This window comes from Pseudomonas sp. MWU16-30323, from assembly GCF_020515595.1.
In the GTDB taxonomy this organism is placed as follows: Bacteria; Pseudomonadota; Gammaproteobacteria; order Pseudomonadales; family Pseudomonadaceae; genus Aquipseudomonas; species Aquipseudomonas yamanorum.
In genome coordinates this window covers 1-57,164 of record NZ_JAIWYM010000016.1, presented here as the reverse complement: position 1 = coordinate 57,164, position 57,164 = coordinate 1, and the positions used below count along the sequence as shown (strand labels likewise).

At 61.2% G+C, this 57,164-nt stretch carries 48 protein-coding genes and 1 tRNA gene (1 of these 49 running past the window's edge); 31 read left to right on the top strand and 18 right to left on the bottom strand.

The window, feature by feature from the left end; translation table 11 throughout:
* On the bottom strand, positions 1 to 478 hold the 5' portion of the coding sequence (locus tag LIY45_RS18880) for a hypothetical protein (protein ID WP_003213127.1). It extends 326 nt beyond the left edge of the window; only the first 478 of its 804 coding nucleotides appear in the window; its start codon is at positions 476 to 478; the stop codon falls past the left edge of the window.
* Between the two features lie 100 nt (positions 479 to 578).
* Complete coding sequence (locus LIY45_RS18875; RefSeq protein ID WP_017480001.1) at positions 579 to 1,541, bottom strand: alpha/beta fold hydrolase; 963 nt, start codon at positions 1,539 to 1,541, stop codon at positions 579 to 581.
* 143 nt (positions 1,542 to 1,684) lie between these two features.
* On the opposite strand from LIY45_RS18875, the gene aroC reads away from it, so the two are divergent.
* From aroC to LIY45_RS18855, 4 genes are all read left to right on the top strand, one after another.
* A complete protein-coding gene (gene aroC / locus LIY45_RS18870; protein WP_226477214.1) occupies positions 1,685 to 2,776 on the top strand; it encodes a chorismate synthase in 1,092 nt (363 codons plus the stop codon).
* A gap of 148 nt (positions 2,777 to 2,924) precedes the next feature.
* The gene (locus tag LIY45_RS18865; RefSeq protein WP_026078289.1) at positions 2,925 to 4,076 is read left to right on the top strand and encodes an MFS transporter; all 1,152 of its coding nucleotides are present in this window, start codon (positions 2,925 to 2,927) and stop codon (positions 4,074 to 4,076) included.
* 28 nt (positions 4,077 to 4,104) lie between these two features.
* Positions 4,105 to 4,650, top strand: coding sequence for an acireductone dioxygenase (locus LIY45_RS18860; RefSeq protein WP_226477213.1), 546 nt, complete (start codon positions 4,105 to 4,107; stop codon positions 4,648 to 4,650).
* A 234-nt stretch (positions 4,651 to 4,884) separates the two neighbouring features.
* Positions 4,885 to 5,169 carry a helix-turn-helix transcriptional regulator gene (locus LIY45_RS18855; RefSeq protein ID WP_026078290.1) on the top strand — a complete coding sequence of 95 codons (285 nt, stop codon included), beginning with the start codon at positions 4,885 to 4,887 and terminating at the stop codon, positions 5,167 to 5,169.
* Between the two features lie 54 nt (positions 5,170 to 5,223).
* On the opposite strand, the gene LIY45_RS18850 is transcribed toward LIY45_RS18855, so the two are convergent.
* A complete protein-coding gene (locus LIY45_RS18850) occupies positions 5,224 to 5,502 on the bottom strand; it encodes a DUF3509 domain-containing protein (RefSeq protein WP_003216777.1) in 279 nt (92 codons plus the stop codon).
* Positions 5,503 to 5,898: 396 nt separating this feature from the next.
* On the opposite strand from LIY45_RS18850, the gene LIY45_RS18845 reads away from it, so the two are divergent.
* The 5 genes from LIY45_RS18845 (at position 5,899) to LIY45_RS18825 (ending at position 11,653) form a co-directional block, all read left to right on the top strand.
* Complete coding sequence (locus tag LIY45_RS18845; protein ID WP_226477212.1) at positions 5,899 to 7,725, top strand: long-chain-acyl-CoA synthetase; 1,827 nt, start codon at positions 5,899 to 5,901, stop codon at positions 7,723 to 7,725.
* Positions 7,726 to 7,821: 96 nt separating this feature from the next.
* Positions 7,822 to 8,337, top strand: a complete 516-nt coding sequence (locus LIY45_RS18840) for an ankyrin repeat domain-containing protein (protein ID WP_010176046.1) — start codon at positions 7,822 to 7,824, stop codon at positions 8,335 to 8,337.
* A 41-nt stretch (positions 8,338 to 8,378) separates the two neighbouring features.
* On the top strand, positions 8,379 to 8,909 hold the full coding sequence (locus LIY45_RS18835) for a hypothetical protein (protein WP_017480009.1): 531 nt from the start codon (positions 8,379 to 8,381) through the stop codon (positions 8,907 to 8,909).
* Between the two features lie 68 nt (positions 8,910 to 8,977).
* Entirely contained in the window at positions 8,978 to 9,169 is a 192-nt protein-coding gene (locus LIY45_RS18830) for a PLDc N-terminal domain-containing protein (RefSeq protein ID WP_003172956.1), read from the top strand.
* 396 nt (positions 9,170 to 9,565) lie between these two features.
* Complete coding sequence (locus LIY45_RS18825; protein ID WP_226477211.1) at positions 9,566 to 11,653, top strand: LTA synthase family protein; 2,088 nt, start codon at positions 9,566 to 9,568, stop codon at positions 11,651 to 11,653.
* A 61-nt stretch (positions 11,654 to 11,714) separates the two neighbouring features.
* On the opposite strand, the gene LIY45_RS18820 is transcribed toward LIY45_RS18825, so the two are convergent.
* A complete protein-coding gene (locus LIY45_RS18820; RefSeq protein ID WP_003216767.1) occupies positions 11,715 to 11,867 on the bottom strand; it encodes a DUF3309 family protein in 153 nt (50 codons plus the stop codon).
* A 327-nt stretch (positions 11,868 to 12,194) separates the two neighbouring features.
* Between LIY45_RS18820 and LIY45_RS18815 the strand changes: the two genes are divergently transcribed.
* Together LIY45_RS18815 and csrA are read left to right on the top strand one after the other, a co-directional pair.
* The gene (locus LIY45_RS18815; RefSeq protein WP_226477210.1) at positions 12,195 to 13,016 is read left to right on the top strand and encodes an SDR family oxidoreductase; all 822 of its coding nucleotides are present in this window, start codon (positions 12,195 to 12,197) and stop codon (positions 13,014 to 13,016) included.
* 350 nt (positions 13,017 to 13,366) lie between these two features.
* Positions 13,367 to 13,576, top strand: a complete 210-nt coding sequence (gene csrA / locus LIY45_RS18810) for a carbon storage regulator CsrA (protein WP_226477209.1) — start codon at positions 13,367 to 13,369, stop codon at positions 13,574 to 13,576.
* Positions 13,577 to 13,579: 3 nt separating this feature from the next.
* Here csrA and LIY45_RS18805 read toward each other — a convergent pair whose 3' ends face one another.
* The 4 genes from LIY45_RS18805 to LIY45_RS18790 all read right to left on the bottom strand — a co-directional run bounded on the left by LIY45_RS18805 (position 13,580) and on the right by LIY45_RS18790 (position 18,743).
* Positions 13,580 to 13,807, bottom strand: coding sequence for a YheU family protein (locus tag LIY45_RS18805; RefSeq protein WP_003192759.1), 228 nt, complete (start codon positions 13,805 to 13,807; stop codon positions 13,580 to 13,582).
* Between the two features lie 59 nt (positions 13,808 to 13,866).
* Positions 13,867 to 15,051: an osmoprotectant NAGGN system M42 family peptidase gene (locus LIY45_RS18800; RefSeq protein WP_003216760.1), complete on the bottom strand. Its 1,185-nt coding sequence runs from the start codon at positions 15,049 to 15,051 to the stop codon at positions 13,867 to 13,869.
* 170 nt (positions 15,052 to 15,221) lie between these two features.
* Positions 15,222 to 16,967: an N-acetylglutaminylglutamine synthetase gene (gene ngg / locus LIY45_RS18795; RefSeq protein ID WP_226477208.1), complete on the bottom strand. Its 1,746-nt coding sequence runs from the start codon at positions 16,965 to 16,967 to the stop codon at positions 15,222 to 15,224.
* 3 nt (positions 16,968 to 16,970) lie between these two features.
* Positions 16,971 to 18,743: an N-acetylglutaminylglutamine amidotransferase gene (locus LIY45_RS18790; protein ID WP_226477207.1), complete on the bottom strand. Its 1,773-nt coding sequence runs from the start codon at positions 18,741 to 18,743 to the stop codon at positions 16,971 to 16,973.
* Between the two features lie 875 nt (positions 18,744 to 19,618).
* On the opposite strand from LIY45_RS18790, the gene LIY45_RS18785 reads away from it, so the two are divergent.
* A complete protein-coding gene (locus LIY45_RS18785; RefSeq protein ID WP_226477206.1) occupies positions 19,619 to 21,085 on the top strand; it encodes a hypothetical protein in 1,467 nt (488 codons plus the stop codon).
* Positions 21,086 to 21,683: 598 nt separating this feature from the next.
* On the opposite strand, the gene mnmC is transcribed toward LIY45_RS18785, so the two are convergent.
* Positions 21,684 to 23,672, bottom strand: a complete 1,989-nt coding sequence (gene mnmC, locus LIY45_RS18780; protein ID WP_226477205.1) for a bifunctional tRNA (5-methylaminomethyl-2-thiouridine)(34)-methyltransferase MnmD/FAD-dependent 5-carboxymethylaminomethyl-2-thiouridine(34) oxidoreductase MnmC — start codon at positions 23,670 to 23,672, stop codon at positions 21,684 to 21,686.
* A gap of 154 nt (positions 23,673 to 23,826) precedes the next feature.
* On the opposite strand from mnmC, the gene pap reads away from it, so the two are divergent.
* From pap to LIY45_RS18765, 3 genes are all read left to right on the top strand, one after another.
* Positions 23,827 to 25,344, top strand: a complete 1,518-nt coding sequence (gene pap, locus LIY45_RS18775; protein ID WP_017480017.1) for a polyphosphate:AMP phosphotransferase — start codon at positions 23,827 to 23,829, stop codon at positions 25,342 to 25,344.
* Positions 25,345 to 25,447: 103 nt separating this feature from the next.
* On the top strand, positions 25,448 to 26,632 hold the full coding sequence (locus LIY45_RS18770; protein ID WP_226477204.1) for a thiolase family protein: 1,185 nt from the start codon (positions 25,448 to 25,450) through the stop codon (positions 26,630 to 26,632).
* 756 nt (positions 26,633 to 27,388) lie between these two features.
* Positions 27,389 to 28,345, top strand: a complete 957-nt coding sequence (locus LIY45_RS18765; RefSeq protein ID WP_226477203.1) for a DMT family transporter — start codon at positions 27,389 to 27,391, stop codon at positions 28,343 to 28,345.
* On the opposite strand, the gene LIY45_RS18760 is transcribed toward LIY45_RS18765, so the two are convergent.
* A complete protein-coding gene (locus LIY45_RS18760; protein ID WP_003216744.1) occupies positions 28,342 to 29,730 on the bottom strand; it encodes a class II fumarate hydratase in 1,389 nt (462 codons plus the stop codon). The two genes, LIY45_RS18765 and LIY45_RS18760, sit on opposite strands and share 4 nt — an antisense overlap.
* A gap of 193 nt (positions 29,731 to 29,923) precedes the next feature.
* Between LIY45_RS18760 and LIY45_RS18755 the strand changes: the two genes are divergently transcribed.
* The 7 genes from LIY45_RS18755 to LIY45_RS18725 all read left to right on the top strand — a co-directional run bounded on the left by LIY45_RS18755 (position 29,924) and on the right by LIY45_RS18725 (position 37,793).
* Positions 29,924 to 30,442, top strand: a complete 519-nt coding sequence (locus tag LIY45_RS18755) for a DUF2059 domain-containing protein (RefSeq protein ID WP_017476194.1) — start codon at positions 29,924 to 29,926, stop codon at positions 30,440 to 30,442.
* A gap of 6 nt (positions 30,443 to 30,448) precedes the next feature.
* Positions 30,449 to 30,742 (top strand): BolA family protein, encoded by a 294-nt coding sequence (locus LIY45_RS18750; protein WP_003216739.1) that lies wholly within the window; start codon positions 30,449 to 30,451, stop codon positions 30,740 to 30,742.
* A 275-nt stretch (positions 30,743 to 31,017) separates the two neighbouring features.
* Positions 31,018 to 31,962: a rhodanese-related sulfurtransferase gene (locus tag LIY45_RS18745; protein WP_010176008.1), complete on the top strand. Its 945-nt coding sequence runs from the start codon at positions 31,018 to 31,020 to the stop codon at positions 31,960 to 31,962.
* A gap of 3 nt (positions 31,963 to 31,965) precedes the next feature.
* The gene (locus tag LIY45_RS18740; RefSeq protein WP_026077813.1) at positions 31,966 to 32,601 is read left to right on the top strand and encodes a DsbA family protein; all 636 of its coding nucleotides are present in this window, start codon (positions 31,966 to 31,968) and stop codon (positions 32,599 to 32,601) included.
* Entirely contained in the window at positions 32,594 to 34,414 is a 1,821-nt protein-coding gene (locus tag LIY45_RS18735) for an ABC transporter ATP-binding protein (RefSeq protein WP_226477202.1), read from the top strand. Before LIY45_RS18740 ends, LIY45_RS18735 begins: the two co-directional genes overlap by 8 nt.
* A gap of 75 nt (positions 34,415 to 34,489) precedes the next feature.
* The gene (locus tag LIY45_RS18730; protein ID WP_226477201.1) at positions 34,490 to 36,952 is read left to right on the top strand and encodes an EAL domain-containing protein; all 2,463 of its coding nucleotides are present in this window, start codon (positions 34,490 to 34,492) and stop codon (positions 36,950 to 36,952) included.
* 46 nt (positions 36,953 to 36,998) lie between these two features.
* Positions 36,999 to 37,793, top strand: coding sequence for an iron-containing redox enzyme family protein (locus LIY45_RS18725; protein WP_226477200.1), 795 nt, complete (start codon positions 36,999 to 37,001; stop codon positions 37,791 to 37,793).
* A gap of 36 nt (positions 37,794 to 37,829) precedes the next feature.
* Here LIY45_RS18725 and LIY45_RS18720 read toward each other — a convergent pair whose 3' ends face one another.
* The 4 genes from LIY45_RS18720 to LIY45_RS18705 all read right to left on the bottom strand — a co-directional run bounded on the left by LIY45_RS18720 (position 37,830) and on the right by LIY45_RS18705 (position 42,465).
* A complete protein-coding gene (locus LIY45_RS18720; protein WP_226477199.1) occupies positions 37,830 to 38,756 on the bottom strand; it encodes a GGDEF domain-containing protein in 927 nt (308 codons plus the stop codon).
* A gap of 169 nt (positions 38,757 to 38,925) precedes the next feature.
* Entirely contained in the window at positions 38,926 to 40,200 is a 1,275-nt protein-coding gene (locus tag LIY45_RS18715; protein WP_226477198.1) for an MFS transporter, read from the bottom strand.
* A 183-nt stretch (positions 40,201 to 40,383) separates the two neighbouring features.
* Positions 40,384 to 41,538 (bottom strand): acyl-CoA dehydrogenase family protein, encoded by a 1,155-nt coding sequence (locus tag LIY45_RS18710; protein WP_226477197.1) that lies wholly within the window; start codon positions 41,536 to 41,538, stop codon positions 40,384 to 40,386.
* A 69-nt stretch (positions 41,539 to 41,607) separates the two neighbouring features.
* A complete protein-coding gene (locus tag LIY45_RS18705) occupies positions 41,608 to 42,465 on the bottom strand; it encodes an IclR family transcriptional regulator (protein ID WP_226477196.1) in 858 nt (285 codons plus the stop codon).
* 263 nt (positions 42,466 to 42,728) lie between these two features.
* Here LIY45_RS18705 and LIY45_RS18700 point away from each other — a divergent pair, with 263 nt between their 5' ends.
* Genes LIY45_RS18700 through LIY45_RS18690 form a run of 3 tightly spaced genes read left to right on the top strand, consistent with a single transcriptional unit; the run spans position 42,729 to position 46,305 of the window.
* Positions 42,729 to 43,514: an enoyl-CoA hydratase gene (locus tag LIY45_RS18700; RefSeq protein WP_226477195.1), complete on the top strand. Its 786-nt coding sequence runs from the start codon at positions 42,729 to 42,731 to the stop codon at positions 43,512 to 43,514.
* 2 nt (positions 43,515 to 43,516) lie between these two features.
* On the top strand, positions 43,517 to 45,046 hold the full coding sequence (locus LIY45_RS18695; protein WP_226477194.1) for a 3-hydroxyacyl-CoA dehydrogenase: 1,530 nt from the start codon (positions 43,517 to 43,519) through the stop codon (positions 45,044 to 45,046).
* A gap of 26 nt (positions 45,047 to 45,072) precedes the next feature.
* Positions 45,073 to 46,305 carry a CaiB/BaiF CoA-transferase family protein gene (locus LIY45_RS18690; protein WP_226477193.1) on the top strand — a complete coding sequence of 411 codons (1,233 nt, stop codon included), beginning with the start codon at positions 45,073 to 45,075 and terminating at the stop codon, positions 46,303 to 46,305.
* A 42-nt stretch (positions 46,306 to 46,347) separates the two neighbouring features.
* Here LIY45_RS18690 and LIY45_RS18685 read toward each other — a convergent pair whose 3' ends face one another.
* Complete coding sequence (locus LIY45_RS18685; RefSeq protein WP_226477192.1) at positions 46,348 to 47,730, bottom strand: glycerophosphodiester phosphodiesterase family protein; 1,383 nt, start codon at positions 47,728 to 47,730, stop codon at positions 46,348 to 46,350.
* 176 nt (positions 47,731 to 47,906) lie between these two features.
* On the opposite strand from LIY45_RS18685, the gene LIY45_RS18680 reads away from it, so the two are divergent.
* Positions 47,907 to 47,982: transfer RNA gene (locus LIY45_RS18680), tRNA-Asn, on the top strand.
* Positions 47,983 to 48,061: 79 nt separating this feature from the next.
* Here LIY45_RS18680 and LIY45_RS18675 read toward each other — a convergent pair.
* Positions 48,062 to 48,688 (bottom strand): LysE family translocator, encoded by a 627-nt coding sequence (locus LIY45_RS18675; RefSeq protein WP_026077815.1) that lies wholly within the window; start codon positions 48,686 to 48,688, stop codon positions 48,062 to 48,064.
* Between the two features lie 227 nt (positions 48,689 to 48,915).
* On the opposite strand from LIY45_RS18675, the gene LIY45_RS18670 reads away from it, so the two are divergent.
* Positions 48,916 to 50,961, top strand: a complete 2,046-nt coding sequence (locus tag LIY45_RS18670; protein ID WP_226477191.1) for a prolyl oligopeptidase family serine peptidase — start codon at positions 48,916 to 48,918, stop codon at positions 50,959 to 50,961.
* Here LIY45_RS18670 and mug read toward each other — a convergent pair.
* Together mug and LIY45_RS18660 are read right to left on the bottom strand one after the other, a co-directional pair.
* Complete coding sequence (gene mug, locus LIY45_RS18665) at positions 50,948 to 51,463, bottom strand: G/U mismatch-specific DNA glycosylase (protein WP_226477190.1); 516 nt, start codon at positions 51,461 to 51,463, stop codon at positions 50,948 to 50,950. The genes LIY45_RS18670 and mug overlap by 14 nt on opposite strands.
* The gene (locus tag LIY45_RS18660; protein WP_017476217.1) at positions 51,460 to 52,083 is read right to left on the bottom strand and encodes a TetR/AcrR family transcriptional regulator; all 624 of its coding nucleotides are present in this window, start codon (positions 52,081 to 52,083) and stop codon (positions 51,460 to 51,462) included. The genes mug and LIY45_RS18660 overlap by 4 nt, the downstream gene beginning before the upstream one ends.
* A 15-nt stretch (positions 52,084 to 52,098) precedes the next feature.
* On the opposite strand from LIY45_RS18660, the gene LIY45_RS18655 reads away from it, so the two are divergent.
* The 4 genes from LIY45_RS18655 to LIY45_RS18640 are packed head-to-tail and all read left to right on the top strand — an operon-like array spanning position 52,099 to position 57,026.
* Positions 52,099 to 53,220: an HlyD family secretion protein gene (locus tag LIY45_RS18655; RefSeq protein WP_346269017.1), complete on the top strand. Its 1,122-nt coding sequence runs from the start codon at positions 52,099 to 52,101 to the stop codon at positions 53,218 to 53,220.
* Positions 53,217 to 54,671, top strand: coding sequence for an MFS transporter (locus LIY45_RS18650; RefSeq protein WP_226477188.1), 1,455 nt, complete (start codon positions 53,217 to 53,219; stop codon positions 54,669 to 54,671). The genes LIY45_RS18655 and LIY45_RS18650 overlap by 4 nt, the downstream gene beginning before the upstream one ends.
* A gap of 51 nt (positions 54,672 to 54,722) precedes the next feature.
* The gene (locus LIY45_RS18645) at positions 54,723 to 56,069 is read left to right on the top strand and encodes an efflux transporter outer membrane subunit (RefSeq protein WP_260525376.1); all 1,347 of its coding nucleotides are present in this window, start codon (positions 54,723 to 54,725) and stop codon (positions 56,067 to 56,069) included.
* A gap of 12 nt (positions 56,070 to 56,081) precedes the next feature.
* Complete coding sequence (locus LIY45_RS18640; protein WP_226477186.1) at positions 56,082 to 57,026, top strand: aldo/keto reductase; 945 nt, start codon at positions 56,082 to 56,084, stop codon at positions 57,024 to 57,026.
* Positions 57,027 to 57,164 lie beyond the last annotated feature (138 nt).

The window sequence follows — 57,164 nt, the reverse complement described above, 5'->3', positions numbered from 1 at the left end:
CCCGGCGCAGGCGCGTGGCTTCGTTCAGCGCGTCCTTGTTGGCCAGGTCGACGCCATCAACGCGGTAGTGCGACCACTTCTTTTTCGCCCAGGCGGCGCCTTGGGCCACCAGGAAGCGGCCGATGCCGCGGTTCGCCGGTTCGATCTCCAGGCTGTTGCCCGGGCCAAAATGCACGCGATGGGTGGCGTGATCGACCCAGATATCCAGGTGATTCTGTTCCCGGCGCACCCGCTGGCCAGGCAATTGAATGACCATGCGCAGCAGGCTGTGGTCCTTGTTGTTGCGTTCGGCCCAGCCAAATTGCACAAAGCGCAGGGGCCGCACGCCCGTGGCGCGGTCGGTGGCCAAAGGGGCCAGGCGCAGCATCTTGAAATGTTCGGCCTGTACCTCCGCCCACGGTAACGCGGCCGATGCGGCGGCCTCGGTGTCTGCCGTGGTGTCGGCGGTAGGTTCGGGTGTTGCTTCGGTGTTCGTCATTCGGCGCGATCCTGTCCAAGCTCTGCGGGCCGACAGGCTTTTTGCTGTCGACCCAGGGCTTATCGGCCGTTTTGCTCAGGACTGGAGGGGGAATACTCGCTTAACTGGCGCGAAGTCCGTCGATAAAGCGAACCAGGCGTGTGCCCAGTTCGGCAGCCAGCGGGAGCTGTGGGTCGTTGTAGGACTCCAATTGCTGCTTCACGTCATTGGGCACGATGCGCATCACGTGGTTCATGCCCTCGATCACCGTCAGCTCGGCGTCGGGCTTGGCCTTCTGCAATTGTTGCGCATCGGCCACGCCCACCTGCAGGTCATTGGTGCCCTGGACGATCAGCGCCGGCATCTTCAGTTTGGCAAATGCGGCCGAAGGGTCGGCGCGGAACAGGCTGATCAGATAAGGCTGCACGCTGGGTCGGAAGATGCCCTCAAGCGGTGTAGGCACATCGGCGTCCACCTGGCCGGCCTTGAGGTGATCGAGAATCTGGTTGCTGCGCAGTAATAGCGCGGGAGGCATGTGGTCGGCCAGTTGCTGGCGGATGACCTGGTCCACCGGGCGGGCACTGCCCGACAGGGAAATCACCCCGGCCGGATTCAGCTGCGGGGCGGCGAGGGCGGCTACCAGCGCGCCTTCACTGTGGCCGAGCACAATCAACGGACCCATGCGCGGGTCGGCCTTGAGCAACTTGCCCCAGGCCACGGCGTCGGACACGTAGGCGTCCAGGGTCAGGTTGCGTTCATCGGGGGTGGCGGCAAGGCTGGCGGCTACACCGCGCTTGTCGTAGCGCACGCTGGCAATGTTGTGCCTGGCCAGCACCCAGGCCAGGCGCTTGAGGCTGTCGTTGCGTGCGCCGTCGGCGCTGTTGCCGTTGCGGTCGGTGGGCCCGGAGCCGGCAATGATCAGCACCACCGGCACGGGCTTGTCGGATTTGGGTAACAACAACGAGCCAAATAGCTCGCCACTGCCGGTGTCCAGGCTGATAGGCCGTTGCAGCACGACAGGGGAGGCGGCGAAGCCAAGGCTGGAAAACAGGGTGAGGGTCAAAAGCAGAACTCGCAGCATCATCGCGCCATCATGAGGAAGGTGCCGGTTGGACCAACGTCTACCGGTAAGGTTTCGAGGATGAACTAGTCGGTTAGCCTGCGTATACTGGCCGCCTTAAGTTATTACGGTTGACTTGATTCAACTGATTTCACGGAGCGCCCTGCATGTCCGGCAATACCTACGGCAAGCTGTTCACTGTTACCACCGCGGGCGAAAGCCATGGCCCGGCGTTGGTCGCCATTGTCGACGGCTGCCCGCCGGGCCTCGAGTTGTCCCTGGAAGACCTGCAGCGTGACCTCGACCGCCGCAAGCCCGGCACCAGCCGCCACACCACCCAGCGCCAGGAAGCCGACGAAGTCGAAATCCTCTCCGGGGTGTTCGAAGGCCGCACCACCGGCTGCGCCATCGGCCTGCTGATCCGCAACACCGACCAGAAGTCCAAGGACTACTCGGCGATCAAGGACCTGTTCCGCCCGGCCCACGCCGACTACACCTACCACCACAAATACGGCGAGCGCGACTACCGTGGCGGTGGCCGCAGCTCGGCGCGGGAAACCGCGATGCGCGTGGCGGCAGGGGCGATCGCGAAGAAATTCCTGGCCACCCAGGGCATCGTGATCCGCGGCTACATGAGCCAGCTGGGTCCGATCGAAATCCCGTTCAAGACCTGGGACAGCGTCGAAGACAACGCTTTCTTCTGCCCCGACCCGGACAAGGTGCCGGAGCTGGAAGCCTATATGGATCAGTTGCGCCGTGACCAGGATTCCGTCGGCGCCAAGATCACCGTGGTCGCCGAAGGCGTAATGCCCGGCCTGGGCGAGCCGATTTTCGACCGCCTCGACGCCGAACTGGCCCACGCGCTGATGAGCATCAACGCGGTCAAGGGCGTGGAAATCGGCGCCGGGTTCGACTGCGTTGCCCAGCGTGGCACCGAGCACCGTGACGAACTGACTCCTGAAGGCTTCCTCAGCAACAACGCCGGCGGCATTCTCGGTGGCATCTCCTCCGGCCAGCCGATTATTGCGCACCTGGCCCTCAAGCCAACGTCCAGCATCACCACGCCGGGCCGTTCGATCGATGTGCACGGCAACCCGGTGGACGTGATCACCAAGGGCCGTCACGACCCGTGCGTCGGCATCCGCGCCACGCCGATTGCCGAAGCGATGATGGCGATTGTGTTGATGGATCACCTGCTGCGCCACCGTGGGCAAAACGCCGACGTAAAAGTCAGTACTCCGGTATTGGGCCAGCTGTGACCGTGTGTGGCGAGCGAGCTTGCTCGCGCTGGGCTGCGAAGCGGCCCCAACGCCTGCAACCCGGTATTAGCTGGAGAACTGCGGCGCTTCTAGTGGGGCCGCTTCGCGCCCCAGCGCGAGCAAGCTCGCTCGCCACAAGTCACTTATGCTGACGCAAGGCCTTCCATATTGGCGACTCTCCAGCTTCTACCTGTTCTATTTCGCCCTGCTGGGGGCGACGGCGCCGTTCCTGGCGTTGTACTTCGATCACCTGGGGTTCTCCAGCGCGCGCATCGGCGAGCTGGTGGCCATCCCCATGTTGATGCGCTGCGTGGCCCCCAACCTGTGGGGCTGGTTGGGGGACTACACCGGCCGGCGCCTGGCCATCGTGCGCTTTGGCGCGGTGTGCACCCTGGTGAGTTTCTCGCTGATCTTTGTCAGCAAGACCTACGCCTGGCTGGCGCTGGTCATGGCCTTGCACGCGTTCTTCTGGCACGCGGTACTGCCGCAGTTTGAAGTCATCACCCTCGCGCACCTGCAAGGCCAGACCTCGCGCTACAGCCAAGTACGGTTGTGGGGCTCCATCGGTTTTATCCTCACCGTGGTGATCATGGGCCGCCTGTTCGACTGGCTGAGCCTGGACATCTACCCGGTGGTGATCGTGGTGATCATGGCCGGCATCATCGGCGCGAGCCTGTGGGTACCGAATGCGCAGCCGCCGGCCCAGGGCAACCGCCTGGCCGGTGATGGCTTTTTGCGGCAACTGCGCAGCCCCGGCGTCCTCGCGTTTTATGCCTGCGTGGCGCTGATGCAAATGAGCCACGGCCCGTACTACACCTTCCTCACCTTGCACCTTGAACACCTCGGTTACAGCCGTGGGGTGATCGGCATGTTGTGGGCGTTGGGCGTGGTGGCGGAAGTCTTGATGTTCCTGGCCATGAGCCGGATTCTCACGCGCTTCTCGGTACGCCGGGTGCTGATGGCGAGTTTCCTGCTGGCGGCGCTGCGCTGGTTGCTGCTGGGTTCATTTGCCGAATTCTTCTGGGTGCTGTTGTTGGCGCAGGTGATGCACGCGGCGACCTTTGGCAGTTTTCACGCGGCGGCCATCCAGTTCGTGCAACGCAGCTTTGGTGCTCGCCAGCAAGGCCAGGGCCAGGCACTGTATGCCGCATTGGCCGGTACCGGCGGTGCGCTGGGCGCACTCTATTCAGGTTACAGCTGGAACCTGCTGGGGCCGACCCTGACCTTCAGCATTGCCAGCATTGCGGCCCTGGCCGCCGCCCTAATCATTGGCATTCGATTGCAAGAGGAGCGGCCATGAGCGGCTCCCGTGACAGAGGAAGAATTTGATGAGCTATCTTGCGGTTTACCACGTCTCCACCCCCGACACCCCGAACAAGGTCCTGACTCACCAGGACGATATCGCCTCGACCCTGGCCGAGCTGGGGGTGGGGTTTGACCGCTGGCAGGCCGCTGCCCGGCTTGAGGCGGACGCCAGCGAGGTTGAGATCATCGCGGCCTACCAGGCACCCATCGATAAGCTGATGACCGAGCGCGGCTACACCACCGTTGATGTGATCCGCGTCAGCAACGACCACCCGCAAAAAGCCGAACTGCGTGCCGAGCGACTCGACGAACACCGCATGGCGCAAGACCACGTACGCTTTTTCGTCGCAGGCCGTGGGCTGTTTACCTTGCACATCGAAGACTATGTGTACGCGGTGTTCTGCGAGAAAAACGACCTGATCTCGGTGCCTGCCGGCATTGCGCATTGGTTTGATATGGGGGAGAACCCACACTTTGTGGCAATCCGTCTGTTCAGTGACCCTGAAGGGCAGGCGGTCCACCTGACCGGCGACGGGATCGCCGAGGGTTTTCCCCGGCTTGAGGACTAAGGTTATCCGCCAATGCCTCCTGAATAGGGGGCATTTTTTTAGTTCAATTCCTGCAGGTTGGAAATCACTGTAGGAACAAACTTTGAAGTTTGTGGGTAACGGCTGTTTATCGTTGGTCTTACTTAATATTTCCTCTCTTTGTGTAACTCTCTCTGGCCGTAATATTTAATCGCCTGTCAATAGGAGGAATCCGACTTCGGGCGTTACAAGACCTATATGAAGAGAGAGGCCTGCATGAGCGGTACAGAGCCACAGGAACAACCGTCCACGCACACTGATAACGCGCCGGTTCCCTGCCGCAAGACGCGTGAGATGTTGGCGGGTAAAGCCTTGACCCCAAAGGAACGGGAAATTCTGCATTGGGCTGTAGAGGGCAAGACGGTGTGGGAAATCAGCAGGATTCGCTCAATCTCCCAGGCCACGGTGAAGTTTCACCTGCGCAATATCTACGGCAAGTTGCAGGTGACTAACCGGGTCCAGGCGGTCAATGAGGCGGTGAAGCAGGGATTGTGCAAATAAAAAAAGGCCGTGGTGCGCAACGGCACCACGACCTGTTCAGGTCCTGCATGACAATCAAGCCGAATGGTAAGTCGGCAGGGCAAAGCGGTTCTGGCTTTGCAGCATCGAAATCTGGGGCAGGTCGCTGGCTTGTTCAGCCAGGTCGCGACGAATCGCGCTGATGACCCACGTCAGTTGGTCGGCAGTGTGCAGTTGCTGATAAGAGATCGAACGTTTGATCTGCTTGCCTTCGCTGTTACGCAAGGTCAGCAGGATGCCGCCATCAGGACGGGCCTGGGTGGTGACGTCGAAATTGGAGAACACAGAAGAAAATTTATCTTGGATCAGGCTCATATCTATCAGCTCCGTTTGCTCATGTTTTGCAGCGTGGAGTGATAGGTGCAGTGATTGTGCCAGTACTGGGTATCTTAAAAAATCGTTATAAATCAGTCAGTTATAAATTTATTGGATTTTCAGTTTCGTGCAATTTGCATGAATGGCCATCGTGCATCCTGCATTTTGCGGGGTTTTGCCAATTGTTTCGCCACGGGTGGGTGAGGCAGGTCTTCCATAGTGACCGCGTCACTGGCCGTTAAATTCCTTTTCCTTTTGGGATACAAAACTTTTCAAATCCTGCGTGTACAGCCGAAGAATGGCAGGCGTATTTTCCTGCAAGGCATTCGGCGCCGGTCTTACGGTGCGAAGGGTGCTTGAGGTCATACGAACAATAAGAAAAAGGACGTTCCTGCCATGAACCACCCGCCGAGTGACATGATCACCTGGGGCAAGATGCTGCGTAAGGTGCCCACCATTGTCCGTGCCCTGCCGCGTCTTGTCCGCGGTATGCGCGCCGCCAACGTCACAGACCCGGCGCAGCCGTGCGGCCTGGGCTGGACGTTCGAGCAAGCCACTCAACGCAATCCCGATGGCGCCGCGCTGCTGTATGGCGACAGCGTGCTCAGCTATTGCCAGGCCAACCAGCAAGCCAACCGCATGGCCCATTACCTGCAGCAGCAGGGTATCGGCAAGGGCGACGTGGTGGCCTTGTTTATCGAGAACCGCCCCGAGTTGTTGCTCAGCGTGCTGGCCGTGGCCAAGGTGGGCGGCATTTGCGCCATGCTCAATACCTCGCAAACCCAGGCGGCGCTGGTCCACAGCCTTAACCTGGTGACGCCAGCGGCGATTATTGTGGGGGCCGAGTTGGTAGGCGCCTACGAGACCGTGCGCAGCCAGGTGGCAATTGAAGCCGATAACACCTGGTTTATCGCTGATCAGCAGCACACCCACGTGCCGCCGAATTACGTAGACCTGATGGCCGCCAGCGCCGATTGCCCGGTGGAAAACCCCGCCAGCACCCAGCAGATCTACTTCAACGACCCTTGCTTCTATATCTACACCTCCGGCACCACCGGCTTGCCCAAGGCCGGTATTTTCAAACACGGCCGCTGGATGAGGACGTCCGCCAGTTTCGGCACCATCGCCCTGGATATGGGCCCCGAGGATGTCGTGTATTGCACCTTGCCGCTGTATCACGCTACCGGCCTGTGCGTGTGCTGGGGGTCGGCGATTGCCGGGGCGTCGGGGTTTGCGATTCGCCGCAAGTTCAGCGCCAGCCAGTTCTGGGACGATGCGCGCCGATTCAATGCGACCACCCTCGGTTACGTCGGCGAACTGTGTCGCTACCTGATCGACCAGCCCGTGAGCGAGCAGGACCGGGATCACCGGGTGACGAAGATGATCGGTAATGGCTTGCGTCCTGGTGTCTGGGCCGAATTCAAGCAGCGCTTTGGCGTCGATCACATCTGCGAGCTGTACGCCGCCAGTGACGGCAATATCGGCTTCACCAACGTGCTGAATTTCGACAACACCATCGGCTTTTCCCTGATGCACTGGGCACTGGTGGACTACGCCCATGACACCTGTGAGCCGATTCGCGACACTGACGGCTTCATGCGCGAAGTGCCAAAGGGCGGCCAAGGGCTGCTATTGGCCAGGATTGATGACAAGGCACCGTTCGACGGCTACACCGACCCCGAGAAGAACCGCAAGGTGGTACTCAGCGATGTGTTCGAGAAGGGCGACCGCTATTTCAACACCGGCGACCTGTTGCGCAACATCGGCTTCGGCCATGCCCAATTCGTTGACCGACTGGGGGATACCTATCGCTGGAAAGGTGAAAACGTCTCCACCACCGAAGTCGAGAACATCTTCCTGCAGCACCCGCAGATCTCCGAAGTGGTGGCCTACGGGGTGGAGATTGAAAACACCAATGGCCGCGCCGGCATGGCCGCCATCACCCCTGCCGAATCCCTGGCGTCCCTGGATATGCGCGAACTGCTGACGTTTGCCCATGGGCAACTTCCGGCGTATGCGGTGCCGTTGTTCCTGCGGATCAAAGTAAAGATGGAAACCACCGGCACCTTTAAATACCAGAAGGTGAAACTCAAGGAGGAGGCGTTCGACCCAGGCAAGGCCGGTGATGATCCGATCTTTGCCTGGCTGCCGGGATCGGACAGTTACGTGCCGGTCACCGGGCAACTGCTGGCGGAAATCCAGGGGGGCAAGTTCCGTTATTGATTCTGCCTATCGGCGCTTTTGGGAAAAAAGCCATGACAGTGGGGAACTCCATCGCGAGACTGGGCGCCTTATGAAACACCAGACAAGGAGCCCCACATGTCAGACCAAGCCAAACAAATGACCGAAGACGAAGCCGCCGAATTTGCCGAGCAGGTCTTCGACGTGGCGCGCAAGGGCGATGCGGCGATGCTGGCTGCGCTGCTGGCCAAGGGCTTGCCGCCAAACCTGCGTAACCACAACGGCGATACGCTGTTGATGCTGTCTGCCTACCACGGTCACGTCGACGCGGTGAAAGTGCTGCTGGAATTCAAGGCCGACCCACAGATTGCCAACGACAAGAACCAACTGCCGATTGCCGGCGCGGCGTTCAAGGGCAACCTGCCGGTGGTCAAGGCGTTGATCGAAGGCGGTGCGCTGGTCGAAGGCGCATCCTCTGATGGCCGCACAGCCTTGATGATGGCGGCGATGTTCAACCGTACCGAGATGGTGGATTACCTGATCAGCCAGGGCGCCAACCCCAAGGCCACCGATGCCCAGGGCGTGACCGCGCTGGCAGCGGCGCAGACCATGGGGGCAGTGGATACGGCGGCGCAGTTGCAAAAACTGGTGTAGGCTTTGCGCCCTCAAAATCAGCCCCGCCACAGGACCACCCCATGAAGACCGCACTCGTCGAACTCATCAGCAAAATCAGCTCCGGCTGCATGAGCGAACCCGAGATCGCCAAGGTGGCGGACGAAGCGGCCCAGGCCTACGCCGATCCTGAAGCGTTCCTGGCCGCCAACCCCGACATCAACTACGACGACACTTTCCCGATTCCCCTGGGTGAGTGGATCGTCGTCGGCAGCCTGCCCGACACCGTGCTGTTCCAGGCCGACACCTACCTGGACCTGTTCGCCCAGATCGTCGCCTCGTTCGGCCCGGGCGTGGCCTTCAACCTCAAGCCCAAGCAACTGGCCAAGACCGAAGCCCTGACGGCGCTGAACCGCATCCAGATCCAGATGAGCGCGCTTAATCCGGAGAACGGCGGCTATGTGCTGATGAACTTCAGCCAACTGCTGGACGACGAGATCCAGGCCGTGCTGGTCTACGGCAATGACGTGCCACGGGTGCTGGAGTTGTGTGCCGAAGTCGGGATCAAGGGCGAACCGTCCCTGGAAGCCCTGCGGGTTGCGGTACACGTCTGAAATAAAACGGAACCCCTGGCCACGGCTGACTATCCTAAGCAGGCAAGCCCTCACTTAGGAGCGATACCATGGGTTCCACTTTTAATGGTCTGATCGGGTTGATCATCCTCGCGCTGGATATCTGGGCGATCATCAATGTGTTCAAAAGCGGCGCGAGTACCGGTGCCAAGGTGCTATGGATCCTGCTGATCCTGTTGCTGCCGGTGTTGGGTTTGATCATCTGGGCGATCGCGGGGCCGCGCGGCAACGTGCGGATCTGATCCAAACAACGCTATCCAGAGCGGGCACAGTAAGTGTGGGAGCGGGCTTGCTCGCGAATACGGCGTAACAGTCACCTGATGTATCGACTGATTTACCCTATTCGCGAGCAAGCCCGCTCCCACATTTGTTTCCGTAGTCCCGTTATTGTGTTTCGAGATATTCGCTGTACAGAATTTTCACATTCCATCCAAGACAATTTGCCGGCTCTTTTCCCTGCCGAGTGCTCTAAAACGAGTGCCCACCTACTGCAGGAGTGAGTAATCAATGGCGTTGCCGGCGTTGATCGGGCACCATTTGCGCCATTGCGTTCACCGTCTACCCCAGCCTGCCTGGGCGAGGGCGGGGCGCCGCTGTATTCATTCGCAACTTAAACTTCCAATGGGTCCTAAAACGACATGGCAAACCCGGACGCCCTGAATCAGCAGCGAGCTTCTAATCGCTTGCTGCAACCGACCGTCAAATCCCATCTGGCGTACACGCTGCTTTGTGCCTTGATCATGATGGTGATGTTCTCCCTGCTGCGCCTGGCGCTGCTGGTCTACAACCGCGAGATGATCCTCGACACACCGGCCTCGACCTTCCTTGAAGCGTTCGCCAACGGCCTGCGCCTGGATATCCGCCTGGTGATGTACGTGCTGGTGCCGCTGCTGCTGGCCCTGTTCAGCGTGCGGGCCATGGCGGCGCGCGGGTTTTTCCGCTTGTGGCTGACGGTCGCGTCCAGCATCGCCCTGTTCCTGGGCCTGATGGAAATGGACTTCTACCGCGAATTCCACCAGCGCCTCAACGGCCTGGTCTTCCAGTATGTGAAGGAAGACCCGAAAACCGTGATGAGCATGCTCTGGTACGGTTTCCCGGTGGTGCGCTACCTGCTGGCCTGGGCCGTGGGTACGCTGATCCTGAGCATCGCCTTTAAAGGCGCCGACCGTGCAACGCGCCCACGCGGCCCGTTCAGCGGTGGCACCATCGGCACCCGCCAGGTGGCGCCGTGGTACACCCGCATCGCGGTGTTCGTGGTCTGCCTGCTGGTCGCCGTGGTCGCCATCCGTGGCACCCTGCGCCAGGGCCCGCCGCTGCGTTGGGGTGACGTGTACACCACCGACTCGAACTTTGCCAACCAGTTGGGCCTCAACGGGACCTTGTCGCTGATCGCGGCGGCGAAGGCGCGCTTCTCCGAAGAGCGCTCGAACATCTGGAAAGCCACCCTCGAACAGCCGTTGGCCACCCAGACTGTGCGCGACATGCTGGTACTGCCGACCGAGAAACTGGTCGACACCGACACCGCCGCTGTCCGCCGTGACTTCACGCCGCCGGCCGAGAAGACCCTGCCGATCAAGAACGTCGTGGTTATCCTGATGGAAAGCTTCGCCGGTCACTCGGTAGGCGCCCTGGGCCGTCCGGGCAACATCACGCCGTACTTCGACAAACTGTCCAAGGAAGGCCTGCTGTTCGACCGTTTCTTCTCCAACGGCACCCACACCCACCAGGGTATGTTCGCCACCATGGCGTGCTTCCCGAACCTGCCGGGCTTCGAATACCTGATGCAGACCCCGGAAGGCAGCCACAAGCTCTCGGGCCTGCCGCAGTTGCTCAGTGCCCGCAAGTTTGACGACGTGTATGTCTACAACGGCGACTTCGCCTGGGACAACCAGTCGGGCTTCTTCAGCAACCAGGGCATGACCAACTTCATCGGGCGTAATGACTTCGTCAACCCGGTGTTCTCGGATCCGACCTGGGGCGTGTCCGACCAGGACATGTTCACCCGTGGCCTGGAAGAGTTGAAGGCACGTGAAGGCGGCAAGCCGTTCTATGCGCTGCTGCAAACCCTCTCCAACCACACGCCGTACGCGTTGCCGACGCCATTGCCGGTTGAGAAGGTCACCGACCGTGGCAGCCTCAACGAGCATTTGACGGCCATGCGCTACTCCGACTGGGCCTTGGGCCAGTTCTTTGAAAAGGCCCGCAAGGAGCCGTACTTCAAGGAAACCCTGTTCGTGATCGTGGGCGACCACGGCTTCGGCAACGAGCAGCAGATCACCGAAATGGACCTGGGCCGCTTCAACGTGCCGATGCTGATGATTGCACCGGGCATGCAGGAGAAGTTCGGCGAGCGTGACCACACCGTGGGCACCCAGATCGACATCGTGCCGACCATCATGGGCCGCCTGGGCGGTGACACCCTGCACCAGTGCTGGGGCCGTGACCTGCTCAACTTGCCGGAAGGCGACAAGGGCTTTGGTGTGATCAAACCGTCGGGCAGCGACCAGACCGTCGCCTTGCTCACTGGTGACCGCGTGCTGGTACTGCCCAAGGAAATGCCACCGAAGTTGTGGGAATACGAACTGGGCGCCAACCCGACCGGGAAAGTGATTCCAGAATCGCCGGACGAAGCTGCGTTGAAGCAGAAGCTTGAGTCGTTCCTGCAGACCGCTACCAAGAGCCTGCTGGACAACACCGCAGGTGTAGTGGACGGCAAGCCGGACTAAACACCCGCGCATAAAAAAAGAGGCCTTTTTAAGGCCTCTTTTTTTTGCACGCTGGAACGCGTTATATCTTGCCGAGCAACAACAGAATCAGCAGCACTACCAACACAGTACCGAGAATACCCGATGGCCCGTAACCCCAGTTGCGTGAGTGAGGGAACACTGGAAGACCGCCGACCAGCAGGAGGATCAGAATAATGATAAGAATGAGGCTCATGTTTTGTTTTCCTTATTGTCTTCTGAAAAGACCTGTTATTTAACGAATAGGCCCGACAGCAGACGGACGCCTTAATAACTCCGACCCCTGTGTTTGACAGAAAATTCCGTGTTTTTTTAAAGCTTTTCGCTAACTTGCTTATTTCCTTTAACCGCGTTGCAAATAACCGCCCTTAGTTCAAATAAATTGAACTTGGCAGGTTTCCCGCTATCCGACCCGGCCCACGGTTTGCCTCGGGCATTCAGCAGTCTGATGGTGCGTGGGTGCAGGAAAAACCTTCGCTACACTGCGGCTCACTTCTTCCGTGAACCACAAGGCTACTTTCCTATGCAAAATCGCATGATGATCACCGGCGCCGGTTCTGGCCTGGGTCGCGAAATCGCTCTGCGCTGGGCCCGTGAGGGTTGGCAACTGGCCTTGTCGGACGTCAGCGAAGCCGGCCTGCAAGAAACCCTGAAGCAGGTGCGCCAGGCCGGCGGTGACGGTTTCACCCAGCGTTGCGACGTGCGCGACTACAGCCAGCTCACCGCCTTCGCACAGGCCTGTGAGGAAAAGCTCGGTGGCATCGACGTGATCGTCAACAACGCCGGTGTCGCATCGGGTGGGTTCTTCAGCGAACTGTCCCTGGAAGACTGGGACTGGCAGATCGCAATCAACCTGATGGGCGTGGTCAAGGGCTGCAAGGCCTTCCTGCCACTGCTGGAACAGAGCAAGGGCCGCATCATCAACATCGCCTCCATGGCCGCCCTGATGCAGGGCCCGGCCATGAGCAACTACAACGTGGCCAAGGCCGGCGTGGTAGCGCTTTCGGAAAGCCTGCTGGTGGAGCTCAAGCAGCAGGAAGTCGGGGTGCACGTGGTGTGCCCATCCTTCTTCCAGACCAACCTCCTGGACTCGTTCCGCGGGCCGACGCTGGCGATGAAGGCCCAAGTGGGCAAGCTGCTGGAAAGCTCGCCGATCACCGCCGCACAGATCGCCGACTACATCTACCAGCAGGTGGCTGAAGGGCAATTCATGATCCTGCCCCATGAGCAGGGGCGCATGGCTTGGGCACTGAAGCAGAAGAACCCGCAGCTGCTGTATGACGAGATGACCGTGATGGCGGACAAGATGCGGGCGAAAGCTCAGTCGCAGGCGGTAAAAGGTTGAATTTCAGGTGAGCACCTGATGTGGCGAGGGCTTGTTGTGGCGAGGGAGCTTGCTCCCGCTGGGGTGCGAAGCAGCCCCAAAACCAGCCGCCCAAGTCTTCCTGAAAGAATGCATTGACCTTATTGGGGGCTGCTTCGCACCCCAGCGGGAGCAAGCTCCCTCGCCACAGAGAGCGTCTGCAAATATGAACATATTGTTTGGTTCTTGGGTGTAATTCGAGATTATTCACTGCCTGTCTGTAGGGTAATTTACCCTGATGTGTAAGGCATGCCTGTTTAACCTGAAGGCCATTGATGGTGATGGGCGGGGGGCGCATGGTCGGGGTTCGGTAACTTAAAAAGGACGAACCCATGCTGGTATTAAGCCGCGCGGTAGGTGAAATAATTTCGGTGGGTGACCACATCACTTTGCGCATTCTGGAAGTGAACGGCACCCAAGTGAAGCTGGGTGTGGAAGCGCCGGTGGGGGTCAATGTGCACCGGGCGGAGGTTTATCAGAAGATCCTCAGTCGCCAGGGGCAACAGGCCAACACCCATCCAGTGCCTGTGCCCAATCCTTGAGTGTCAGTCGAACAGATGCTTGGGCACATCGTGCTTGAGCATCAACTGGCACTGCTCGCTCTCGGGGTCGAAGACAATCAGCGCCTGGCCCTTGGTCAGCGCTTGGCGTACCCGCAGCACCCGGGTTTCCAGGGGGGTGTCGTCACCGTTGTCGGTGCCGTCGCGGGTCACGAAGTCTTCGATGAGGCGGGTCAGGGTGTCGACTTCAAGTGCATCGTAGGGAATCAGCATACAAGCCTCGGCTAAGGAATCCCGGCGATGCTACTGCGCCGGGATCCGAGTTGCCAGTCTCAGGTTTTTTGGCCCACCAGGCTGTCCACCGACGGCACGCGGGTATCACTCTCCATTTGCGTGTCGTGTTCGATCTGGTGACTGAACCGGTCGAGGGAGCCTTTGGCCGGCTGTGCATCGCTGGCGAACACCGGCGGGCTGAGGATGTAGGCGCCCAGCAGGCGGCTCAGCGCGGCGAGGCTGTCGATGTGCGTGCGCTCATAGCCATGGGTAGCATCGCAACCGAATGCCAGCAGCGCGGTGCGAATGTCGTGGCCGGCGGTCACCGCCGAATGCGCGTCGCTGAAGTAGTAGCGAAACAGGTCGCGGCGCACCGGCAACTCATTCTCCGCCGCCAGGCGCAGCAGGTGGCGGGACAGGTGATAGTCATACGGCCCGCCGGAATCCTGCATCGCCACACTCACCGCGTGCTCGCTGGAGTGCTGCTCGTGGGCCACCGGCGCAATGTCGATGCCGACGAACTCACTCACATCCCACGGCAAGGCCGCGGCTGCACCACTGCCGGTTTCTTCGGTGATGGTGAACAGCGGGTGGCAGTCGATCAGCAACGGTTGGCCGCTGTCGACAATCGCCTTGAGCGCCGCCAGCAGTGCGGCAACCCCGGCTTTATCGTCCAGGTGGCGGGCGCTGATATGCCCGCTCTCGGTGAACTCCGGCAGCGGGTCGAAGGCGACGAAATCGCCGACGCTGATGCCCAGGGAATCACAATCGGCGCGGGTGGCGCAGTAGGCGTCCAGGCGCAGTTCGATGTGGTCCCAGCTGATGGGCATTTCATCCACGGCGGTATTGAACGCGTGACCGGAGGCCATCAACGGCAACACGCTGCCACGGATCACGCCGTTATCGGTAAACAGGCTGACACGGCTGCCTTCGGCAAAGCGGCTGGACCAGCAGCCCACGGGCGCCAGGGTCAGGCGGCCGTTGTCCTTGATTGCCCGCACGGCGGCGCCGATGGTGTCCAGGTGCGCGGAAACGGCGCGGTCGGGGCTGTTTTTCTGGCCCTTGAGGGTGGCGCGGATGGTGCCGCGCCGGGTCATCTCAAAGGGAATGCCCAGCTCTTCAAGGCGCTCGGCAACGTAGCGCACGATGGTGTCGGTAAACCCGGTGGGGCTGGGAATGGCGAGCATTTCCAGCAGCACCTTTTGCAGGTAAGCGAGATCTGGTTCGGGGATGGTTCGGGTCATGGAAACTCCTGATGAGTTGAGGGCATCGATGGTTTCGATGAAAGGGGCGCCTCACAGATTGTGTTGGCTGTACCGGCGTCTTCGCGAGCAAGCCCGCTCCCACATTTGGAATGCATTCCCCTGTGGGAGCGGGCTTGCTCGCGAAAGCGCCAGTCAAGGCAACACCTTTCTCACGCCGTCGGCTGGCTATGGGGGAACAACAGGTCCACGAACTTTTCAGCCGTCGGCTGCGGTTCATGGTTGGCCAGCCCGGCCCGTTCGTTGGCTTCGATAAACACGTAGTCCGGTTGGTCGGCGGCCGGCACCATCAGGTCCAGGCCCACCATGGGAATGTCCAGGGCCCGGGCGGCGCGCACGGCCGCGTCCACCAGGGTCGGGTGGAGGATGGCGGTGACGTCTTCCAGGCAACCACCGGTGTGCAGGTTGGCGGTACGCCGCACCGCCAGGCGTTCGCCGCGGGGCAGGATGCTGCTGTAGTCGTACCCGGCAGCGTGCAGGGTGCGCTGGGTTTCGTGGTCCAGGGGGATTTTGCTTTCGCCATCGGTGGCGGCCTGGCGCCGGCGGCTCTGGGCCTCGATCAACGCGCCGATGGAGTGCTGGCCATCGCCGGTGACTTCCGCCGGGCGGCGAATGGCGGCGGCGACCACTTCAAAGCCGATCACCAGGATTCGCAGGTCGAGGCCTTCGTGGAAGCTTTCCAGCAGCACACGCGAGTCGAACTGGCGGGCCGCTTCAATGGCTTTTTGCACGTCTTCAATGGTCTGCAAATCCACCGCCACGCCCTGGCCTTGTTCACCGTCCAGCGGCTTGACCACGATGCGCTGGTGTTCGTCGAGAAACTCCAGGTTGTCGTCGGCACTGCCGGCCAGTTGCTGGGCTGGCAGGTTCAAGCCGGCCGCCTTGAACACCTTGTGGGTCAGGCTCTTGTCCTGGCACAAGGTCATGCTGATGGCGCTGGTCAGGTCGCTCAATGACTCGCGGCAGCGCACCCGGCGGCCACCATGGCTCAGGGTAAACAGCCCGGCATCGGCATCGTCCACCTGCACATCGATCCCGCGCCGATGGGCTTCCTCGACAATGATCCGCGCATAGGGATTGAACTCCGCCTGCGGGCCGGGCCCGAGGAACAGCGGCTGGTTGATCCCGTTCTTGCGCTTGATGGCGAAGGTGGTCAGGGCGCGAAAGCCGAGCTTGGCGTAAAGACTTTTTGCCTGGCGGTTGTCGTGCAGCACCGACAGGTCAAGGTAGCTCAGGCCACGGCTCATGAAGTGTTCGATCAAGTGGCGCACCAGCACTTCACCCACACCGGGGCGGGTGCATTGCGGGTCCACCGCCAGGCACCAGAGGCTGCAGCCGTTCTCCGGATCGTGAAAGGCCTTCTGGTGGTTCAGGCCCATCACGCTGCCGATCACCGCGCCGCTGTCTTCGTCCTCGGCCAGCCAATACACCGGACCGCCTTGATGACGTGGCGTCAGCAGCGCCGGGTCCACCGGCAACATGCCGCGCCCCTGGTACAGCTGGTTCACCGCCTGCCAGTCCGCCTCGCTTTGTACCCGGCGAATCCGGAACCCGCGAAACACCCGGGTCGCGGGACGATAGTCGGTGAACCACAGGCGCAAGGTGTCGGACGGGTCGAGAAACAACTGCTGGGGATCAATCCCGAGGATCTGCTGTGGCGCCGCCACATACAGCGCGATATCCCGCTCGCCGGGCTGCTCGTTGAGCAACTCCAGGGCCAGGCTCGCCGGGTCCGGAAAAGTGTGGCCGATCAGCAGCCGGCCCCAACCGCAATGCACGGCAATCGGCGTAGGGTCCAGTGCGCTGCCGTCTTCGGCTAAGCGGGCTTGCAGGCGCTCGTAGGAGGGCGCCTGGCCCCGCAGCAAGCGTTGGCTGTAAGCCGTGGCATGAGGTTTCATGAATCAGATTCCTTGTTCGCTGAGCCACAGGTTCAGCGCCGCCAGTTGCCACAGCTTGGAGCCGCGCAACGGGGTCAATTGGCCTTGGGGATCGGTGAGCAGGCGGTCGAGCATGGCCGGGTTGAACAGGCCGCGATCCTGGCTTGGGTCCAGCAACAGGTCGCGCACCCAGCTCAAGGTATCGCCCTGCAAATGCTTGAGGCCGGGCACCGGGAAATAGCCTTTCTTGCGGTCGATGACTTCGCTCGGGATCACCCGGCGCGCGGCTTCCTTGAGCACTTGCTTGCCGCCGTCCGGCAGTTTGAATTTGCCCGGCACGCGGGCCGACAGCTCCACCAGGCGGTAGTCGAGAAACGGCGTGCGCGCTTCCAGGCCCCAGGCCATGGTCATGTTGTCGACGCGCTTGACCGGGTCATCCACCAGCATCACGGTGCTGTCCAGGCGCAGGGCCTTGTCCACCGCCGCATCGGCGCCGGGCTGAGCGAAATGCTCACGCACGAAGTCACCGGCGGCGTCATTCGCGGTCAGCCATTTCGGCGCGACCGTGGCGGCGTAGTCGTCGTAGCTGCGGTCGAAGAACGCATCGCGGTAGGCGGCATACGGGTCGCTGGCGCCGTCCACTTGCGGGTACCAGTGGTAACCGGCGAACAGTTCATCGGCGCCCTGGCCGCTCTGCACCACCTTGCAGTGCTTGGCGACTTCCCGGGACAGCAGGTAGAAGGCGATGCAGTCATGGCTGACCATCGGCTCGCTCATGGCGCGGAACGCGGCGGGCAATTGTTCGATGATTTCGCTTTCGGCGATGCGCAGTTGATGGTGCCGGGTGCCGTAATGCTTGGCGATCAAGTCCGAATACTGGAACTCGTCGCCGCGCTCGCCGCCCGCGTCCTCAAAGCCGATGGAGAAGGTCGACAGGTCCTGCACGCCGACTTCCCGCAACAGGCCCACCAGCATGCTGGAATCGACACCGCCGGAAAGCAGCACACCCACGTCCACTGCCGCGCGCTGACGAATCGCCACGGCTTCGCGGGTGCTGTCGAGCACACGGTCGGTCCAGTCTTCGAGGGTCAGGTTGGCTTCATCGGCGTGAGGGCCGTAGGGCAGGGTCCACCAGGTTTTCTGTTCAGTCTTGCCATCGGCATCAATGCGCATCCACGACGCAGGCGGCAGTTTTTCAATGCCCGCCAGCAGGGTGCGCGGCGCAGGCACCACGGCGTGGAAATTCAGGTAGTGATTGAGGGCCACCGGATCGAGGATCGGGTTGATATCGCCGCCCTTGAGCAGTGCCGGCAGGGCCGAGGCAAAACGCAGGCGTTGGCCGGTGCGCGATAGGTACAGCGGTTTTACGCCGAGGCGGTCACGGGCGATGAACAGGCGCTGGGCATCGCGCTCCCAGATGGCGAAGGCGAACATCCCGTTGAGCTTGGGCAGGAAGGCTTCGCCCCAGGCGTGGTAGCCCTTGAGCAGCACTTCGGTGTCGCCACCGGAATAGAAGGCGTAGCCCAGGGCTTCCAGCTCTTCACGCAATTCCGGGAAGTTATAGATCGCGCCGTTGAACGCCAGGGACAGGCCCAGTTGGGCGTCGACCATCGGTTGGGCGGAGCCGTCCGACAGGTCCATGATTTTCAGGCGTCGATGGCCCAGGGCAATCGGCCCTTGGGCATGGAAGCCCCACGCGTCAGGACCGCGTGGCGCCAGGTGATGGGTGATTCGTTCCACCGCTGCCAGGTCGGCAGGTTGGTGATCGAAACGTAACTCTCCAGCTAATCCGCACATATTGCATAGGGCCTTGTATTTGCTGGACCTAGGCGTATCTACCGTATTTCGTGTACCAATCTTGTACCGACTTTCGGTAAATCCAGCTTTTCAAGCTCCGCGAAATCACTCTAGGAACTGATCCACTTGGCGTAGGTTGAAAGCGGGGTTCATTCCGGACATCAGGCACATTGTTGCGTAGGTGTGCCTGGTGTCATCCATCCGGCGATACCGCATTCCGCTATTGCGCAGTGCTGACAACCAATAACGCTTAGCTCCAGTTTCGGATCGGATGTATAGCTCTGATCTGTCACCCGAACCGTCCGGCGCGAAAACGTAATCAGAGCGCGCCGCCGTAAGTAGTCTGGTTTTTCGAGTGCCTGCAAAGCCCGATCGTTCAATAAAACTTCTCACTAGACTTTCGTTTTAGTCCTCTCCTTCATCTTGCCGTACAGCCTGATACGGCACACCTTGGCGCGCCGCGAGCGCGTATCAACCTCGCTCGACCGTAGGGTCGTCGCCTCATCTGGACGCGTTCCTGTGTACAAAGAAAACTCAAAAAAACATGCGTAAATAGCCTGCAGACCGCTCGTCACTTCGTACCGCTTTCCCATCAGTTCGTCCGCTCCTTCGCAACTGAATGGGTCGATTTCGCGCTTGGTCACGCGGGTCGGCGGGATCGAGTTGGCCGGGTTACCTGCGCTTCGATGGTTACGCCATCCCGCACTCGCCCGAGGAGGAGCTGGCCTACGAGTATTCGACGCGGCCAACCTCCCCGAGGGCAACCCAACGGCTGACACCCATTACCTTTTCTGTGTCTGACAGGTCCCAGCTTTTCCAGCTTAAAGCCGCAGTGAAACACCTGGTTGAAGACTCAGGACTGGATGTATTGAGGTATGATTGAGCATGGTTTTTTAGGGAACGTCTCAATGAAAAATACGGCTGTTGCGCTGCTGATCGGTATCGCCTCCCACCCAGTATTCGCCGATACGCTTCCAGAGAGCATTGCCCATCACGTAGACATCATTACCGATGACTCCGTGCAACAGGCAAGCTCTTTGAGAGTTGTGAAGGACACGAAATCGGTCTCTGACGCGGTGTTTGCATACCACAGCACAAGCGGCCCTCTTGCGTCGGGATACGGATTCCACGCTCTCGACCTTGGAGATGGCGGCGGCGGCGGTGGCGCTATTGGTGGCGCTACAACAAGATCTACCAATGCCGACGCCATCGTTGGGAACCGTCGTGAGTCGGGACCAGGCAATGGTGTAATCGGAACTCGCTGGGAAAGCGGCAATGGATCAGGCGTCTACGGCCTGATGCGCGGCACTGGTTCTGGAAGCGGGGTAACCGGTTACAAGATTCTGAACGGCTCCGGTCATGGCGTCTACGGGAAGAACGAGTCTACCGATGGCGCAGGCGTTTACGGTGAGCGCCTGAATGATGCTGGCCCAGGGTATGGTGTGCTTGGGTATGCCAAGGGAGCCACCGGCATAGACAATGCGTCAGTGGCTGGACTTAAAAAGGATGGCGACTGGGGCTATTCAATCCTGGCCGACTCTCGCGGGCGCGACTCGGCGCTGAGAGCTTTTTCCGCGCGCAATGCCGCCAGGGCCATCGATTCTCTGACAGATGCCACCAATACCTCTCAGGTGTCGAACTCGTTTGTTCGGGCAAACGGGGTGTTCGGCACTGGATCGGCAGTTGTTGTTTCAGGTGGTGGGCCGCGTACAGGTCCCGTGGTTGCCTCCGCCTCCAGCGTTGAACCTAGCCAAGTGTCTACCGGCCATGAAGCCGTAACCGCACAGACAGTCAGCGTCGGTAATGCAGTAGCTGGATCGGACGACGTGCGCGGCATTAGCGCAACCGTCACGTCCACTGATGGCAAGCAGGCCGCCGGTTACCGGGCAATGGTTGACGGTCGCAATGATGCGAACTACGGCGTCTACGCAAATGCCGTAGGCGGCAAGATCAACTACTCCGGCTACTTTGTTGGTGATATCCAGGCTGGGCGCGTGATGACGGCTACCGACAGTCGCTTACAGGATGTTCACGGCGAAGTGGATTATGCCAAGAGCATGAAGCGAGTGCTGGCCAACAAGGTCTACGTCTCTGACCGCTATGTCGTCTGGAAAGAGACCGATGCCCATGGCGTTGTAACCGAGAAGCGCCAGAAGATCGCCAGCAATGAAACTGGAAACCTCGCTCAAGACGTTCAGTCGACCAATCCGGATGCGGTCACCGTAAACCCGGATGGCTACATGTCGGTGTCGGATCGAGAGGAACTGTATCAGCTGAAAGCCGCCGTAATTTACCTGACTCGACAGCTCCAAGAAAAAGGCATTGATGTAACGCCTAAATAAGACGAACGACATAAAAGGCGGGTCTTTCTTTGCCTGAGTTTGCTTCAGCAGTTCGACCAAGCCGAAAATGTCCGCCTGGACCTTGCGCAGTTGCACATTCAGCTCCTGGATCTCATTCTCCAGCAGCCGTGCATGGTATTTGTGCATTTCGAGAGGCGTGGAGATGCCAAGCCACCCGCACTTGTCTTCGTCGATTTTCATGGGGCGGGATTCCGAATGCTGTATGAGCATGCAGTAATCGGCGTTTGACGGCTGTGCGATTTGAGGCGACGTGCTGTAGGGGTTTTTGGTTGGGTGTTCGGTCGGCGGGAAGCCGGGGAAGGGATGGATCTCGTACCGCTTTTTGTTCCCGTTGGTTTTCCCTTGAGGGAATCTCTGGGGCCCTCAGAAGGCGCTGAAACACCTTGTCTGGCACCTTTGAAATACTCCAGCTAATCCGCACATAAATTCCTTACCGGTTTTTCCGTGGGGGAGGGCTAGAAATGCAGTCCGCCAAAACGGCGGGTACCCAGAGACTGACCCGGTTAAATTGTGGGATTTTTAGAACAATACGTTATAAGGCAATGAGCCTTGACGGGCTGTTTGCCCGTCTTGGCGCTCAGGATTTGCCTGGGTTGCCGCGAATCAGAGCCCGCAGCGCGAAGCGATTGGGGTGACAGGCTTCGCTGACACTGCGTGGCAGCGGCAGCGGCTCATTGTCGAGCCAGGCGGCCAGCAGCTCGGCGCAGAGTGGCGCGGTGACCAGCCCCCGTGAGCCATGGCCGCTGTTGATATATAGGCCATGCAGCCACGGGCAGGGCGCGTCAGGTATATGTCGGGCGTCTTTGCTGAGGGCGGCGTAGGTGTGATCAAACGCCGCGCGTTCTGCCAGCGGCCCGACGATCGGCAAGTAGTCCGGGCTGGTGCAGCGGAAGGCGGCGCGGCCTTCGAGCTGTTCGGGTGCCAGGCTGTCGGCGCCCAGGCGTTGCAGCAGGTCGAGGGAGATTTCCCGCAGCATCTCAAGGTTGCCCACGTGCTCGGCCACGGTGGGCGTAAGGTCGTCGCTCTTGAAGTCAAAGCTGGCGCCGAGGGTATGCTCGCCCAGGCGTGGCGGGGCGACGTAACCTTCGGCACACACCACCGTGGCCAACGCCTGGCTTTGCGCTGTTTGCGGCAGCCGGGTGATTTGCCCGCGGATGCGTTTGAGGGGGAGGTCAGCGCTGAAGGAAAACCGCTTGATCTCGGCGGCACCGGCCAGCACCACCACACTGGCCTGCGCCAGAACCGTATCGCCCTGCAGCGCCTGCCACTCACCGTCGACCTGTTTGAGCTCAAGGGCGTCATGGTGCTGCAGCACCTCGATCAGCGGATGCCTGGCTTGCCACTGGCACAGCGCGGGCGGGTGTACCCAGCCGCCCTCGGGGAAGAACAAGCCCCCTTGCTCCAGGGTTATTCCGGCGCGCGCCTGGGCCTGCTCTTTATCCAGCAGGTGCAACAGGTCCGGGGCAAAAGCGCTGGCCAGCTGTGCCTGGCGCTCGGCCTCCTTGGCATTGAAGGCCAGTTGCAGCACGCCGCAGGCATCCCAATCCACGCCACGTTGCAGGTGTTCCAGCAAGCGCCGCGTGTGGCCGAAACCGCTGAGAATCAACTGCGACAGTGCCGTGCCGTGGGCGGAAAGCTTGAGGTACAACACTCCTTGCGGGTTGCCGGAGGCTTCCTGTGCGAGCGCTGCATGGCGTTCCAGCAAGCTGACCCGCCAGCCCCGTGCCGCCAGGCTGGCGGCCGTGGCACAACCGGCCAGGCCACCGCCGATGACGAGCGCGTGGCGTTCACCAGCGACGGCAGGCGGGCGCGCAAACCAGGGTTTTGCCGCGGCAGGCGCAGGCGTTTCAGCGGGCCAGCCGAGAAACTCACCTCGCAGGATTTCCCACTTGTGGCCGATGCCCGGGGTGCGCTTCATCTTGAACCCGGCCCCATTGATCAGCCGGCGCACCCAGCCGGTGCTGGTGAAGGTGCTGATGGTCGAGCCCGGCGCCGCCAGCCGTGCCAGTTCGGCGAACAGCTCGGCAGTCCACATGTCCGGGTTTTTGGCCGGGGCGAAGCCGTCGAGGAACCAGGCGTCGACCTGGGCGTCCAGCTGCGGCAATTGCTCCAGGGCATCGCCGATCAACAGGGTCAGGGTGACGCGACCGTTATCCAGCACCAGCCGCTGGAAGCCCTGATGGATCGCGATGTACTGCGCCAGCAGTTGCTCGGCGAACGGTGCTAGTTCCGGCCAGAGGGCGAGGGCGCGTTGCAGGTCGGCGTGGCTCAGCGGGTACTTTTCCACGCTGACAAAATGCAGGCATGCGCCCGGCACTGCGTGTTGCTCGAACAACTGCCAGGCGCACAGGAAATTCAACCCGGTGCCAAAGCCGGTCTCACCAATCACCAACCGCCCACCCACGGGCAGCGCAGCAAAACGTTCCTGCAAACGGTTCTGTTCGAGGAACACGTAGCGGGTTTCTTCAAGGCCCGACTTGTCGGAGAAGTACACGTCGTCGAACACCCGCGAGTGCGGGCGGCCTTGGTCATCCCAGTCGAGCTGGGCGTGGGATACGGGGTTCATGGGCGGCTCATAAAATACGGCAGGCAAAGACAAGGCGGCCATTCTAGCTGATCAACAGGGGTGTCATTGATCCATGACAACCGGGTGTGGAATTTCCTCCGGCGCTGCACCGTCCAATCCGCTAGTCTTGCCTCATTCTGGAACGGAGCCGCCCATGTTCGAATCTGCCGAAATCGGTCACGCCATCGACAAAGACACCTACGACGCCGAAGTACCCGCATTGCGCGAAGCCTTGCTGGAAGTGCAGTACGAACTGCAGCAGCAGAAGCGCTTCCCGGTGATCATCCTGATCAATGGCATCGAAGGCGCCGGCAAGGGTGAAACCGTCAAGTTGCTGAATGAATGGATGGACCCGCGCCTGATCGAAGTGCGCACCTTCGACCAGCAGACCGACGAAGAACTGGCTCGCCCGCCGGCCTGGCGCTACTGGCGCCAGCTGCCGGCGAAAGGCCGCATGGGGATCTTCTTTGGTAACTGGTACAGCCAGATGCTGCAGAGTCGCGTCCATGGCGAGATCAAGGATGCGCGGCTCGACCAGGCCATCGCCGGTGCCGAGCGCCTGGAAAAGATGCTGTGTGACGAAGGTGCGCTGATCTTCAAGTTCTGGTTTCACCTGTCCAAGAAGCAAATGAAATCCCGGCTCAAGGCCTTGCAGGACGACCCACTGCACAGCTGGCGCATCAGCCCGCTGGACTGGCAGCAATCAAAGACCTACGACAAGTTCGTGCATTTCGGTGAGCGGATCCTGCGCCGCACCAGCCGTGACTATGCGCCGTGGTTTGTGATCGAAGGCGTCGATGCGCATTACCGTGGGCTGACCGTCGGCAAGATCCTGCTGGAGGGCCTGCAAAACGCCTTGAAAGTGCCCAAGGGTAAAGTCAGCGGCATGAACCCGGCGCCGCTGCCGTCGGCGGTTGACCAGATGAGCCTGCTGAACAGCCTGGACATGAGCCTGAGTCTTGAAAAGGACGATTACGAAGAACAACTGATTACCGAACAGGCGCGGTTCTCCGGGCTGATGCGCGACAAGCGCATGCGCAAGCACGCGTTGGTGACGGTATTTGAAGGCAACGACGCGGCGGGCAAGGGCGGCGCGATCCGCCGTGTGGCGGCCGCCCTCGACCCCCGGCAGTACCACATCGTGCCGATTGCCGCGCCCAGCGAAGACGAACGCGCCCAGCCTTACCTGTGGCGTTTCTGGCAGAAAATTCCGGCGCGGGGCATGTTCACCGTGTTCGACCGCTCCTGGTACGGTCGGGTGCTGGTGGAGCGCATCGAAGGCTTCTGTACGCCGACGGACTGGATGCGCGCCTACGGCGAGATTAACGACTTCGAAGAGCAACTGCGCGACGCCGGGGTGATCGTGGTCAAGTTCTGGCTGGCGATCGACAAGCAGACGCAGCTGGAGCGGTTCCAGGCCCGCGAGGAAATCCCGTTCAAACGCTTCAAGATCACCGAGGATGACTGGCGCAACCGCGACAAGTGGGACGACTACCGAGCGGCGGTGGGTGACATGGTAGACCGCACCAGCACCGAGATTGCCCCGTGGACGCTGGTGGAAGCCAATGACAAGCGCTGGGCCCGGGTGAAGGTGTTGCGCACCATCAACCGGGCGCTGGAAGAAGCGTTCGACAAGACGGACAAGCACGACAAGAAGGACAAGAAGAAGTAGCGCCATGCTTTTGCATACGCGGGGTGAATGATTGTCGCGGTTGAAGAGGGCGGGATCTATGCTCGATCCATCTCTCAACAACCCCCGACAATAGAGGTAGCCCATGCGTGAAGTAGTGATCGTCGACAGCGTGCGAACCGGCCTGGCCAAGTCCTTTCGCGGCAAGTTCAACCAGACCCGTCCCGATGACATGGCTGCCCATTGCGTCAACGCGCTGCTGACCCGCAACGGCATCGACCCGGCCACGGTCGAGGATTGCATCGTCGGTGCGGGCTCCAACGAGGGTGCCCAGGGCTACAACATCGGCCGCAATGTGGCGGTGTTGTCGCAACTGGGCACCGGCACGGCGGGCATGACCCTTAACCGTTTCTGTTCCTCGGGGTTGCAGGCGATCGCCATTGCGGCCAACCAGATTGCGTCCGGTTGCAGCGACATCATCGTGGCCGGCGGGGTTGAGTCCATCAGCTTGACCATGAAAAGCGTGAACACCGATAACCTGATCAATCCGTTGCTCAAGGAGCAGGTGCCGGGTATCTATTTCCCTATGGGGCAGACCGCGGAAATCGTTGCGCGGCGGTATCACGTGAGTCGTGAAGAGCAGGATCTGTATGCGCTGCAAAGCCAGCAGCGTACGGCTCAGGCCCAGGCTGACGGGTTGTTTGATGATGAAATCGTGCCGATGGCGGTGAAGTACAAGGTCGAGGACAAGAACACCGGCGTGGTGCAGGTGTTGGACGGGGTGGTTGATCGGGATGATTGCAATCGTCCGGATACCACCTTGGCCAGTCTTGCGGGGTTGAAGCCGGTGTTTGCCGAGGATGGGTCGGTGACGGCGGGGAATTCGTCGCAGTTGTCTGATGGGGCTTCCATGACACTGGTGATGAGCCTGGAGAAGGCCTTGGAATTGGGGCTGAAGCCGAAGGCGTTTTTCCGTGGGTTTACCGTGGCGGGGTGTGAGCCGGATGAGATGGGGATTGGGCCGGTGTTTTCGGTGCCCAAGTTGCTCAAGGCTCGCGGGCTGGCGGTGGCGGATATTGATTTGTGGGAGCTGAATGAGGCGTTTGCGTCGCAGTGTCTGTATGCGCGTAATCGGCTGGAAATTGATAACGCCAAGTACAACGTCAACGGTGGGTCGATTTCCATCGGGCATCCGTTTGGGATGACGGGGTCGCGGCAGGTGGGGCATCTGGTGCGTGAGTTGCAGCGGCGCAAGTTGCGTTACGGGATTGTCACTATGTGCGTTGGGGGTGGGATGGGGGCTACCGGGTTGTTTGAGGCGGTGCGGTAGGTTGGGGGGCATATCCGTTATTTAGGTAACGGCCGCCTATGGTTTCGCTCTTACAGCGAGTCACTTTGCAAAAGCGGCAAAGTAACCAAAACGCTCTGCCCCGCCTGTCGGCACCTCGCTGGGGCTCGGTGTTTCCTCACTCCGGCACCGCGAAGCGGGCCGCCGCGATGGGCCATCCATGGCCCAGCGCGGCTAAACCGGCGTCCTGCCGGTTTACCCGCTCCGCACTGCCTGCGTTCGGCCTCGGGCTGAATGGGGCAGTCAGATCAAGATCAAAAGCAAAAGCACAGCGGCCTCCCGGCCGGCTTGAGTGTTAACAGCAAAAGCAAAGACCAGAGAGAAAACAAAGCTGCTTTTCTGTGGGAGCTGGCTTGCCTGCGATGCAGACACCTCGGTGCATCAGGTACACCCAGTTGATGCCATCGCAGGCAAGCCAGCTCCCACATTTGGACCGTGCCCGCTTTAGCTTTTGATTTGGCTGTTGCTTCACCACACTCAAGCCGGCCGGTAGGACGCTGTGCTTTTGATCTTGATCTTAGGCGCCCCGTTAAACCACGCTGGCCGGAGTGGGCACACCGAGCCTAGGCGAGGTGCCGAGTGGTGGGGCAAGAGCGTTTTGCTTACTTTTGCGCTTTTCAAAAGTGAGCCGCTGTAAGAGCGGAACCCATATCAGCCATCACCCAAAAAACGGATATACACCCACCCCCCGCGTCCCCCTAGAATGCACCTCCTCCACCTCAGGCATTCGGGGCATTCATGCATATCTCATCAGGCCGTTGGGTCTACGGTTTATCCCTGGCCCTGCTGACCGCGCTGCTCTGGGGCATCCTGCCGATCAAACTCAAACAGGTCTTGCAGGTGATGGACCCCGTCACCGTCACCTGGTTTCGCCTGGTCGTCTCCGGCAGTTGCCTGTTCGCCTACCTCGCGGCAGTCAGGCGCCTGCCCAGCTGGCGTTCCCTCGGACCAAAAGGTGGCTGGCTGGTAGCAATCGCCGTGTGCGGCCTGATGGGCAACTACGTGCTCTACCTCGTGGGTCTGAAACTGCTCAGCCCCGGCACCGCGCAATTGGTGGTGCAGGTGGGCCCGATCTTCCTGATGATCGCCAGTGTCTTCGTGTTCAAGGAACGCTTCAGCCTCGGCCAGGGCGTGGGCCTGTTGGTGCTGATCACCGGCTTCGGCCTGTTCTTCAACCAACGCCTGACCGAACTGCTGACCTCCCTGGGCGCTTACACCGCCGGCGTACTGACGATCCTCCTGGCCACCACCATCTGGACTTTCTACGCCCTGGGCCAGAAGCAGTTGTTGACCGTGTGGAATTCGTTGCAGGTGATGATGGTGATCTACCTGTGTTGCGCGCTCTTGCTGACACCCTGGGCGCACCCGATGGAAGCGCTGCAACTGAGCCCGCTGCAAGGCTGGTTGCTGCTGGCCTGCTGCTTCAATACGCTGATTGCCTACGGCGCATTCGCCGAAGCCCTGGCCCACTGGGAAGCCTCGCGCGTCAGTGCCACCCTGGCGCTGACGCCATTGGTGACCTTCGTCGCGGTGGCTGTGGCCGCGTGGATGTGGCCCGACTATGTGCACGCCGAAGACATCAACGCCCTCGGCTACGGCGGGGCCGTGCTGGTGGTATTGGGGTCCGCAACCGTGGCGTTGGCCCCGTCGTTGTTCGCCGGGCTCAGGGCCCGGCGTGCACGATTGGCGTCTTAATGACCGGCTTCCAGCATGTTTTCCGGACGCACCCACTGGTCGAACTCTTCATCCGTGAGATAGCCCAGCTTGAGCGCCGCTTCCCGTAGGGTCAGCCCTTCGGCATAGGCCTTCTTGGCAATCTCGGCGGACTTGTCGTAGCCAATGTGCGGGTTCAGCGCAGTCACCAGCATCAGGCCACGTTCAAGGTGCGCGGCCATTTGCTCGGCGTCGGGTTCAAGGCCGGCGATGCAGTGCTCCTGGAAGTTGCTGCAGCCGTCAGCCAGCAGGCGGATCGACTCCAGCAGGTTGTGGATGATCACCGGCTTGTACACGTTCAACTGCAAATGGCCCTGGCTGGCGGCGAAACCGATGGTCACGTCGTTGCCCAGCACCTGGCAGGCCAGCATCGAGAGCGCTTCGCACTGGGTCGGGTTGACCTTGCCGGGCATGATCGAGCTGCCCGGTTCATTCGCCGGCAACTTCACTTCCGCGAGCCCGGCACGCGGGCCGGAGCCCAGCAGCCGCAGGTCGTTGGCGATTTTCATCAGGGCCACGGCCAGGGTTTTGAGTGCGCCGTGCAAGGTGGTCAACGGCTCATGGCCGGACAACGCGGCGAATTTGTTCGGCGCGGTGACAAACGGCAGGCCCGACAGCGCCGCCAATTCCGAGGCAATCGCCTCGCCAAAACCGTGAGGTGAATTGAGCCCGGTGCCGACGGCAGTGCCACCCTGGGCCAGCTCACACACGGCGGGCAGGGCGCTGCGGATGGCGCGTTCGGCGTAATCCAGTTGCGCTATAAAGGCTGAAACTTCCTGGCCGAAGGTGATCGGCGTGGCGTCCATCATGTGGGTGCGGCCGGTTTTCACCAGCTTCATGTGGCGCGCCGACAGCTCTGCCAAACCGCCGGACAGTTCACGGATCGCCGGCAACAGCTTCTCGGTGACCGCCTGCACGGCGGCGATGCTCATGGCGGTGGGGAAGCAGTCGTTGGAACTCTGGGAACGGTTCACGTGATCGTTGGGGTGAACCGGGCTCTTGCCGCCACGGGGCTTGCCCGCCAGCTCGTTGGCGCGGCCGGCGATCACTTCGTTGGCGTTCATGTTGCTCTGGGTGCCGCTGCCGGTCTGCCATACCACCAGGGGGAACTGGTCGTCGTGTTCGCCGGCGAGCACTTCGTCGGCGGCCTGTTCGATCAGCCGGGCGATGTCGGCGGGCAGGTCGCCATTGCGGTCGTTGACCCGGGCCGCAGCTTTCTTGATCAGGGCCAGGGCGTGCAACACCGCCAGGGGCATGCGCTGGTCGCCGATGGCGAAGTTCACCAGCGAGCGTTGGGTCTGCGCACCCCAGTAAGCGTCATCCGGGACTTGCACTTCTCCCAGGCTGTCGGTTTCGATACGGCTCATCGGGCACACTCCTTCAGGTTCGTTTGCGCAGTTTAGGCTGTGATCGTCCGGTGGGGTTCCCTTAAAAGACTTTTCATCGGATTCCGCCCCGCAAAACCAGGCCCCATAAGGCGTGGGGTTGAGCCGCGGCGTTTTTTAGGCGCAGAATGGGCGCCCTTGGGGTCTTACCTCGCCTGCTAGAAAAGGAAACTCGATGACTCGTCTTCGTGCCATCTGTACCGCGGTTGCTCTGGTATGTGCCAGCGGCCAGGTTTTTGCCGATACCGCCAGCCACAACGCCAGTGCCGAAGCCTTCCTTACCCTGGCCCATGCCGACAAGCTGGGTACCCCGGTGTACATGCAAGTGCAACAAATGTTCGCCCAGCGTTTCGAGCAGACCAAGGCGCCTGCTTCCAAGCAAACCGTCCTGGACACCTACCAGGCCAAGGCCAACACCGCCCTGGACCAGGCTATTGGTTGGAACAAGCTCAAGCCGGACATGATCAAGCTCTACACCAGTAACTTCAGCGAATCCGAGCTCAAGGACCTGGTTGCGTTCTACCAGTCGCCTCTGGGCAAGAAAGTCCTGGAAAAAATGCCGCAGCTGACCCAGCAATCGGCCCAGATGACCCAGGCCAAGCTGGAAAGCGCGGTACCTGTGGTGAACAAGCTGCTGGAAGACATGACCAACGAGCTGACGCCAAAAGCCCCGGCCCCGGCCAAGAAGAAGTAAACAGGAATGACCATGCAACAGCGTATCGAATCGGCACTCGTCGCCCTGAGCCCGGAACACTTGAGCGTACTGGATGAAAGCCATATGCACAGCCGTGGGTTGCAGACCCACTTCAAGGCCGTGCTGGTCAGCCAGCAGTTCGAGGGGCTCAACCGCGTCAAGCGCCACCAGAAGGTCTATGCCACGTTGGGTGACCTGATGAGCGAATTCCATGCGTTGGCGCTGCATACCTATACGCCTGAAGAATGGGCGAAAATCGACGCAGCCCCGGCCTCGCCGACCTGCGCCGGCGGACACTGACACTGTGGCACATCAGCTTGATGTGGCGAGGGAGCTTGCTCCCGCTGGGTTGCGCAGCAGCCCTTCTGCCAATCACCGCGATCTTTCTGAAAGGTTGCAACTGCCTGGTTGGGGCCGCTGCGCAGCCCAGCGGGAGCAAGCTCTCTCGCCACAGTAAAGAGGCGGTCCATAATCGTCGCCATTTTTGTTAGAATCCGCAACGCGCCGCTTAGTCGGCGCGTTTTTTTTGCATCCGGTTCACCCTTTACGAGGGTAGCCACCTGGAGAGAACACCCATGACTCAACCGATTGTCGTGGCGGCACTGTATAAGTTCGTCACCCTCGAAGATTACGTCGCCCTGCGCGAGCCACTGCTGCAGGCGATGGTCGATAACGGCATCAAGGGCACCTTGCTGATCGCTGAAGAAGGCATCAACGGCACTGTTTCCGGTAGCCGCGAAGGCATTGATGGCTTGATGGCCTGGCTCAAGAACGACCCGCGCATGGACGACATCGACCACAAAGAGTCGTACTGCGACGAGCAGCCGTTCTACCGCACCAAGGTCAAGCTCAAGAAAGAGATCGTGACCCTGGGCGTGGAAGGCGTCGACCCGAACAAAAAAGTCGGCACCTACGTCAACCCGCAGGACTGGAATGCACTGATCAGCGACCCGGAAGTACTGCTGATCGATACCCGCAACGACTACGAAGTGTCCATCGGCACCTTCGAAGGCGCGATTGACCCGAAAACCACCAGCTTCCGCGAATTTCCCGACTACATCAAAGCCAACTTCGACCCGGCCAAGCACAAGAAAGTCGCCATGTTCTGCACCGGCGGCATTCGTTGCGAAAAAGCCTCGAGCTATATGCTCAGCGAGGGTTTCGACGAGGTGTACCACCTCAAGGGCGGCATCCTGAAGTACCTCGAAGAGGTGCCGCAGGAAGAAACCAAGTGGCAGGGCGACTGCTTCGTGTTCGACAATCGCGTCACCGTGCGCCACGACCTGAGCGAAGGCGACTACGATCAATGTCATGCCTGCCGCACACCCGTCAGTGTCGAAGACCGTGCATCCGAACACTATGTAGCCGGCATCAGTTGCCCGCATTGCTGGGATAAGCTTTCAGAGAAGACCCGTCGCAGCGCGATCGACCGGCAGAAGCAGATTGAACTGGCCAAGGCCCGCAATATGCCGCACCCGATTGGCTACAACTACAAGCAATCCCCATCCTCCGAGGCCTGAGCCATGTCCGCGCGCCTGCTCTATGTAATGGATCCGATGTGTTCATGGTGCTGGGGGTTCGCTCCCGTGGCCAAGGCGCTGGTTGAGCAGGCCCAGGCCGCAGGCGTGGAGCTGCACCTGGTGGTGGGCGGTCTGCGCACCGGCAGTGGCGCAGCCCTGGAGCCGACTACCCGACGCTACATACTTGAGCATTGGCAGGCCGTGACCGAAGCCACCGGCCAGCCGTTCAAGCGTGAAGGCGCATTGCCTGATGGTTTTGTCTACGACACCGAGCCGGCTTGCCGTGCCGTGGTCACGGCCCGCAGCCTGGCGCCGGATTGCGCGTGGAAACTGCTGGGCCTGATCCAGCAGGCGTTCTACGTCGAAGGGCGCGACGTAACCCGCGCCGACGTGCTGGTGGAATTGGCCGAAACCGCCGGCGTACCGCGTATCGAATTCGCCGAAGCCTTCGACCGGGCCGATCAGCACGCGGCCACCGCGGCGGATTTCACCTGGGTTCAGGATTTGGGCATCGCCGGTTTCCCGACCTTGCTGGCGGAGCGTAATGGGCAGTTGGCGCTGCTGACCAACGGCTATCAGCCGCTGTCCGAGTTGTCGCCGCTGCTGAGTCGCTGGCTGGAGCGAGCTGCCTGTGCATGATCAGCCCGATCCCATTGAACCCCCAAAGCGCGTCGACCGGCTGACCTGGGCGGAAGTCCGCCGCCTGGCCCTGCATCACAAGAAATCCCTGTGGATCGCCAATGGCGTCGCCGTGCTGGCGACCCTGTGCAGCGTGCCGATTCCGTTGCTGTTGCCGCTGCTGGTGGACGAAGTGCTGCTGGGGCATGGCGATGCGGCACTGAAAGTGATGAATCACGCGTTGCCCCTGGGTTGGCAGAAGGCCGCCGGCTATATCGGCCTGATGCTGCTGGTGACCTTGCTGTTGCGTTGCGGCGCCCTGGTGTTCAACGTATTGCAGGCGCGGTTGTTTGCGCGGCTGGCCAAGGACATTGTCTATCGGATTCGCGTACGGCTGATCGAGCGCCTCAAGCGTATTTCCCTCAGCGAATACGAAAGCCTGGGCAGCGGCACGGTGACCACGCACCTGGTCACCGACCTGGACACGGTGGACAAATTCGTCGGCGAGACCCTCAGCCGGTTCCTGGTGGCGATGCTCACGCTGGTGGGCACGTCCGGGATCCTGATGTGGATGCACTGGAAGCTGGCGCTGTTGATCCTGCTGTTCAACCCGCTGGTGATCTACGCCACCGTGCAGTTGGGCAAACGGGTCAAGCACCTGAAGAAGCTGGAAAACGACAGCACCTCGCGGTTTACCCAGGCCCTCACCGAAACCCTTGATGCGATCCAGGAAGTGCGTGCCGGCAACCGCCAGGGCTTTTTCCTTGGGCGCCTGGGCCAGCGCGCCCAGGAAGTACGGGACTTTGCCGTCAATTCCCAGTGGAAAAGCGACGCCTCCAGCCGCGCCAGTGGCTTGCTCTTCCAGTTCGGTATCGACATCTTCCGTGCGGCGGCGATGCTGACGGTGCTGTTTTCCGACCTGTCTATCGGCCAGATGCTCGCGGTGTTCAGCTACCTGTGGTTCATGATCAGTCCGGTGGAGCAGCTGTTGAACCTGCAATACGCCTACTACGCGGCGGGCGGGGCGCTGACGCGGATCAACGAACTGCTGGCCCGCGCCGACGAACCGCAGTACGCGGGCGGTGCCGATCCGTTTACCGGGCGCGAGACCGTCGGCATCGAGGTGCGCGGCCTGAACTTCGGCTATGGCGAAGAGCTGGTGCTCGACCAGTTGAACCTGAACATTGCCCCGGGTGAAAAAGTCGCGATTGTCGGCGCCAGTGGCGGCGGCAAAAGTACCCTGGTGCAACTGTTGCTCGGGCTGTATACGCCGCAGGCGGGCAGCATCCGTTTTGGTGGCTTGACCCAGCAGGAAATCGGGCTGGAGACGATTCGCGAGAATGTCTCCGTGGTGCTGCAGCATCCGGCGCTGTTCAATGATACGGTGCGCGCCAACCTGACCATGGGCCGTGAACGCAGCGACCAGGCCTGCTGGCAGGCGTTGGAAATTGCCCAGCTGGACGCGACTGTCAGGGCGCTGCCGTTAGGCCTGGACAGTGTGGTCGGGCGCTCCGGCGTACGCTTCTCCGGCGGGCAGCGGCAGCGCCTGGCCATTGCACGGATGGTGCTGGCGGAGCCAAAAGTGGTAATACTCGACGAAGCCACCTCGGCCCTGGATGCGGCAACCGAATACAACCTGCACCAGGCGCTGGCGCGGTTTCTCAGTGGCCGTACCACCTTGATCATCGCCCACAGGCTGTCGGCGGTGAAACAGGCGGATCGGGTATTGGTGTTTGATGGTGGGCATATTGCCGAAGATGGCGACCATCAGCAGTTGATTGCTGACGGTGGCCTGTACGCCAAACTTTACGGACACTTGCAACAAGTGCGGTGATTTAGCCTACGCTGAGCTATCAGGAGCGGTTTTCACTCGCGTGCGTATTTTAGTTGTGCATGTGCAAGGGACCTCATGAAGCAAAAGCAGACTCTCGGAACCCCTCGGTTATTGGGCATTGTGTGGCCTTTTATCGCCGTCGTACTGTTCCAGGCATTGTTAGGCTGCGTCAGTCTCTACGTGCTCTCGGCGGTGCGCGGTTATGTGGCGGGCGAGAGCCTGTGGTCCAAGGGCCAGAAAGACGCGATCTTCTACCTGACGCTGTACGCCGACAACCGCGACGAAGCCACCTTCCTCAAATACCAGAACGCGATTGCCGTGCCTCAGGGCGGGCATGAACTGCGGGTGGCCCTCGACCGCCCGACCCCGGACCTGACCGCCGCGCGCGCGGGTATCCTCAAGGGCGGCAACCACCGCGACGACGTTTCCAGCCTGATCTGGCTGTACCTCAACTTTCGCCATTTCAGTTATCTGGAAAAAGCCATCGAGCTGTGGACCGTGGGCGATGCCTACCTGGTGCAACTGGACGACCTGGCCCAGGAGATGCACCGGGCGATCCTTGTCAATCAGGTCAGCAGCAGCGACGTGCGCAGCTGGAAGGAGCGGATTTTCGCCATCAACGACGGGGTAACGCCAGCCGCCAAAGCCTTCAGCGATGCGCTGGGCGAAGGCTCTAGGGTGATTCTGCGCCTGCTGCTGGTGACCAACCTGGCCACGGCGCTGGGCTTGATCGTGCTGGCGCTGTTGCGCACCCACAAGCTGCTGGCCCAGCGTCACGCGTTTGCCGACGCGCTTCAGTTAGAGAAGGAGCGGGCGCAGATTACCCTGGAGTCGATTGGCGACGGGGTGATCACCACTGATGTCGAAGGTGCCATTGCCTATATGAACCCGGCCGCCGAAGCCCTGACCCACTGGAAAGGTGCCCAGGCCCAGGGGTTGCCGCTGGCAGCGCTGTTCAACCTGCTGGATGAAAATGCCCAGGCCGACGGTTTTACCTTGATCGAGCGCATATTGAGCGGCCAGCTTGGTGGGGGCAGCGAGCATTCCAAGCTGATCCAGCGCGTGGACGGCACCACCGTGTCCGTCACCCTGGTGGGGGCGCCGATCCGCAATGCCGGCAAAGTCGTCGGCGCGGTACTGGTGCTGCACGACATGACCCAGGAGCGTCAGTACATCGCCAACCTGTCCTGGCAGGCGACCCACGACGCCTTGACCGGCCTGGCCAACCGGCGCGAGTTTGAGTTCCGCCTGGAGCAGGTGCTGCACAACGTCGGGCGCCAGCAAAGCGGGCGCCATGCCTTGATGTTTCTCGACCTGGACCAGTTCAAGCTGGTTAACGACACCTGTGGGCATGCCGCGGGGGACGAGCTGCTGCGGCATATCTGCGCGCTGCTGCAATCGGACCTGCGCGAAGGCGACACCCTGGCCCGTCTGGGGGGCGATGAGTTCGGTATCCTGTTGGAGAATTGCCCGGCGCCGGTGGCGGAAAAAATCGCCGAGAGCCTGCGCCATACCGTGCAGAGCCTGCATTTTGTGTGGAAGGGCAGGCCGTTTGTCACCACCGTGAGTATCGGCCTGGTGCACATCACGCAAGCCCCCACCACCCTTGAAACCTCGCTGCGGGCCGCCGACATGGCGTGCTACATGGCCAAGGAAAAGGGCCGCAACCGGGTGCAGGTGTATCACGCCGATGACTCGGAATTGTCCCTGCGCTTTGGCGAGATGGCCTGGGTGCAGCGCTTGCATATGGCCCTGGAAGAGAACCGCTTTTGCCTGTACGCCCAGGAAATCGCGCCCCTCGGGCATACCGAGCAGGGCGACGGGCATATCGAAATCCTGCTGCGCCTGCATGACGAGGCGGGGCGGATCATCCTGCCGGACAGTTTTATCCCGGCGGCCGAGCGTTACGGGTTGATGACCTCCCTGGACCGCTGGGTGGTGGAGAACGTATTCAAGATCGTCGCGGGCTGCATGCGTGAGCGCCCGGGCCGGCCCATGGCCATGTGTGCGATCAATCTGTCAGGCATTACCATCGGCGACGAGGACTTTCTCGGCTTCCTGCGTGAGCAATTCAGCGCCTATGGCATTCCGCCAGAAATGATTTGTTTTGAAATTACAGAAACCAGCGCTATCGCGAATTTGGGTAGTGCAATTCGTTTTATCAACGAGCTCAAAGAGTTAGGGTGCTATTTCTCCCTCGATGACTTCTGCGCCGGGATGTCCTCGTTCGCATATCTTAAACATTTACCTGTAGACTTCTTGAAGATCGATGGAAGTTTCGTAAAGGATATGCTGGACGACCCGATTAACCGCGCTATGGTCGAAGTGATCAATCATATCGGTCATGTCATGGGTAAGCGCACAATTGCCGAATTTGTCGAGACACCCCAGATCGAACAAGCCTTGCTTGAGATCGGGGTCGACTATGCTCAGGGATACCTGATCGAGCGACCGCAGTTGTTTACCTTTGATAGTTTGCAGTGTCGACCTGTGCGACCGCAGCCTCTGTTATTCAAGGCGCCTGGCACGTTCCGATGAAACATTTGCTGGTCTGTACATATCACAAATCAAAAGGAGCCCGACAGTGATCGACACATTCAACAGAACCGGCCCGCTTATGGAAGCCTCCAGTTACCCCGCCTGGGCACAACAGCTGATCCAGGCCTGTAGCGAGAGCAAGCGCCGCGTTGTCGAGCACGAACTGTACCAGCGCATGCGCGATAACAAGCTCAGCGCCAAGACCATGCGTCACTACCTGATTGGTGGCTGGCCAGTGGTTGAACAGTTTGCGTTGTACATGGCGCAGAACCTCACCAAGACCAAATTTGCCCGCCATCCTGGGGAGGACATGGCGCGCCGCTGGCTGATGCGCAATATTCGCGTGGAACTCAACCACGCCGATTATTGGGTGCATTGGGCCCGTGCCCATGGCGTCAGCCTGGAGGAATTGCAGGCACAGGAAGTGCCGCCGGAGCTGCATGCCCTCAGCCATTGGTGCTGGCACACCAGCTCGGCCGATTCGCTGATTGTCGCGATTGCCGCCACCAACTACGCCATCGAGGGGGCCACTGGGGAGTGGTCCGCCGTGGTGTGTTCCACCGGCGTCTATGCCGCGGCTTTCCCTGAGGAAGACCGCAAGCGCGCCATGAAGTGGCTGAAGATGCACGCCCAGTACGATGATGCGCACCCTTGGGAGGCGCTGGAAATCATCTGCACCCTGGCCGGCATGAACCCGACCAAGGAACTGCAGGTAGAGCTGCGTCAGGCGGTGTGCAAGAGCTACGACTACATGTACCTGTTCCTGGAACGCTGCATGCAGTTGGAAAAGTCGGCGGCCACCCCCCGTAAACAACCCACCCTGGTTGCCAGCGAAGCCTGAACCCTGTGATGGCGGGGCCGCTGTGAAGTAAAGCGGTTACCCCGCCATTGCCAGGCGGTTGCGGCCTTCGCGCTTGGCCACATACAAGGCGTTGTCCGCCCGGCGCAATACGCTCTCGGCGGACTCTCCGGCCAGCAAGGTCGAGCAACCCAGGCTCACGGTCAATTCGATACGTTCATCGTCCGCCCAGTAATCCTGAGCCTGTGCCGCATGGCGCAGGCGCTCACCGACCATCGACGCCGCATCCCGGCCGGTGTTGGACAGCAGGATCAGAAACTCTTCCCCGCCAAACCGAAACACCATGTCCACATTGCGCAACTGGCTCTTGATCGAGGCAGCAACGGCCTTGAGCACCTTGTCGCCCGTGGCATGGCCGTGGGTGTCGTTGATGTGTTTGAAGTGGTCGATGTCCAGCATCAGCAAGGACAGCGGCTGCAGGTGTCGGCGGGCCATGTCGATTTCCCGCTGCAGGGTCTGGTCCATGGCGATGCGGTTACCGGTTTCCGTCAGCGGATCGCGCAGGGCGCTGCGGGTCGCCGCCCGGTAGAGCAGGGCGTTGCGCATCGGGTAGAGCAGGGTGGCCAGCAGTGATTCCAGGTTGGCCAACTCGTCTTCCATGAAGTGTTGGTTGCGCCGAAACACCAGTTCGCCGAGGTGCTCGCCTTCGTGGCTGAGGGCGTAGCTCACCGAATGATGGCCGCGGTGGCCGTACTCCAGGCGCAGGTCGCTGGCTTCGTGACGGTATTGCAGGGCGTCCAGCGGCACCAGGCGTTGGATCTCGCGGAAGAACAGCGCAAGGATGTGCTCCGGCTCCAGGCTGGTTTGCAATTGCATGCCCAGTTGCTGGCGAAGTTGCTCAACCGTGGCGGGGCGTCGTGTAAGAAGGGACGGCTGACCAAAGCCCAGGCGTTGCAATTTGGCACTGTCGAAGTCAATTGCGTTGGTCTGGGTCGGTGTTTTCATAAGTGTATGAGCCCCTAAGCACAAAACTGTCTTACAGGCTGGGTGAGAGCGTCGTACTGTTCCTTCAGTTCCGTAGGACTGACGTATAGTCTAGCCCGGTTTGCCCCAGGGTATAACTGCCGCACGTCTTATAGCCGGGACCGCGTCGCCACGGGCCCCGGCGTGGGGCTTATTGTTTTTGCGGGTCAAACTGCTTGTCGCGGATAAACAGCGCCGGGATCACCCCGCAGATAAAGTACGCGCCACCCATCACCAGGAATCCGACGCCGATCGAGCCATGGGACGCCAGGAAGCCAATGGCTGCGGGTGCCACCGCTGCGCCAATTCGGCCAATGTTGTAGGCCCCGCCCACTGCCGAGCCGCGAAATTTCGCCTCGAAACTTTCGGTCATGTAGGTCGCATTCACGCCGTAGGGAATGCCGTACAGGAAACCGAACACAATCAGCATCCACAGGATGTTATCCGGGCTCTGGAACAGCACGATCACCGGCAGGAAAATCGCTGTGCCCAGCGCGCCAACGGCGAACACCAGGCGTCGGCCCAGGCGGTCTGCCGCGAGCCCGGCGAGGATCTTGCCGAAAATCATCGCCGCGTAGGTACCGACCATGTAGCTGGTCATGGACTTGAAGTTCATCCCCAGCTCGCCTTCCAGGTACGACGGCATCCAGTTATTGACGCCGTAGTAGCCAAACTGCAGGAAGCCTGCGGTCAGCGCCCAGAGGATAAACATGCGGCTGGCTTTCGGGTCGCTGAAGATCAGTTTGAACATGCCGTCGGGTTTCTTCGCCGAGATGCGCTTGATGCCTTCGGCCTTTTCCCGGGCGCGTTCGGCCTGGGCCTTGATCCAGGCTTGGGGCTCCGGCACCAGGCGCTGCATCAGCACGGCGAGGATCACCGGGATGATTGCCACATAGAACAACCAGCGCCAGCCGTGGTTCGGCAGGATCCAGCCGGCGAGCAAGGTGGCGACGATGTAGCCCACCGACCAGCCGGCCTGCAGGGTGCCGAGCACGGTGGTGCGATAGCGGGTCGGCACGTACTCGGCCATCAGCGTATTGCACGCCACATACAGTGCGCCCAACCCGAGGGAGGCGAAGAAACGCGTGCTCGCAAACTGCCAATAGCTGTGGGTCATGCCCAGGATCGCCGTGCCGGCGGAGAACAGCACGATGCTCCAGACCACGGTCTTCACCCGGCCAAAACGGTCACAGGCCCACCCCCCGTAAATCCCGCCGATGGCCATCCCGGCCAGGGTGAAACTGCCCAGGCTGCCGGCTTCGACGCTGGTCAGGCCGAACTCGGCCTTGAGGCTGCTGAGGCTGTAGGACAGCAGCATCAAGTCGGCACCGTCGATCAGCAGGCCGAGGAAGCAGAAGATGAAAACAATGATCCACAGGTTGTTTTTCGCGGGCGACAACGCACCCGCCGAAGCGGCGACTTCCATAGCGATACCTTGTTGTAGTTGTTAGGGCACAAGTTATGGGTGTTGCGGTAATACGGTTGGAACACGGTCACTGTGGGAGCTGGCTTGCCTGCGATAGCATCGCTGCGGTGTTACTGCCAGACCGAGTTGTCTGCATCGCAGGCAAGCCAGCTCCCACATGGGTTCTGTGTTGTTCCTGGAGGTTTAGTGCTTGGCCTCGCGAATCATGTTGCGGGCGATCACCAATTGCTGGATCTGCGTGGTGCCTTCATACAGCCGGAACAAGCGCACATCGCGATAGAACCGCTCGATGGCGTACTCGCTCACATACCCGGCACCGCCGTGAATCTGCACGCAACGGTCGGCCACCCGGCCGCACATTTCCGTGGCGAACATCTTCGAGCAGGACGCTTCGGTGCTGATGTTCTGGCCTTCATCACGCTTGCGCGCAGCGTCCACCACCATGCAGCGGGCGGCGTAGATTTCGGCCTTGCTGTCGGCGAGCATCGCCTGGATCAGCTGGAACTCGGCAATCGGCTGGCCGAACTGTTTGCGTTCCAGGGCGTAGTTCAGTGCATCGTTGAGCATGCGTTCGGCGGCTGCGACGCTGACGGCGGCAATGTGCAGGCGCCCCTTATCGAGCACCTTCATCGCGGTCTTGAACCCCACGCCTTCGACGCCGCCGATCAACTGGTCGGCCGGCACGCGCACGTTGTCGAAAATCACGTCGCAGGTGTGGGCGCCTTTCTGGCCCATCTTGTGGTCACGCTTGCCCAGGGACAGGCCTGGCGTGTTGCGCTCGACGATAAACGCACTGATGCCGCCCGAGCCCTTGATGTCCGGGTTGGTACGGGCCATCACCGTGTAGATCCCGGCGTGGGGGGCGTTGGTGATAAAGCGCTTGGTGCCGTTGATGAGGTAGTGGTCACCGTCGCGCACCGCCGTGGTTTTCAGCGAGGCGGCGTCGGAGCCGGAGTCCGGTTCGGTCAGGCAGAACGAGCTGAGCAACTCGCCGCTGGCCAGTTTCGGCAGGTAGTGCTGCTTCTGCGCCTCGGTGCCGTCCAGCAGGATGCCGATGGAGCCGATGCCGTTGTTGGTGCCGAAGTAGGAGCGGAATGCCGGAGAGGTGCGCCCCAGTTCAAAGGCCACGTTCACCTCTTCTTCCATGGTCAGCCCGAGGCCGCCGTAGGCTTCGGGCAGGGTCAGGCCGAACAGGCCCAACTCGCGGAACTGGCTGACGATATCCGCCGGGACGTCATCGGTCTCGGCCAGTTCGTTTTCCCGTGGGATCAGCGCTTCGTTGACGAACTGCTGGAGGGTTTCCAGCAACAGATGAAGCGTTTCGGGGTCTCGGATCATGTGCATTCCTCAGCGGCCCGTTCGGCGGGCCTGTTGTCGTCAATCTGCCGAGGCCTTGCACCGATCTGTCTAGCGGGCGGCGGCCTCGATGTTGTTCACCATGTGCTTGAGACGGGGCCCGATGTCGTCCTCGAGTTTCTCCCGGGAAAGGTGAAAACTCGGTCCGCCACAGTTGAACGTCAGCAGTCCATGTTGTGCATGCAGCAGCGGTACGGCGATGGCGTTTACATCGCGGTGCCACTCACCGATCGACATGCAGTAGCCGAAATCGGTGTAATCCCGGAAGGCCCGTTCCAGGCCCTTCCTGATGCCCGGCCAGTCCTCCAGGTGACGCTGGCGGATATGGTCGAGGATAAATTCCCGCTCGTTTTCCGGCATCGCTGCCAGGCAGGCGCGGCCTGCGGAACTCAAGTGCAACGGCAACCGTGTACCGACCTGGCGGCGCATGGTCATGTTGGCTTCGCCCTGGACCACGTCCAGGTACACCATGTCCAAACGGTCGCGGGTCGCCATGGCCACCGCGGCCTGGGCGTACTTGGCCATCGTCTCCATCAGCGGATGGGCCACAGCCCGCACCGATAGGTTCGACAGCATCGCGTAACCGAACGCCATCACCCCTACATCCAGCTGATACCGGCCCGACTGCGGCAGGTGCTTGAGATAGCCCAAGCGGGTCAGCGTATGGGTCATCCGTGTAATCGTCGGCTTTGGCAGCCCGGTCTTGCGCGCCAGCTCCTGGTTACCCAGCACGCTTTCGCTGGGGGTGAAGCAGCGCAGCAATTCCAGGCCTCGGGCCAGGGCGGTGACGAACTGGCGGTCCTTGTCTTCCTCCTCGTCGGCATTCATCGGATCGATCAGCAAGTGCTCGAACCCGTGGTTGCCGGCAGGTGTTTCGGGTGTGTTCGGGTCCAGGTTTCGACGGCGCATGTTAGTCCCCCTTTTTTTAGAAAATCAACAAAACAAAATTGTATTCCGCACAGCGAAACTAAGCAACTCGGCGCTTGATTGTCTTTTTGTTTAATAAAACCCGTCTAAACAACGAGTTATAGCCCGATTTACGGGTGGATCAGGTTTTTACGTTTACATCGCGATGAGTCGGTCCTTATGATTATCGCTAAATACGGAATGTTGTTTCGCATAGCGAAACTATCGATATCCGAACTAACAAGAACATTGCAGCAGGAGAACTTGTGGCCAGCCTCGACCCACCCGTAGTGCACCTCGACGTCCAGGACAATGGCGTCGCCGTGGTACGCATCCACCGTCCCGACGTGAAAAACGCCTTGAACGCCCAGGTTCGCGAAGCACTGGCCGAGCATTTTCGTGCCCTGGCCAAGCGTCGTGATGTGCGCGCCATCGTGCTCACCGGCGGCGATCAGTTCTTCGTCGCCGGTGCCGACATCAAGGAATTCGCCAGCGCCACGCCGATCGAGATGTACCGCCGGCACACCGAGTATTTGTGGGAAGCCATCAGCCGCTGCCCGAAGCCGGTGATCGCTGCGGTGAACGGTTTTGCCCTGGGGGGCGGTTGTGAGCTGGCCATGCATTGCGACCTGATCGTCGCCGGAGAGTCGGCGCGGTTCGCTCAACCCGAGGTCAAGTTGGGCCTGATGCCGGGCGCCGGTGGCACCCAGCGCCTGGTACGCGCCGTGGGCAAGTTCCAGGCCATGCGCATCGCGTTGACCGGCTGCATGGTCAAGGCGCCGGAAGCCCTCGCCATGGGCATGCTCAGCGAAGTGGTGGCGGATGACCAGACTATCCCTCGCGCCCTGGAACTGGCCGCGCAGATCGCTGCGTTGCCGCCGCTGGCGGTGGAGCAGATCAAGGAAGTGATGCTCGCTGGCGCCGACCTGCCGCTGGAAAGTGCGCTGGTGCTGGAGCGCAAGGCCTTTCAACTGCTGTTCGATTCGGCAGACCAGAAGGAGGGCGCCGCGGCGTTCTTCGAAAAACGCACCGCGAACTACCTGGGGGAATGACGATGACGGATTCAATCAAGATCATGGGCCTGGTAGGCACCGGCGTGATGGGCGCCGGAATCGCACAGATTGCCGCCCAGGCGGGCGTGTTGGTGCACTTGTTCGATGCCCGCGATGGCGCCGCGCAAACCGCTCGGGACAACCTCGGCGCGACGCTTTCAAAGCTGGCCGCCAAGGGCAAGATCACCCAGGCGGCGATGGACGCCGCGTTGGAGAACCTGCACGTCGCCGCCACGGTTGAGGCGCTGCACGACTGCGACCTGGTGGTGGAGGCGATCGTCGAAAACCTCGACGCCAAGCGCGGCCTGTTGCAGCAACTGGAAGGCGTGGTCAGCGCGGGTTGCATCCTCGCCACCAACACCTCGTCGCTGTCGGTCACGGCCATCGCCACCGGCTGCCAACACCCTGAGCGGGTGGCCGGTCTGCACTTCTTCAACCCGGTGCCGTTGATGCGCGTCGTCGAAGTGATCGACGGCCTGGCCACTGCGCCGAAGGTCGGTGACGACCTGCTGGCCTTCGTGGCCCGCACCGGCCATCGCGGTGTGCGTGCCAAGGACACCCCGGGCTTTATCGTCAACCACGCTGGCCGTGCCTACGGTACCGAAGCCTTGAAAATGCTCGATGAAGGCATTGCCGAGCGCGGCGATATCGACCGTATCCTGCGTGAAGGTGCAGGCTTTCCCATGGGGCCGCTGGAATTGCTCGACCTCACCGGGCTCGACGTTTCCCACCCGGTGATGGAGTCGATCTACAACCAGTTCTATCAAGAAGCGCGCTACAAACCGTCGCCCCTGACCCGCCAGATGCTGGTGGGCGGACGCCTGGGACGCAAGAGCGGGCAGGGCTTCTACCGTTATGAAAATGGCCAGGTGGTCGACGGCCCGCAGTCGCAGCCGGTGCCTTCAGTGAAGCCGTTGCCGCCGGTATGGATCGCCACCGAAGACGCCGACGACTACGAGCGCCTGAGCGCCTTGGTGATCGAGTTGGGCGCGCACCTTGAAAGCGCGGCGCAACCTTCGCCTGAAGCGTTGTGCCTGCTGGCGCCTTACGGCCTCGATGCCACATCGGCCAGCGAACGCTTCCACACCGACCCGGCGCGCACCCTGTGCATCGACCTGCTGACCGACCTGTCACGCCATCGCACCCTGATGCAAAACCCGCTGACCTCCACCGCCACCCGCGACGCCGCCCACGCGCTGCTCGCCAGTGACGGGGTGGGCGTGACAGTGATCAGCGACAGCTTCGGCTTCGTCGCCCAGCGCACCTTGGCGATGGTGGTCAACCTGGCCTGCGATATCGCCCAGCAACGCATCGCCAGCGTCGACGACATCGACCAGGCCGTACACCTCGGCCTGGGTTACCCGCAGGGGCCGCTGGCGTGGGGCGATGCCCTCGGGCCCCGGCGCATCCTCACGATTTTGCAGCGCATGAGCGAACTCACCCACGACCCACGTTATCGCCCCAGCCCCTGGCTGCGGCGGCGTGCCGTGCTGGGGATTTCCCTGCGTCATGAAGAGCCGGCAGTCGGCTGATTTCGACTCATCACAGGACAAGAATAATGGGTGCATTGACAGGTTTGCGGGTGCTGGATTTAAGCCGGGTATTGGCCGGGCCCTGGTGTGGCCAGGTGTTGGCTGACCTCGGCGCGGAAGTGATCAAGATCGAACGGCCACAGAGCGGTGACGACACCCGTGGTTGGGGCCCGCCGTGGATGAAGACCGACACCGGCGAGTCGTCCGGACAGGCGTCTTATTACCAGTCCACCAACCGCGGCAAATTATCCGTGGCCATCGACCTCGCCACCTCCGAAGGCCAGGAACTGGTGCGAGCCCTGGCGGCCAGCTCCGACGTACTGATCGAAAACTACAAGGCCGGCTCCCTGGCGCGTTATGGCCTGGATTACGCGACCCTGGCCGAGATCAACCCACGGTTGGTGTATTGCTCCATCACCGGCTTCGGCCAGACCGGCCCGCGTGCCGAAGAGCCCGGCTACGACTTCATCATCCAGGGCATCGGCGGCCTGATGAGCATCACCGGCGAACGCGACGACCTGCCCGGCGGCGGCCCGCAAAAAGTCGGCGTGGCGTTTTCCGACCTGATGACCGGCCTGTATTCCACCGTCGCCATCCAGGCCGCACTGCTCAGCCGCGAACGCACCGGCGTCGGCCAACACATCGACATGGCCCTGCTGGACGTACAAGTGGCAACCCTGGCCAACCAGAGCATGAACTACCTGGCCTCGGGCAAGGTGCCGCAGCGGTACGGCAACGCCCACGCCAACATCGTGCCGTACCAGGTGTTCCGTGCGGCAGACCGCGACTTCATTATCGCCTGCGGCAACGACAGCCAGTTTATTGCGCTGTGCCACAGCATAGGCTTGCCGCACTTGCCGGATGATCCGCGCTTTCGGCGTAATGCCGATCGGGTCGCGCATCGGGCGGAGATTGTCGAGCTGTTGTCGGCGCATTTTCTGCAGCGTACGGCGGACGAGTGGGTGGCGAGCATTCACGCGTCGAAGGTGCCGGTGGGGGCGATCAACAACATCGCGCAATCCCTGGAAGAACCCCAGGTGATTGCCCGGGGCTTGATGGTGAAGATCCCGCATCCCAGGAATCCGGAGTTCGCCATGGTCGGCAGCCCGATCAAGATGTCGGGCACGCCGGTGGAGTATGTGAGGCCGGCGCCGATGTTGGGGCAGCACACCGATGAAGTGCTTGGCGAGCGCCTGGGGTTGTCGGCGGAGCAGTTGGTGCAGCTCAAGGCGGGTGGGGTGATCGAGCAGTTGGACTGAACAATGGCGGCCCGGAGGGCCGCCATCCATCTGGCTGATTGTTTAGCGCGCGACTTCTTTAAGGTAGGTATTTCGGGCTGCAACGGCCGTCGGCGTGAAGTCCGTAAATACACCATCAACGCCCGCCCGGAAGAAGGCCAGGTATTCGGCCGCCGGATTGCCCTTGTAGGCACCGGCCAGGTACTTCGCTTCGTTGCGGAAGGTGAAGATATGGACGAACAAACCGGCCTTGTGGGCATCGCTGATCAGGCTGGTCGGCTTGAAGGTGTCGACCTCGGGCAAACCCGGGTTTTGCGCTGAAGAGGTGGTCAGCGCCATCGCCTGCGGCTTCCACGGCCCGATGCCGTCGGCGTAGGTCTTGACCTCGGCCAACCCGGCCGGCGTCAGCATCGCACCAAAGGCGCGTGGATCGCCGGCGACGGTCCAGCTGTAGGGGCGGCCGCTGACGAAAGTGTTGGGTTTGTCCGTGATGAAAATGGTCTCGCCGGTCTTGAAGTTCACACCGTTCCCATCCACCAACTGCACCGCCCTGGATTGCAGGCCGATAGAGCGAAGGTACTTCAGGCTGTTCGGGTCGAAGCTCTGCACAAACACCGGCGCGTCTTTGCGATTGAGGTTGTTGTCTTTAAGGGTCTTGAGAAACGCCGCTTCGAACGGATGACTGCCCGGCGCGCCGCAACCATTGGCGATGGCCTGGGCGTTGTTCCAGATCGGGTTCTTGCTTTCCGGGTAGGTGGTAATCACACGGCCTGTGGCGGCGCTTTTGGCTTTTGCGATGTCGATCACTTCCTGGAAACTCAGGATCGGCAGCTTGCCGTTGAGTTCGGTCGGACGCTCGTCGCGGGCGTCGTACGTCGTGCCGCCGATCCATTGCTTGAGTTCGGCCAGGGTGAAATCGCTGATTGACCAGTCGTTGGTATGGTCTTCGCCATCCACGATCAAGGACTTCAACACGGATTTTGGATCGTTGGGGTTCGTCAGATCACTGAGGTATTGGGCCGGGCCATTTTCTGCAGTGGCGGGATATTTGACGTTAACCAGTACACCGGGAACCGTGCGCTTGCGGCGTGCAACTTCTGGATTGGTCTTCGCGACGTCGCTGATGTTGGTGTTGTCGCTCAACCAGGGATTGTGCCGAGCCACCAATACACAGTCCTTGGTCATGTGCAGGTCCAGCTCCAGCGAATCCGCACCAGCGTCGGCGGCATGCTCGTAGGAGGCCCGGGTTTCTTCCGGGTACAGTCCTGGCAGGCCGCGATGGCCGATAACCAACGGCGGTGTACCGTCCAGGGTTTTGAAGGAACCAGAGGCCGCAGGCGCGCTTCCGGTCACACTGTCACACGCGCTCACTGTCAGGCTGCATCCGATAACGATAAAGCGGGCAAGCAGGGTTTTTACCGCTGGCGGGCCTGAGCGAGTGTGCATGTGTCATCCTTCAAGAAGAGGGTAGGGGGCGGGGTATCTGCGGATGTTGGCGTTGACGTATGACAGCGTCGTGACAGGAAGTGGCGTGGTGATTTTCCAGCGCAGCGCACCTGGGTGAAGCAAAAAACTCACTGAATGCTTGACTTATCCTTTTCAATCAGTAACATACGGCGCATTCCGCGATAGCTCAGTTGGTAGAGCAAATGACTGTTAATCATTGGGTCCCTGGTTCGAGTCCAGGTCGTGGAGCCAGATAGTGAAAAAGCCTGCAGAGATGCAGGCTTTTTTTTGCCTTGAATCTGACCGGGGCTTGCCGGCCACAAAGGTGTTTTTACTTCTGGCTCAACGCTGCGATCGACAGCCCCGAGGCCACGAAGGTAAAGCCGGCGCCCAGGTTAAGCCCGTTGACCACCTTGGGCTTGCGTTGCAGCCACGCCGAAAGACCCGTCGCAAAAATCCCCATGAGGGCGAAGCCCAGTGCGGTCAAACCGGCGAACCAGGCGCCGTACACCATCATTTGCACGGTGACCGAGCCCAGCTTGGGGTTGACGAACTGAGGAATGAAGGCGAGCACAAAGAGGCCCGGCTTGGGATTCAGGGCCGCAGACAGAAAGCCGGTGAGGAATATTTTTTTCAAGGGCTGGCGCGCGGCAGGCTGAAAGTTGATCAGGCTACGCGAGCGCAAGACTTTGATGCCGAGCCAAAGCAAGTAGCTGGCCCCGATCACCTTGACGATCCAGAAGGCCAGCACTGAGGTCTGCATCAAGAGGGTCAACCCCAGGGAGGCGGTTGTCACGTGAAAGAGGATGCCGGTGCCCGAAGCCATTCCTGAGATGGCTGCCGCCAGTCTGCCCTGGCTGAGCCCCCTGGCGATTGCCAGCAGGTTATCCGGCCCTGGGGAAAGCACCAGTAACAGACAGGCGGCGGTATAGGTCAGCCAAATATCCAATGGGAACACAATTATTCTCCTTTTGTGTTTGGGCGCCCACCCCGATGCTTTCGGGATGAGTGCCATGGTGCGTGGTGAGGATAGCAGGCTCATTGGCCCGGCACTTTCGGTTTGAGGAACGTCCTCGAATCAGACGATATTCGGCAGGCATGCAAACTTGCTTTTTTATCGCTCAAAAGGATCAAAGTCGGGCACCCTACGCGCTATCCATTTCTGCTTTTCGACAGGATTCGAACATGTCAAAACTTCCCGAAACGTCCACCGATCCCTACCAATGGCTTGAAGACGTCGACGGCGAGCAATCGATGCACTGGGTGCAAGCCCAGAACCTCAAGACCGAAGACCGGCTCGCCCGCTCCGACAGCTTCCAGCAAATCAAGGCCGACGTGCTGGAGATGCTGGACTCGGACAGCAATATCCCCCACGTCGACAAGGTCGGCGCCTATTACTACAACTTCTGGATGGACGCCGCCCACCCGCGGGGCCTGTGGCGTCGCACCACGCTTGAGGAGTACCGCAAGCCTCAGCCCGCCTGGGAAACGCTGCTGGACCTTGATGCACTGAACGCCACCGAAGGCGAAAACTGGGTATGGCACGGTGCTGACTATTTGCGCCCGGACTACCAGCGCTGCCTGCTGGCGTTGTCCCGCGGCGGGGCGGATGCGAGTGTCACCCGGGAATTTGATCTGGCCAGCAAGACCTGGGTCGAGGACGGTTTCCAGTTGCCCGAGTCCAAGGGCGGCCTGGGCTGGATCGACCGTGACAACGTCTATGTCTTCACCGATTTTGGTGAGGGCACGATGACCCGCTCCGGCTACCCGCGCATCGTCAAACACTGGCAGCGCGGTACGCCGCTGAGTGCCGCCCGTGTTGTCTACGAAGGCACTCTGGATGACATGTACATCGCGGCGATGCACGATGATACGCCGGGCTATGAGCGTGATTTCGTCAGCCGCACGCTGGCGTTCTACGACAACGAACTGTACCTGCGGGGCAACGGCGGCCAGTTAAGTAAAATCGACGCGCCAAACTCGGCGGAAAAGTCGGTGCATAAAGACTGGCTGCTGCTGGAACTGCGGGAGGACTGGGCGCTCGATGAGGTGTTTGTGGCCGGCTCGTTGCTGGCGATCCGGTTTGATCGCTTCATGGCAGGCCAGCGGGATTTCGACGTGCTGTTCACCCCTACGGACAGCACCTCGCTGGCGGGTTTTTTCTGGACGCTGAATCACCTGGTGCTGAACGTACTCGATCACGTCAAGAATCGCCTCAGTGTGCTGACTCCCGGCGCGAACGGATGGCAGCGCAGCCCGTTCACCGGCGCGCCCGGCATGGGGACGGTGTATGCCAGCGCGGTGGACAGCGACGACAGTGATGCGGTCTGGCTGGTAACCACCGACTACCTGACGCCGACCACCTTGTCGCTCGCCGAGATCGGTCATCCGCCCGAGGCACTGAAAACCCTGCCGGCATTCTTCGACTCCAGCCGGCACTTGGTCGAGCAGCACTTCGCGGTCTCCAGGGATGGCACCCGTGTGCCGTATTTCGTGGTGCGCGGGAAAGACTTGCCACTCGATGGCACGACGCCGACCTTGCTCTATGGCTACGGCGGTTTTGAACACTCCCTGACCCCGCATTACTCCGGTGAAGTAGGCCGCGCCTGGCTCTCGAAAGGCGGGGTGTATGTGGTTGCCAACATTCGCGGTGGCGGTGAATACGGTCCTCGCTGGCACCAGGCGGCACTCAAGCAGAACCGTCCGCGTGCCTACGAGGATTTTGCCGCAGTGGCCCGTGACCTGATCGGCCGTGGGATTACTTCGCCCCGACACCTGGGCGCGGAGGGTGGCAGTAACGGTGGTCTCTTGGTCGGCAATATGCTGACCCAATACCCTGAACTGTTTGGTGCAATCGTCTCCCAGGTGCCCCTGCTCGACATGCAGCGCTACCACCTCTTGTTGGCCGGGGCGTCGTGGATGGGGGAATACGGCAACCCGGACGAGCCTGAAGAGTGGGCGTACATCCAGACGTTTTCGCCGTATCACCTGTTCGATCCGGCGAAGGCCTACCCGCCGGTGTTTTTCCTGACCTCGACCCGCGATGACCGGGTGCATCCAGCCCACGCCCGCAAACTGGCGGCGAAGATGATCGACGCCGGCAAGGACGTGACGTACTACGAAAATATCGAAGGTGGGCACGGCGGGGCGGCGGACAATGCACAGGCTGCGCATATGAGTGCGCTGGTCTACAGCTTTTTGTGGGAGAAGCTGAGTTCTAATCGGGACTGAGTGTTGCCAGCCTTAATTGTTGGTACGCCTGCACCAACTGGTCGAGCGTAAACCCAAGGTTCCTGCCGCTGGGATTGGGCAGAACCCACACAGCCGCACGCCCCAGGGTGTGCGGTTGAAGCCCCCAGGCAATCTGCTTCTGCCCGCTCAACGCGCTATAGGCTGCCTTTCCCAGAAACGCTACAAATTGCGGTGCATAGTGGGTGATCTTGCGTTCAAAACTCGCCGCCGCTGCCTTGAATTCATCCACTGACAACTGATCCGCCCGGGCCGTAGGCCGCTCCACCACCGTGGTCAGGCCGCACTGGTACTGCAGGATCGTGCGGTCATTTTCCGGCTGCACTTCATGGGGCGTAAACCCGGCCAGGTGCAGCGTGCGCCAGAACCGGTTGCTCCTGCCCATGAAGTGATGGCCGGTGGCGGCGGCCTTCAGGCCAGGGTTTATGCCGCAGAAAATCACGGCTAGGTGCTCGGCCAGAATGTCTTCCAGGCCTTCCTTCATCCGCAGATGACCTGCACGGCATTGCGCGCCAGGGCGATCAGCTCGGCGTGGGGTTTGCCCGCCCGTGCGCGAATCGAAAGGCTGTGCACCAAAGAGGCCGCGAGTACCGCGACAGCCGCCGGGTCTGCACCACCTTTCAATTCACCGGCCTCAATGGCCGTGCGCAGGCGGGTTTCGAGATGGGCGTCGAGTGCGTCGAGGCGCTGCAAAAGCACGGCACGAATCTCGGCATCCTCGACCGCTTCCGTGGTGGCGGTGCCGATGATAAAGCAGCCCCGTGGCTCGCCATCCCCCGAAAAGTAGATCGACAACTGGCCTTCATATAAGCGCATCAACGCCTCTGCCAGGGTCAGGCTCGGGTCGTCCAGCGCCTCGTCGATGGCCGCTGAAGCGAGGCCCCAATACTGCTCAAGCGCCTTGAGGTAGATCGCGTGTTTGTCGCCGAACGCCGCATACAGGCTTGGCCGGTTCATCCCGGCGGCGGTGGCGATGCTGTCCAGTGAGGCGCCGGAATACCCCGTACTCCAAAACACCCCGAGGGCTTTTTGCATTGCCGTTTCGGGGTCGTAGGCACGTGGGCGGCCACGGCCTTTTGCCTCTGTGATCTTTTTTTGTGCCATGACGTACAAAAATCCTTGAGTAGAGGTGGGTGGGTCGATATTCTTACATCATTGCACAAAATTAAAGCCCTCAGAAATCCCGGGCTCAGCAAAGGTGATTCGATCATGAGCAAAACGTTGGAAAACACCATCCGCACTCCCTGGCGCTCACTGTTGATGGTGGGCTTTCCGGTACTCGTCGCTGCGACCGGCTATGTGTATTACCTGAAGGATGCGCCGTACGTATCCACCGATAATGCCTATGCCCGAGTAGCGAAGGCATCGATCAATGCGCGGGTCTCGGGGCAGGTGGTGGAGATCGCCGTGGAAGACAACCAGGCCGTGCGTAAAGGGCAGGTGCTGTTGCGGATCAACCCCGAGCCATTCCAGGTGGCGGTCGACCGTGCCCAGGCTCAATTGAGCGTGGCGCGCCTGCGGATCGAAGGCCTCAAGGCCAGCTACCGGCAACAGCAGGCGGAGTTGCAGGCGGCCAAGGAATCGACGGGTTTCGACCAGAAGGAGTTCGCCCGCAAAAAGGCCCTGGTGGCCACCGAGTTTGTGTCCCAGGCCGTGTTCGAGCGGGCCGATACCGACCTGAAAGTTTCCCGGCAACGCGTGGCGTCCATCGAGCAGCAGATCGCCAATACCGTGGTGGCCTTGAACGGCAATCCAGACATTGAAATCGACCGTCACCCGGCGATTCGCGAGGCCAAGGCGCAGCTCGATGAGGCGCAACTCTACCTCTCGTACGCGACGGTCTATGCACCCGACGACGGCGTGGTGGCCAAGGTGGATGACGTGCAGGTCGGCGACTACCTGAACAACGGCGCGCCGGCCTTCGCTTTGTTGTCGCCACGTCGTACCTGGGTTGAAGCCAACTTCCGCGAAACCCAGATGACCCATATGCGCGCCGGTCAGCAGGCAACCATCAAACTCGACACCTACCCGGACCATCCCTTCAAGGCGCACATCACCAGCCTGAGCCCGGGCGCCGGGGCCGACTTCGCGCTACTGCCGCCGGAAAACGCCACCGGCAACTGGGTCAAGGTGGTGCAGCGGGTGCCGGTGCGCCTGGAACTGGACGATGCCAACGCGGACTTGCCGCTGTTCTCCGGCACCAGCGCCACGGTGACGGTTGATATCAGGACCGGCCCATGAATGGCGCACGTACTCTCCGGTTTGGGGCTTTGCTGGTGACCTGGTTGCAGGCGCTCAACGTGTCGCTGCCGAACTCGGCCCTGCGGTTTGTGCAGGGCAGTTTGTCGATGACGGATGACGAGGCGGGGTGGATCTTCACGTCGTACCTGGCGGCCAGCGCGATTACGTTGCCGGTGGCTCAGTGGCTTGCTGCGCGCTTCGGCGTGAAGGCGGTTTACCAGGCGGCGATGGTGATCCTCGCCCTCGGCCTGCTGCTCGCGACACAGGCCACCACCTCGCTGCAATTCGTCGGCGCACGGATCATCCAGGGGGCTGCCAGCGGCGTATTGGCACCTCTGTCGATGGCCATCGCTCTCGAGACATTGACACCGGCACGACGGCCAAAATTTGGCCCATTGTGGACGGCCATCGGGCTGCTGGGCATCGTCAGCGGCCCGGCGATTGGCGGTTGGATCAGCGAGCATTTCAGCTGGCACTGGATGTTCTACGCCAGCCTGCCGCTGCTGGCCTGCATCGCGCTGATCGTGGCGTTGTTGCAGGAAGAGACGAAGGCCGCCAACGCACCGGCATTTGATTTCTTCGGGTTCGGCAGCTTTACCCTCGGTGTCATTGGCCTGCAAATGCTCCTCGACCGTGGCCAACGCCTGGAGTGGTTCGACTCGCCGGAAATCTGGCTGGAAGCCGCAGGCAGTGCCCTGGGTTTCTACCTGTTCACAGTGCACCGGTTTACCGCCAGCACACACTTCATCAGCAAGGGGTTACTGCGTGACCGTAACTTCGTGCTGTCGACTCTCATCTTCTTCGCGGTCGGCTTCGTGCTGCTGCCGACCATGGCGATGACCTCGCCGATGCTGGATGAACTGCTCGGCTTCCCGCCGGACACCACAGGCTTCCTCACCATTCCCCGTGGCTTGGGCTTGCTGGGTGCGTTCTGGCTGATGAACCGGGTACCCGCGCATCTCGATGGCCGCCCGTTTGTGGTCGCCGGCATTGCCGTGGTGATCTACGCCAACCACTCGATGCTTGGCTATTCACCGCTGATGGACGGCTGGCCGGTGGCGGTATCCGGCGCGATCCAGGGGGCCGGCCTGGGGATGCTGATGCCGGCGCTTTCCCGGGTGGCGTTCAGCACCCTCGACCCGACCTTGCGCCCCGAAGGCAGCGGACTGTTCAACCTGTCCCGCGTCTACGGCAGCACCCTCGGCGTGGCGGTGGTGCAGTGGTTCTTCTTCAACAACACCCAGGCGATGCACGTGGCGCTGGCCAGCCACCTGACCGTGCATGCGGTCCCGGCATCGACCTCCCTGGCTGCATTCGTTGCGCTGAACGAAGCCATCACCGGCCAGGCCGCTTTCATCGCGGTGCTCGGCCAATTCAAGATCCTGCTGTGGGCGATGCTGGTGGTGAGCCCGCTGGTGCTGCTGCTGCGTAAACCTGTCACGACCCACTAGTTTTCCGGAGTGTGCGTAATGAAATCCCATGGGCTTGTTATCACGGCCGTTATGACCCTGTCCGCGTGTTCGGTTGGCCCGGACTATAAGGCGCCGTCCGTTAGCGCTTCGCAGCACTATGACGTGCAGGCTGAACAGCACGTTTCGTTCAACCAGAAGGTGAACGTCGACTGGTGGTCGACCTTCCACTCCCATCAGCTCGACAGCATCATGCGCCGGGCGATTGCCGGTAACCTTGAGCTGACGGCAGCGGATGCCACGTTGCGCCAGGCCGCGGCCTCGGTGGCGGCGGCGGAGGGGGCGCTTTTCCCGCAGGTGGCTTTTGCCGCGCAAGCGGGCCGCCAGCGCGTGCATAACGCCGCTCGGCCAGCGGTGGCGAATTTCTATGGCGTCGGGCCGCAGGTCAATTTCGACCTCGACGTATTCGGCGGCAACCGGCGCCGAGTCGAGCAGCAGCAGGCCTTTGCCGATCTCCAGCAGCATCGCTTCGAAGCGGCGTACCTGACGCTGACGGGCGACGTCGCCAGCCAGGCACTGTTGATGGCCTCGGCCAGCGCACAGATGGAAGCGGTGCAGACCTTGCTCGCCACCGATGCGAAAAACCTCGAACTGGTGCGTGCGGCACAACACAGTGGTGCGGCGACGCAGCTGGATGTGTCCCTGGCCGAAACGCGGCTGGCGCAGGACCGCACGCTGTTGCCGCCACTGGCCCAGCAGCGCGATGCGGCGCGGCATGCGTTGTCGATCTTGGCGGGCAAGGGCCCGGCGGATTGGCGTGCGCCGGACTTCACCCTGGCTGAATTTGCCTCGGCCGCCACGTTGCCGGTCAGCCTGCCGTCCGAACTGGCCCACGATCGCCCCGACGTGCTGCAAGCCGAGGCCGAACTGCGTGCCGCCAGTGCGGCGGTCGGCGTGGCCACCGCCAATCTCTATCCCCATGTGGAACTGTCCGCCTCATTGGCCCAGGCCGCGTCGGGCAATGGCGGTGCGGCACTCTGGAATTTCGCCGCCGGGCTGGCGGGGCCGATCTTTGACGGCGGCACCCTCAAGGCCGAACGCCTGGCGGCGGTGGAGGGCTACAACGCTTCGCTCGCCCACTATCAGCAGACCGTCATCCAGTCCTTCGGCCAGGTTGCGGACACCTTGCAGGCGATCCACCACGACGCCGAGGAATCCCAGGCACAGACCGCCGCGCTGCAGGCCGCCGACAACAGTTTGCGCCTGAACCAGCAAGCCTATGGGGCAGGGGATAACGGCCTGCTGCAAGTGCTGGAGGCTCAGCGCGCCTATGAGCAGGCCTTGCTCGGGCAGATCCGCGCGAGCACCGCCCAACACCTCGACACGGTGCGCCTGTTCGTCGCGCTCGGTGGTCGTTCGGTCAACGATTTCAAACGCTAGTGGAGTAAAAAAATGAGCTATTACGATGCACTTCGCGATACCCGTTTTCCTTTGCAGCATGGCTCGGGCGCGATGCCGGCGGTGGGTTTCGGCACGCTGTTCAGGGACCTGATGGCCACCGCCCAGGCGGTCACGGATGCAGTGGATGCGGGCTTTCGGCATTTCGATTGTGCGGAGCGTTATGGTAACGAGGCGCAGGTGGGGGCTGCGCTTCACGACGCGGTGGCAGCGGGCAAAGTCCGGCGTGATGAGTTGTTCATCACCACCAAGCTGTGGAACAACAACCATCGGCCCGAGCGAGTGGTGCCGGCGTTTGAAGCCAGCTGCCGCAGGCTTCAGGTGGAGGTGATCGACTGCTACATGGTCCATACGCCGTTTGCGTTTTTGCCCGGTGATGAGCTGCATCCACGGGATGCGTTTGGGCATGTGCTGTATGACTCGGGCGTGACGCTGATCGAGACGTGGCGGGTGTTGGAGCGGTTGGTGGATGAGGGGCGCTGCGCGTCCATCGGATTGTCGGATATCAGCCTGGAAACGCTGCGGGAGCTGGTGGCGGTGGCGCGGATAAAGCCTGCGGTGGTGCAGGTGGAGTCACATCCTTATCTGCCGGAGTGGGAGTTACTGGAGTTCTGCAAGCAGCATGGGATTGTGGTGTTGGCGTTTGCGCCGCTGGGGCATGGGATGAAGCCGCGGGTGTTGGATGAGCCGGTGATTACCGGGATTGCACGGCGGGTGCAGAAGACGCCGGCTCAGGTTGCATTGGCGTGGTCGGTACAGCGTGGGGTGGCGTTTTTGACTTCGTCGGTGACGCCGGCGCGGATTCGGGAGGATGCGGATATTTCGACGTTGCCGCAGGTGGCGATGCGTGAGATTGAGAAGGACATTACGACCCGGGTGCGGTTTAACCCGGTGATGGATACTGGGGTGTTGGGGTTTATTTCGCGGGAGAAGTTTTGAGTTTGGCCGTGGGGGATTTGTGGTTTTTTGGAGAGTGTACATATCCGTTATTTAGGTAACGGCCACCTATGGTTCCGCTCTTACAGCGGCTCACTTTGGAAAAGCCGGAATGCCGGCCCAGCCCAAAGTAAGCAAAGG

What these genes read in the sequence shown, in the direction of transcription:
- LIY45_RS18875 (WP_017480001.1), bottom strand. Translation starts at nt 1,541, where the DNA reads ATGATGCTGCGAGTTCTGCTTTTGACCCTCACCCTGTTTTCCAGCCTT.
- aroC (WP_226477214.1), top strand. Translation starts at nt 1,685, where the DNA reads ATGTCCGGCAATACCTACGGCAAGCTGTTCACTGTTACCACCGCGGGC.
- LIY45_RS18860 (WP_226477213.1), top strand. Translation starts at nt 4,105, where the DNA reads ATGAGCTATCTTGCGGTTTACCACGTCTCCACCCCCGACACCCCGAAC.
- LIY45_RS18855 (WP_026078290.1), top strand. Translation starts at nt 4,885, where the DNA reads ATGAGCGGTACAGAGCCACAGGAACAACCGTCCACGCACACTGATAAC.
- LIY45_RS18850 (WP_003216777.1), bottom strand. Translation starts at nt 5,502, where the DNA reads ATGAGCCTGATCCAAGATAAATTTTCTTCTGTGTTCTCCAATTTCGAC.
- LIY45_RS18845 (WP_226477212.1), top strand. Translation starts at nt 5,899, where the DNA reads ATGAACCACCCGCCGAGTGACATGATCACCTGGGGCAAGATGCTGCGT.
- LIY45_RS18840 (WP_010176046.1), top strand. Translation starts at nt 7,822, where the DNA reads ATGTCAGACCAAGCCAAACAAATGACCGAAGACGAAGCCGCCGAATTT.
- LIY45_RS18835 (WP_017480009.1), top strand. Translation starts at nt 8,379, where the DNA reads ATGAAGACCGCACTCGTCGAACTCATCAGCAAAATCAGCTCCGGCTGC.
- LIY45_RS18830 (WP_003172956.1), top strand. Translation starts at nt 8,978, where the DNA reads ATGGGTTCCACTTTTAATGGTCTGATCGGGTTGATCATCCTCGCGCTG.
- LIY45_RS18825 (WP_226477211.1), top strand. Translation starts at nt 9,566, where the DNA reads ATGGCAAACCCGGACGCCCTGAATCAGCAGCGAGCTTCTAATCGCTTG.
- LIY45_RS18820 (WP_003216767.1), bottom strand. Translation starts at nt 11,867, where the DNA reads ATGAGCCTCATTCTTATCATTATTCTGATCCTCCTGCTGGTCGGCGGT.
- LIY45_RS18815 (WP_226477210.1), top strand. Translation starts at nt 12,195, where the DNA reads ATGCAAAATCGCATGATGATCACCGGCGCCGGTTCTGGCCTGGGTCGC.
- csrA (WP_226477209.1), top strand. Translation starts at nt 13,367, where the DNA reads ATGCTGGTATTAAGCCGCGCGGTAGGTGAAATAATTTCGGTGGGTGAC.
- LIY45_RS18805 (WP_003192759.1), bottom strand. Translation starts at nt 13,807, where the DNA reads ATGCTGATTCCCTACGATGCACTTGAAGTCGACACCCTGACCCGCCTC.
- LIY45_RS18800 (WP_003216760.1), bottom strand. Translation starts at nt 15,051, where the DNA reads ATGACCCGAACCATCCCCGAACCAGATCTCGCTTACCTGCAAAAGGTG.
- ngg (WP_226477208.1), bottom strand. Translation starts at nt 16,967, where the DNA reads ATGAAACCTCATGCCACGGCTTACAGCCAACGCTTGCTGCGGGGCCAG.
- LIY45_RS18790 (WP_226477207.1), bottom strand. Translation starts at nt 18,743, where the DNA reads ATGTGCGGATTAGCTGGAGAGTTACGTTTCGATCACCAACCTGCCGAC.
- LIY45_RS18785 (WP_226477206.1), top strand. Translation starts at nt 19,619, where the DNA reads ATGATTGAGCATGGTTTTTTAGGGAACGTCTCAATGAAAAATACGGCT.
- mnmC (WP_226477205.1), bottom strand. Translation starts at nt 23,672, where the DNA reads ATGAACCCCGTATCCCACGCCCAGCTCGACTGGGATGACCAAGGCCGC.
- pap (WP_017480017.1), top strand. Translation starts at nt 23,827, where the DNA reads ATGTTCGAATCTGCCGAAATCGGTCACGCCATCGACAAAGACACCTAC.
- LIY45_RS18770 (WP_226477204.1), top strand. Translation starts at nt 25,448, where the DNA reads ATGCGTGAAGTAGTGATCGTCGACAGCGTGCGAACCGGCCTGGCCAAG.
- LIY45_RS18765 (WP_226477203.1), top strand. Translation starts at nt 27,389, where the DNA reads ATGCATATCTCATCAGGCCGTTGGGTCTACGGTTTATCCCTGGCCCTG.
- LIY45_RS18760 (WP_003216744.1), bottom strand. Translation starts at nt 29,730, where the DNA reads ATGAGCCGTATCGAAACCGACAGCCTGGGAGAAGTGCAAGTCCCGGAT.
- LIY45_RS18755 (WP_017476194.1), top strand. Translation starts at nt 29,924, where the DNA reads ATGACTCGTCTTCGTGCCATCTGTACCGCGGTTGCTCTGGTATGTGCC.
- LIY45_RS18750 (WP_003216739.1), top strand. Translation starts at nt 30,449, where the DNA reads ATGACCATGCAACAGCGTATCGAATCGGCACTCGTCGCCCTGAGCCCG.
- LIY45_RS18745 (WP_010176008.1), top strand. Translation starts at nt 31,018, where the DNA reads ATGACTCAACCGATTGTCGTGGCGGCACTGTATAAGTTCGTCACCCTC.
- LIY45_RS18740 (WP_026077813.1), top strand. Translation starts at nt 31,966, where the DNA reads ATGTCCGCGCGCCTGCTCTATGTAATGGATCCGATGTGTTCATGGTGC.
- LIY45_RS18730 (WP_226477201.1), top strand. Translation starts at nt 34,490, where the DNA reads ATGAAGCAAAAGCAGACTCTCGGAACCCCTCGGTTATTGGGCATTGTG.
- LIY45_RS18720 (WP_226477199.1), bottom strand. Translation starts at nt 38,756, where the DNA reads ATGAAAACACCGACCCAGACCAACGCAATTGACTTCGACAGTGCCAAA.
- LIY45_RS18715 (WP_226477198.1), bottom strand. Translation starts at nt 40,200, where the DNA reads ATGGAAGTCGCCGCTTCGGCGGGTGCGTTGTCGCCCGCGAAAAACAAC.
- LIY45_RS18710 (WP_226477197.1), bottom strand. Translation starts at nt 41,538, where the DNA reads ATGATCCGAGACCCCGAAACGCTTCATCTGTTGCTGGAAACCCTCCAG.
- LIY45_RS18705 (WP_226477196.1), bottom strand. Translation starts at nt 42,465, where the DNA reads ATGCGCCGTCGAAACCTGGACCCGAACACACCCGAAACACCTGCCGGC.
- LIY45_RS18695 (WP_226477194.1), top strand. Translation starts at nt 43,517, where the DNA reads ATGACGGATTCAATCAAGATCATGGGCCTGGTAGGCACCGGCGTGATG.
- LIY45_RS18690 (WP_226477193.1), top strand. Translation starts at nt 45,073, where the DNA reads ATGGGTGCATTGACAGGTTTGCGGGTGCTGGATTTAAGCCGGGTATTG.
- LIY45_RS18685 (WP_226477192.1), bottom strand. Translation starts at nt 47,730, where the DNA reads ATGCACACTCGCTCAGGCCCGCCAGCGGTAAAAACCCTGCTTGCCCGC.
- LIY45_RS18670 (WP_226477191.1), top strand. Translation starts at nt 48,916, where the DNA reads ATGTCAAAACTTCCCGAAACGTCCACCGATCCCTACCAATGGCTTGAA.
- mug (WP_226477190.1), bottom strand. Translation starts at nt 51,463, where the DNA reads ATGAAGGAAGGCCTGGAAGACATTCTGGCCGAGCACCTAGCCGTGATT.
- LIY45_RS18660 (WP_017476217.1), bottom strand. Translation starts at nt 52,083, where the DNA reads ATGGCACAAAAAAAGATCACAGAGGCAAAAGGCCGTGGCCGCCCACGT.
- LIY45_RS18650 (WP_226477188.1), top strand. Translation starts at nt 53,217, where the DNA reads ATGAATGGCGCACGTACTCTCCGGTTTGGGGCTTTGCTGGTGACCTGG.
- LIY45_RS18645 (WP_260525376.1), top strand. Translation starts at nt 54,723, where the DNA reads ATGACCCTGTCCGCGTGTTCGGTTGGCCCGGACTATAAGGCGCCGTCC.
- LIY45_RS18640 (WP_226477186.1), top strand. Translation starts at nt 56,082, where the DNA reads ATGAGCTATTACGATGCACTTCGCGATACCCGTTTTCCTTTGCAGCAT.